This is a genomic window from Anaerovibrio lipolyticus (assembly GCF_021531495.1).
Classification (GTDB): domain Bacteria; phylum Bacillota; class Negativicutes; order Selenomonadales; family Selenomonadaceae; genus Anaerovibrio.
The window spans coordinates 1-57,671 of sequence record NZ_JADYTY010000009.1 but is presented as its reverse complement, the minus strand read 5'-3'; the positions used below and the strand labels follow the sequence as shown (position 1 = coordinate 57,671).

Annotated in this window: 47 protein-coding genes and 1 other RNA gene (1 of these 48 running past the window's edge); 9 read left to right on the top strand and 39 right to left on the bottom strand. The window is 46.6% G+C overall.

The annotated features are described in order from the left end of the window. The 13 genes from gpmI to I6E26_RS04975 all read right to left on the bottom strand — a co-directional run. Window positions 1-152 carry the beginning of a 2,3-bisphosphoglycerate-independent phosphoglycerate mutase gene (gpmI, locus tag I6E26_RS05035; protein WP_235320768.1) on the bottom strand. The gene continues 1,381 nt to the left of window position 1, outside the view, so only the first 152 of its 1,533 coding nucleotides appear in the window; it begins with the start codon at window positions 150-152; the stop codon falls past the left edge of the window. A 24-nt stretch (window positions 153-176) separates the two neighbouring features. After that, the gene (gene tpiA / locus I6E26_RS05030; protein WP_235320767.1) at window positions 177-929 is read right to left on the bottom strand and encodes a triose-phosphate isomerase; all 753 of its coding nucleotides are present in this window, start codon (window positions 927-929) and stop codon (window positions 177-179) included. A gap of 45 nt (window positions 930-974) precedes the next feature. Continuing rightward, window positions 975-2,168 carry a phosphoglycerate kinase gene (locus I6E26_RS05025; protein ID WP_235320775.1) on the bottom strand — a complete coding sequence of 398 codons (1,194 nt, stop codon included), beginning with the start codon at window positions 2,166-2,168 and terminating at the stop codon, window positions 975-977. A 159-nt stretch (window positions 2,169-2,327) separates the two neighbouring features. After that, complete coding sequence (gene gap, locus I6E26_RS05020) at window positions 2,328-3,341, bottom strand: type I glyceraldehyde-3-phosphate dehydrogenase (protein WP_235320766.1); 1,014 nt, start codon at window positions 3,339-3,341, stop codon at window positions 2,328-2,330. A gap of 1,001 nt (window positions 3,342-4,342) precedes the next feature. Beyond that, window positions 4,343-5,725, bottom strand: a complete 1,383-nt coding sequence (gene scfB, locus I6E26_RS05015; RefSeq protein WP_235320774.1) for a thioether cross-link-forming SCIFF peptide maturase — start codon at window positions 5,723-5,725, stop codon at window positions 4,343-4,345. 104 nt (window positions 5,726-5,829) lie between these two features. Then, window positions 5,830-5,973 (bottom strand): six-cysteine ranthipeptide SCIFF, encoded by a 144-nt coding sequence (scfA, locus tag I6E26_RS05010; protein ID WP_235320765.1) that lies wholly within the window; start codon window positions 5,971-5,973, stop codon window positions 5,830-5,832. Window positions 5,974-6,015: 42 nt separating this feature from the next. Further along, entirely contained in the window at window positions 6,016-7,386 is a 1,371-nt protein-coding gene (locus tag I6E26_RS05005) for a copper amine oxidase (protein ID WP_235320764.1), read from the bottom strand. A gap of 30 nt (window positions 7,387-7,416) precedes the next feature. Further along, window positions 7,417-8,223 carry a polysaccharide deacetylase family protein gene (locus tag I6E26_RS05000; RefSeq protein ID WP_235320763.1) on the bottom strand — a complete coding sequence of 269 codons (807 nt, stop codon included), beginning with the start codon at window positions 8,221-8,223 and terminating at the stop codon, window positions 7,417-7,419. An 18-nt stretch (window positions 8,224-8,241) separates the two neighbouring features. Further along, window positions 8,242-9,180, bottom strand: coding sequence for a DNA-binding protein WhiA (gene whiA, locus I6E26_RS04995; protein WP_235320762.1), 939 nt, complete (start codon window positions 9,178-9,180; stop codon window positions 8,242-8,244). A 7-nt stretch (window positions 9,181-9,187) separates the two neighbouring features. After that, window positions 9,188-10,477, bottom strand: a complete 1,290-nt coding sequence (locus I6E26_RS04990; RefSeq protein ID WP_235320761.1) for a gluconeogenesis factor YvcK family protein — start codon at window positions 10,475-10,477, stop codon at window positions 9,188-9,190. A 13-nt stretch (window positions 10,478-10,490) separates the two neighbouring features. After that, a complete protein-coding gene (rapZ, locus tag I6E26_RS04985; RefSeq protein WP_235320760.1) occupies window positions 10,491-11,405 on the bottom strand; it encodes an RNase adapter RapZ in 915 nt (304 codons plus the stop codon). A 20-nt stretch (window positions 11,406-11,425) separates the two neighbouring features. Beyond that, entirely contained in the window at window positions 11,426-12,220 is a 795-nt protein-coding gene (locus I6E26_RS04980; protein WP_235320759.1) for a Cof-type HAD-IIB family hydrolase, read from the bottom strand. 83 nt (window positions 12,221-12,303) lie between these two features. Next, a complete protein-coding gene (locus tag I6E26_RS04975) occupies window positions 12,304-14,244 on the bottom strand; it encodes a penicillin-binding protein (protein ID WP_268824801.1) in 1,941 nt (646 codons plus the stop codon). Between the two features lie 226 nt (window positions 14,245-14,470). Here I6E26_RS04975 and I6E26_RS04970 point away from each other — a divergent pair, with 226 nt between their 5' ends. Further along, a complete protein-coding gene (locus I6E26_RS04970) occupies window positions 14,471-14,917 on the top strand; it encodes an Lrp/AsnC family transcriptional regulator (protein ID WP_235320758.1) in 447 nt (148 codons plus the stop codon). Between the two features lie 73 nt (window positions 14,918-14,990). Here the strand turns inward: I6E26_RS04970 and rlmH are convergent, their stop codons facing one another. The 4 genes from rlmH to I6E26_RS04950 all read right to left on the bottom strand — a co-directional run bounded on the left by rlmH (window position 14,991) and on the right by I6E26_RS04950 (window position 18,343). Then, a complete protein-coding gene (gene rlmH, locus I6E26_RS04965; RefSeq protein WP_235320757.1) occupies window positions 14,991-15,470 on the bottom strand; it encodes a 23S rRNA (pseudouridine(1915)-N(3))-methyltransferase RlmH in 480 nt (159 codons plus the stop codon). Continuing rightward, the gene (locus I6E26_RS04960; protein ID WP_235320756.1) at window positions 15,467-16,543 is read right to left on the bottom strand and encodes a S1C family serine protease; all 1,077 of its coding nucleotides are present in this window, start codon (window positions 16,541-16,543) and stop codon (window positions 15,467-15,469) included. Before I6E26_RS04960 ends, rlmH begins: the two co-directional genes overlap by 4 nt. Before the next feature lie 28 nt (window positions 16,544-16,571). Further along, complete coding sequence (locus tag I6E26_RS04955) at window positions 16,572-17,333, bottom strand: MBL fold metallo-hydrolase (protein ID WP_235320755.1); 762 nt, start codon at window positions 17,331-17,333, stop codon at window positions 16,572-16,574. Window positions 17,334-17,902: 569 nt separating this feature from the next. Beyond that, window positions 17,903-18,343, bottom strand: coding sequence for a Fur family transcriptional regulator (locus I6E26_RS04950; protein ID WP_235320754.1), 441 nt, complete (start codon window positions 18,341-18,343; stop codon window positions 17,903-17,905). A 429-nt stretch (window positions 18,344-18,772) separates the two neighbouring features. Between I6E26_RS04950 and I6E26_RS04945 the strand changes: the two genes are divergently transcribed. The 3 genes from I6E26_RS04945 (at window position 18,773) to cobT (ending at window position 26,904) form a co-directional block, all read left to right on the top strand. Beyond that, on the top strand, window positions 18,773-22,099 hold the full coding sequence (locus tag I6E26_RS04945; protein WP_235320753.1) for a hypothetical protein: 3,327 nt from the start codon (window positions 18,773-18,775) through the stop codon (window positions 22,097-22,099). A 558-nt stretch (window positions 22,100-22,657) separates the two neighbouring features. Beyond that, window positions 22,658-24,844, top strand: coding sequence for a Tex family protein (locus tag I6E26_RS04940; protein ID WP_235320752.1), 2,187 nt, complete (start codon window positions 22,658-22,660; stop codon window positions 24,842-24,844). Between the two features lie 29 nt (window positions 24,845-24,873). Continuing rightward, window positions 24,874-26,904 (top strand): nicotinate-nucleotide--dimethylbenzimidazole phosphoribosyltransferase, encoded by a 2,031-nt coding sequence (cobT, locus tag I6E26_RS04935; RefSeq protein ID WP_235320751.1) that lies wholly within the window; start codon window positions 24,874-24,876, stop codon window positions 26,902-26,904. On the opposite strand, the gene I6E26_RS04930 is transcribed toward cobT, so the two are convergent. Genes I6E26_RS04930 through I6E26_RS04920 form a run of 3 tightly spaced genes read right to left on the bottom strand, consistent with a single transcriptional unit; the run spans window position 26,901 to window position 30,085 of the window. After that, the gene (locus I6E26_RS04930; RefSeq protein WP_235320750.1) at window positions 26,901-28,499 is read right to left on the bottom strand and encodes a sensor histidine kinase; all 1,599 of its coding nucleotides are present in this window, start codon (window positions 28,497-28,499) and stop codon (window positions 26,901-26,903) included. The genes cobT and I6E26_RS04930 overlap by 4 nt on opposite strands. Then, window positions 28,483-29,187 carry a response regulator transcription factor gene (locus I6E26_RS04925; RefSeq protein ID WP_235320749.1) on the bottom strand — a complete coding sequence of 235 codons (705 nt, stop codon included), beginning with the start codon at window positions 29,185-29,187 and terminating at the stop codon, window positions 28,483-28,485. The genes I6E26_RS04930 and I6E26_RS04925 overlap by 17 nt, the downstream gene beginning before the upstream one ends. Before the next feature lie 13 nt (window positions 29,188-29,200). After that, the gene (locus I6E26_RS04920; RefSeq protein ID WP_235320748.1) at window positions 29,201-30,085 is read right to left on the bottom strand and encodes a LysR family transcriptional regulator; all 885 of its coding nucleotides are present in this window, start codon (window positions 30,083-30,085) and stop codon (window positions 29,201-29,203) included. A 264-nt stretch (window positions 30,086-30,349) separates the two neighbouring features. Between I6E26_RS04920 and I6E26_RS11205 the strand changes: the two genes are divergently transcribed. After that, window positions 30,350-30,787, top strand: coding sequence for a solute carrier family 23 protein (locus tag I6E26_RS11205; RefSeq protein ID WP_268824799.1), 438 nt, complete (start codon window positions 30,350-30,352; stop codon window positions 30,785-30,787). Window positions 30,788-30,890: 103 nt separating this feature from the next. Here the strand turns inward: I6E26_RS11205 and I6E26_RS04910 are convergent, their stop codons facing one another. The 3 genes from I6E26_RS04910 to I6E26_RS04900 form a co-directional block, all read right to left on the bottom strand. Further along, window positions 30,891-31,469, bottom strand: a complete 579-nt coding sequence (locus tag I6E26_RS04910; protein WP_235320747.1) for a xanthine phosphoribosyltransferase — start codon at window positions 31,467-31,469, stop codon at window positions 30,891-30,893. 15 nt (window positions 31,470-31,484) lie between these two features. Further along, the gene (locus I6E26_RS04905; RefSeq protein WP_235320746.1) at window positions 31,485-31,802 is read right to left on the bottom strand and encodes a hypothetical protein; all 318 of its coding nucleotides are present in this window, start codon (window positions 31,800-31,802) and stop codon (window positions 31,485-31,487) included. 625 nt (window positions 31,803-32,427) lie between these two features. Continuing rightward, window positions 32,428-33,039, bottom strand: a complete 612-nt coding sequence (locus I6E26_RS04900) for a DUF3846 domain-containing protein (protein WP_235320745.1) — start codon at window positions 33,037-33,039, stop codon at window positions 32,428-32,430. A 92-nt stretch (window positions 33,040-33,131) separates the two neighbouring features. Here I6E26_RS04900 and ssrS point away from each other — a divergent pair. Further along, a non-coding RNA gene (ssrS, locus tag I6E26_RS04895) (6S RNA) lies at window positions 33,132-33,308 on the top strand. 118 nt (window positions 33,309-33,426) lie between these two features. Here the strand turns inward: ssrS and I6E26_RS04890 are convergent. After that, entirely contained in the window at window positions 33,427-34,704 is a 1,278-nt protein-coding gene (locus I6E26_RS04890; RefSeq protein ID WP_235320744.1) for a DAK2 domain-containing protein, read from the bottom strand. Between the two features lie 142 nt (window positions 34,705-34,846). Between I6E26_RS04890 and I6E26_RS04885 the strand changes: the two genes are divergently transcribed. Continuing rightward, window positions 34,847-37,225, top strand: coding sequence for a cell division FtsA domain-containing protein (locus I6E26_RS04885; protein WP_235320743.1), 2,379 nt, complete (start codon window positions 34,847-34,849; stop codon window positions 37,223-37,225). A 48-nt stretch (window positions 37,226-37,273) separates the two neighbouring features. Here I6E26_RS04885 and malQ read toward each other — a convergent pair whose 3' ends face one another. From malQ to I6E26_RS04850, 7 genes are all read right to left on the bottom strand, one after another. Further along, on the bottom strand, window positions 37,274-40,753 hold the full coding sequence (malQ, locus tag I6E26_RS04880) for a 4-alpha-glucanotransferase (protein ID WP_235320742.1): 3,480 nt from the start codon (window positions 40,751-40,753) through the stop codon (window positions 37,274-37,276). Window positions 40,754-40,945: 192 nt separating this feature from the next. Next, window positions 40,946-41,617 (bottom strand): response regulator, encoded by a 672-nt coding sequence (locus tag I6E26_RS04875; RefSeq protein WP_235320741.1) that lies wholly within the window; start codon window positions 41,615-41,617, stop codon window positions 40,946-40,948. A 151-nt stretch (window positions 41,618-41,768) separates the two neighbouring features. Continuing rightward, window positions 41,769-43,064 carry a type II secretion system protein GspD gene (locus I6E26_RS04870; protein ID WP_235320740.1) on the bottom strand — a complete coding sequence of 432 codons (1,296 nt, stop codon included), beginning with the start codon at window positions 43,062-43,064 and terminating at the stop codon, window positions 41,769-41,771. Between the two features lie 29 nt (window positions 43,065-43,093). Next, window positions 43,094-43,765, bottom strand: a complete 672-nt coding sequence (locus tag I6E26_RS04865) for a hypothetical protein (RefSeq protein WP_235320739.1) — start codon at window positions 43,763-43,765, stop codon at window positions 43,094-43,096. 245 nt (window positions 43,766-44,010) lie between these two features. After that, window positions 44,011-45,465, bottom strand: a complete 1,455-nt coding sequence (locus tag I6E26_RS04860) for a glucose-6-phosphate isomerase (protein ID WP_235320738.1) — start codon at window positions 45,463-45,465, stop codon at window positions 44,011-44,013. A gap of 134 nt (window positions 45,466-45,599) precedes the next feature. Continuing rightward, window positions 45,600-46,955, bottom strand: a complete 1,356-nt coding sequence (locus I6E26_RS04855; RefSeq protein WP_235320737.1) for an MATE family efflux transporter — start codon at window positions 46,953-46,955, stop codon at window positions 45,600-45,602. 67 nt (window positions 46,956-47,022) lie between these two features. Beyond that, the gene (locus I6E26_RS04850) at window positions 47,023-47,790 is read right to left on the bottom strand and encodes a YdcF family protein (RefSeq protein WP_235320736.1); all 768 of its coding nucleotides are present in this window, start codon (window positions 47,788-47,790) and stop codon (window positions 47,023-47,025) included. A gap of 182 nt (window positions 47,791-47,972) precedes the next feature. Here I6E26_RS04850 and I6E26_RS04845 point away from each other — a divergent pair, with 182 nt between their 5' ends. Both I6E26_RS04845 and I6E26_RS04840 read left to right on the top strand, forming a co-directional pair. Further along, entirely contained in the window at window positions 47,973-48,314 is a 342-nt protein-coding gene (locus I6E26_RS04845; protein ID WP_235320735.1) for a cupin domain-containing protein, read from the top strand. A 27-nt stretch (window positions 48,315-48,341) separates the two neighbouring features. Then, on the top strand, window positions 48,342-51,533 hold the full coding sequence (locus tag I6E26_RS04840) for an ATP-binding protein (RefSeq protein WP_235320734.1): 3,192 nt from the start codon (window positions 48,342-48,344) through the stop codon (window positions 51,531-51,533). Between the two features lie 72 nt (window positions 51,534-51,605). Here I6E26_RS04840 and I6E26_RS04835 read toward each other — a convergent pair whose 3' ends face one another. From I6E26_RS04835 to I6E26_RS04800, 8 genes are all read right to left on the bottom strand, one after another. Beyond that, window positions 51,606-52,493 (bottom strand): hypothetical protein, encoded by an 888-nt coding sequence (locus tag I6E26_RS04835; RefSeq protein ID WP_235320733.1) that lies wholly within the window; start codon window positions 52,491-52,493, stop codon window positions 51,606-51,608. A gap of 66 nt (window positions 52,494-52,559) precedes the next feature. Next, window positions 52,560-53,117 carry an anaerobic ribonucleoside-triphosphate reductase activating protein gene (nrdG, locus tag I6E26_RS04830; protein ID WP_235320732.1) on the bottom strand — a complete coding sequence of 186 codons (558 nt, stop codon included), beginning with the start codon at window positions 53,115-53,117 and terminating at the stop codon, window positions 52,560-52,562. Continuing rightward, window positions 53,101-53,388 carry an anaerobic ribonucleoside-triphosphate reductase gene (gene nrdD / locus I6E26_RS04825; RefSeq protein ID WP_235320731.1) on the bottom strand — a complete coding sequence of 96 codons (288 nt, stop codon included), beginning with the start codon at window positions 53,386-53,388 and terminating at the stop codon, window positions 53,101-53,103. Before nrdD ends, nrdG begins: the two co-directional genes overlap by 17 nt. Window positions 53,389-53,727: 339 nt before the next feature. Then, complete coding sequence (locus I6E26_RS04820; protein WP_235320730.1) at window positions 53,728-54,534, bottom strand: C40 family peptidase; 807 nt, start codon at window positions 54,532-54,534, stop codon at window positions 53,728-53,730. Between the two features lie 38 nt (window positions 54,535-54,572). Then, window positions 54,573-55,397 carry an Rpn family recombination-promoting nuclease/putative transposase gene (locus tag I6E26_RS04815; protein WP_235320729.1) on the bottom strand — a complete coding sequence of 275 codons (825 nt, stop codon included), beginning with the start codon at window positions 55,395-55,397 and terminating at the stop codon, window positions 54,573-54,575. Between the two features lie 391 nt (window positions 55,398-55,788). Further along, a complete protein-coding gene (locus I6E26_RS04810) occupies window positions 55,789-56,193 on the bottom strand; it encodes an HI0074 family nucleotidyltransferase substrate-binding subunit (protein WP_235320728.1) in 405 nt (134 codons plus the stop codon). Then, window positions 56,165-56,446, bottom strand: a complete 282-nt coding sequence (locus I6E26_RS04805; RefSeq protein ID WP_235320727.1) for a nucleotidyltransferase family protein — start codon at window positions 56,444-56,446, stop codon at window positions 56,165-56,167. The genes I6E26_RS04810 and I6E26_RS04805 overlap by 29 nt, the downstream gene beginning before the upstream one ends. A gap of 27 nt (window positions 56,447-56,473) precedes the next feature. Beyond that, window positions 56,474-57,394, bottom strand: a complete 921-nt coding sequence (locus I6E26_RS04800) for a hypothetical protein (protein ID WP_235320726.1) — start codon at window positions 57,392-57,394, stop codon at window positions 56,474-56,476. Window positions 57,395-57,671 lie beyond the last annotated feature (277 nt).

Genomic DNA, 57,671 nt, shown 5'->3' with positions numbered 1-57,671 from the left:
GCAAAAATATGAGTAGCAGGGAATTTCTGCTTTAACTCATCAAGAACTGGGGTTTTTGCAATCTGAACAGCGTTGTTGTTATCAGCAGTATTGCCATAACCAACACCATCCATAATAATCAATGCTACAGGAGCATTTTTCAACTTTGCCATTATAAACCTTTCTAGTAAACCGAATTAGAACTTTACGATTGCGCTGAAGTCAGCAGCCTTCAGGGAAGCACCGCCTACCAGCGCACCATCTACGTTTGGCTGAGCCATGAGATCCTTAATGGTAGCTGGCTTTACAGAACCGCCATACTGAATGCGGATTGCATCTGCAGCAGTCTGGTTGAACTTCTTAGCAACAGCCTCACGGATAGCCTTGCAAACTTCCTCAGCCTGCTCGAAGGTAGCAGTCTTGCCAGTGCCGATAGCCCAGATTGGCTCATAAGCAATAACCAGCTTTGCTACATCATCAGCAGTGAAGCCTTCCAGAGCTGCATTAATCTGACCAACTACATGATCGATGTAGTTGCCAGCCTCACGAATCTCCAGGGACTCGCCGCAGCAGATAATAGGAGTGATACCAGCAGCGAAAGCAGCCTTTGCACGCTTGTTTACGCCCTCATCAGTCTCGCCGAAATAATCACGACGCTCGGAGTGACCAAGTACGCAGTACTCAACGCCGATCTCGTTCAGCATACCGGTGGAAATCTCACCAGTGAAAGCTCCCTTTGGCTCCCAGTGAACATTCTGTGCACCGATGTGAATGTTGGTGCCCTTAGCAGCCTCAGCTACAGCAGCCAGTGCAGTAGCAGTTGGGCAAGCAACGATGTCAACGCCCTTTACGTCAGCAACCAATGGTGCCAACTCCTTAATCAGTGCTACGCCCTCAGCAATAGTGTTGTTCATCTTCCAGTTACCAGCAATAATAGGTCTACGTGCCATAATAATTTTATCCCCCTATATTATATATGTATTAAAATTTAAAACTTATTTATCAGCAATAGCTGCAATACCTGGCAGAACCTTGCCCTCTAGGAATTCCAGAGTAGCACCGCCACCAGTGGAAATATGAGAAATCTGATCAGACAGGCCAGTCTTCTTCAGAGCCGCAATGGAGTCGCCACCGCCTACGATGGAGATAGCACCATTCTTGGTAGCCTCAGCAACAGCCTTGGCAACAGCCAAAGTACCGTTAGCAAAAGCATCAAACTCAAACACACCCATAGGGCCATTCCAAATAACGGTCTTAGCACCCTTCAGAGCCTCAGTATAAAGCTCAGAAGTCTTAGGGCCGCTATCCAGAGCCTCCCAATCCTCAGGAACCTTATCTACGTCTACAATCTGTACATTTGCATCTGGAGCAAACTTATCAGCAACACGCAGATCTACAGGAAGAACAACCTTTACGCCCCTCTTCTTTGCCTTGTCCAACTGAGCCAATGCTTCCTCGAACTTATCCTTCTCACACAGAGACTTACCAATAGGCAGGCCCTTAGCAGCATCAAAGGTATGAGCCATACCACCGCCGATGATAATGGTATCAACCTTGTCGATCATGTTGGAAATAACGCCGATCTTATCAGAAACCTTAGCGCCACCGATGATAGCAACGAATGGACGCTGAGGAGCCTCCAGAGTCTTGCCGATGAAGTTGATTTCCTTCTCCATCAGGAAGCCAGCAACGGACTCAAGGTACTGTGCAACACCAACATTGGCTGCATGAGCACGATGGGAAACACCGAATGCATCGTTTACAGCAATGTCAGCCAGGGATGCCAGCTGCTTAGCAAACTCAGGATCATTCTTCTTCTCTTCCTTGTGGTAACGGAGATTCTCCAGCAGCAGAATCTCGCCTGGCTTCAGCTCAGCTGCAGCCTTCTCAGCCTCTGGACCTACACAATCAGGTGCCCACTTTACATCCTGCTTGAATACCTCAGAGAGGCGCTTCAGAATGTGCTTAGTGGAGAACTTATCCTCACGTGCCTCAGATGGACGGCCGATGTGGCATGCGAGAATAACAGCTGCACCCTGCTCCAGCAAATAAGTTACAGTAGGAACAGTAGCCAAAATACGGGTATCATTGGTAATATTCATGTTCTCATCAAATGGAACATTATAGTCTACACGGCAAAATACCTTTTTGCCCTTAAGATCTACATCTTTAATAGTTTTCTTATTCATGTTCATGGAAAAACATACCTCCGCTAAAATAATAGGGAATACCTTTTTCTTCCATTTTTACAAAAGAAGAAAAGGCCCGGCCCAAACTAATTCCCTCCAGGGAATCAAAGGCCGGACCTCAATGGATCTTTAAATTATTGAGTTACTAGACTCAGAGAATCAGCCCAACTCAGCGAAGTACTTAATGGTACGAACCATCTGGCTGGTGTAGGAGTTCTCGTTGTCATACCAGGATACAACCTGTACCTGAGTCTGGCCGTTGCCGATAGGGCTAACCATGGTCTGGGTAGCATCGAACAGGGAACCAAATCTCATACCAACGATATCGCTGGATACGATCTCATCCTCGTTGTAACCAAAGGACTCAGTAGCCTGAGCCTTCATAGCTGCATTAACCTCATCAACGGTAACTTCCTTGTCAACTACAGCGAAGAGCAGAGTAGTGGAACCAGTAGGAGTTGGAACGCGCTGAGCAGCACCGATGAGCTTGCCCTTCAGCTCTGGGATTACCAGGCCGATAGCCTTTGCAGCACCAGTGGAGTTAGGAACGATGTTTACAGCAGCTGCACGGGAACGACGGAGATCGCCCTTACGCTGAGGACCATCAAGAGTCATCTGATCGCCAGTGTAAGCATGAATGGTAGCCATGATACCGGACTTAATAGGAGCCAGGTCATTCAGAGCCTTAGCCATTGGAGCCAAGCAGTTGGTGGTGCAGGAAGCTGCGGAGATAACCTTGTCGTCCTTGGTCAGAGTCTTGTGGTTTACGTTGTAAACGATAGTAGGGAGGTCGTTGCCTGCTGGAGCAGAGATAACAACCTTCTTTGCGCCTGCCTTCAGATGAGCGGAAGCCTTCTCCTTGGAAGTGTAGAAACCGGTGCACTCCAGAACTACATCAACATCGTGCTTTGCCCAAGGAATCTGGGTAGCATCTGCGCAAGCATAGATCTTGATCTCTTTGCCGTTTACAGTGATGGAATCCTCGCCTGCAGTTACAGCATCAGCGTACTTGTACTTGCCCTGGGAAGAATCATACTTCAGAAGATGTGCAAGCATCTTTGGGCTGGTGAGGTCGTTGATAGCAACAACTTCATAACCCTCTGCATCGAACATCTGACGGAATGCCAAACGACCAATACGACCAAAACCATTAATAGCTACTTTAACTGCCATGTTAAAATTACCCCCTATAATTTATAAAAGAATTGTGTGAAGCTATGCTCTCCGGTAGGAAAACCACCCGCTAATGTGATGTGCAACGGCACACCGGCAATCTTCCAAAGAAGTGCATTTCTTCTCCTTTGATTACCTTAATAATACATTAATTCGAGGTCTATTGTCAATCAATATTCCATAAATTTAACTAATTATAGCATAAGTAATTTCTAACAGTACCCAATTGCATAAAATACGAAAGGAACAATTTTTTCATACCTTATAAAAGTCGAAAATGTATTATCAGTCCTTATAATTCCGATTTGCCGAGTTGCCTATATCCCTAAGGATGTAAATATAATTTGATATGTCAAAGATTCTTGAAATACAGCCTGCGGTCATAACGACTTTTGCTCTGTCCGACTTAATGGCCCTATCTGGTGATTTATTCTAACGCACAGATACCGCTTGTCGCTGAGCCAATTCACAGGAACCGTAATGATAAAAAGTGCCACCGGGGCCACTTTTGCTGCGCAAAAGCAGGAGTCTCCCGACGCAAAAGTGTCATGCCCCTCCTGCTGTTGCCGAATCATCAAGGCTTATAGGTATTGCCAATCTTCGATAATTACGCTACCTTCGTAAAAATCGGTCATTTCAAACAGTGCCAAGGCGGAAAATTGCGATGAATACACTAATGAGCGGTATGGGAGTACCCTGCACAGGTACTCTTCGCGCCTCGGTACTTAGCGATTCATGAGCTTTCGGGGCGTCAGCCACGAATTGCCTCATGAGAGCTTTAGTACCGCTAGGCGAGAAAAGTAGCGAGAGCGTGCCTGAAAGGGTACTCCCATATCGCCATTAATAGGGGATAGTTTTGCACATCAATATAGCGCCGACGTGCCTGTAAGGGTATATGCCATGCCTACGAAAAAAGTATAGATAATTGATGTACTCGGCAAATCAGAATTTACAAAAAGTGCTCACAAAAATGCAATTACATTTTCATGAGCACTAATTTTTTATTTATTCTTTTCCAGCTTCATAATAGCCTGCACGGCAATAGCACATTCCAGGCGCTTTTTCTGAATCTCACAGCCGGTTTCATATGGCTGGCGAATATCTCCGTGGAACAAATCCGCATTGGCATGACACCCACCGGAGCAGAAGAACCGAGCCCAGCAATCCCGGCATTTTTCCTTATTCAGCACATGGCTCTCACGGAAATACTGAGGCCAATGCTGGTCAGTTACCCCCTCATCCAAGGAGCCCAGACGATATTTCTCCCGGCCTACAAACTGATGACACGGATACAAATCCCCATTCTCCGCTACCGCAAAATATTCATGGCCAGCCCCACAGCCAGAAAGTCTTTTAGCTACACATGGGCCATTGGACAAATCCATATTGAAATGGAAGAAGAAGAACCCCTTCCCCTTTCTCCAGCGCTCCAGATATGCCTCTACCAGCTTATCATATTCCTCTGAGATACGAGGCAAATCCTCATCAGTAAAGCCCAAAGGACTATCCTTCAGCACCACTGGCTCCATAGAAAGAATATCAAAGCCCTCGTCATTCATGGACAATACATCCTTGGTAAAGTCCATATTATTCTTGGTATAGGTGCCACGAAGGTAGGTATATACCCCACGATAGTCATAATCTCCGCCCTTGCGGCTATCCAGACACTTGTGGAAATTAGCTACAGCCTTATCATAGCTGCCCTGTCCTCCCACACATGGACGCATGGCATCATGAACCTCCTTGCGGCCATCCAGAGAAAGCACCAGAGAAAATTCATTATCGTTAAGCCATTTGATATTTTCATCATTGAGCAAAATACCATTGGTGGTCAAGGTCAGCTTAAACTTCTTGCCAGTTTCCTTTTCCCGCTGACGAACATATTCCGTAACCGCCTTAACGGTTTTCATATTCATCAGAGGCTCTCCCCCAAAGAAATCCATTTCGCAATGCTTGCGAGGGCCGCTGGCCTCAATGAGAAAATCTACCGCCTTACGGCCGGTTTCCGGACTCATAATCGCCCTTTCCTGGCCATAGCTGCCCCCATCACCGAAGCAATATTTGCAACGGAGATTGCAGTCCTGAGCAATCATCAAGCACAGGGACTTTACCAATCCCTTCTGCTTAAAGGTAGGAGGCACATCCAGATCAGGAGCATAAAGCTGCTGAATCTTCATGAGATAATGAAGTTCCTCCAAAGCCTCCTGCAAATCAGCCTCAGCATATTTGCCTGCCAGCTCTGCCAATACCTCTCCGTCATTTTCCCCATCGAAGTAATCCATGATATCAAAAATCATTTTATCTACAACATGAACAGCCCCGCTATTAATATCCAGCAAAATATACATACCATTCTGGATAAATTTATGGATTTTCTGCTTCATTTCAACCTTCATACGATATCTATCTCTCCTATAAAATTCACAAAATATTTTCGGAAGTTAAGCGAAAAAAGGCTCCCTGCAAAAGGGAGCCTAATCTCTAAACCTTATTTCTTGCTCTCGCAAACCTGGTTGCCAACAGTGCAGGAAGTCTTGCAAGCGGACTGGCAGGATGCCTGGCACTCGCCACAACCGCCAGAATTTCTGGTCAACTGCAAAGTAGGCTGATTAACAGTCTGAATGTGCTTCATAAAGGTAAACCTCCTTCAACATATAAAAATCTAATTCTTATTTTACATTTTTTGCCACTTATATGCAAGCCCCATAGCCTGAGTTGCTGGCATCAAGATAAAATTAACTGGCAAATTAGAGGCCCCAGGAGGAGAAAACTCAAAACTTATCCTCATTTTGCCGCTATATACGCCCAAATCCTCCAGCTCGCTGGTATGGTAGATGTAATCCCGATTCTCAGTAGCAGGAAAACGACTGCCAGTATAATCATCCACCCTGCTATCCCCAAAGTAAAGCTTGGTATCAGGCACATTAAGCAAGAATTTGCGATTCTGCATTTCATCCTTAACCGTCATGGCACCGGCATAAACTCCCCCAAGAGGACACAGCAAATACTGAATATCACTATCCCCCTTAACAGGAATATGCAATTCATACATAATGCCATAATTGCCGTAGTTCTCCGTAACACTGCCATCAGTGGCATCAATACCCTTTCTGTAAATATCCCGCTGATTATCCGCCAAAGGAATAAACACGGCTCCATCCTGCAAAGGATCATACTCCTTAACAGCCCGCACAATGCGGTTCATGCCTTGATAGGTACCCCTGAGACGATGCTCATCCTTAGGAAGTACCTTGGCCTTAGACACAAAATCCAAAGGATTCTCCCCCGGATTGTACATAATCACAGAAAAACGCACTGGCATATCTGTGTGAAAATCATAAATGCCATTTACCAGCTGTCCTGGCTTCACAATGGTATTATTCGCCCCATTGTCCAACAGATTTTTCCGCCCGGCAAAAACAAAAATATCCCTATTTTCCTGACTTTCCATGAACTGCTGTTGAGCAGTCTTGCCCACCCAGAGATAATTGTCACTAGGCTGATTCAAAGCCTGACGGCTCACATGAACCACCGCTGTATATTTACCTTGATTTTCCATAACAACAGCAATCTTCTTATTCTGGTTAGTATTATTCAGATGATAATAGAAAATACGGCCATTACCATCCACCACATCAGAATAGAGAATACCATTTTCCTCTACGTATTCAGGACTATCAGAAAACAGCAAGGTACCCCCATTATCAGAAACCTTTACTGGCCATCTCTTTAATGGCTGAGGGCTGTTCTGCTGCCCTGGCTGCCAATTTACAGAATCCATAGGATGCCAGGATTCCGGCACTCGATTACTGTACTTAGGATGAATACCATCCACATCCATATTAACAGCCAAATCCACTACATCCTGTTTTTGACCAGGCTGCAGCTCTCCCCTGCCCTGAGCAGGCGCAATCTCCACAGTACCCTTATCCTGAACCGGCTGGATAGCCACAGTCTGATTGGTATGATCCTGACCATGTATACGGGCATAGGCCGGTGACATCAGACTACAGCCAACACAGGCCAACACCAATGCTTTTTTCATCCAAAACTTCACTTTGCTTATCGCTCCCTTTTATTCTATCTTATGCTGACTCCATCCCAGTTGGGCAAAAATCCTGCCCTTTAACAATCTCCATTTAAACTCTGTCAACCCAAAGGTAGGATGAGGTATATTTATCCGCTGCAGCTGATAAGGATCTGTATCAAAGGTATTCAGCCCTGCATCGCCTGTTACCGCAGCCAGATATTCCTCCTCCTTCAACATCTGCTCCAAATCCGTAGTATATTTGCCATTAGGATAGGACAGAGTGTAAATGGTTTTCATGCCATTCCACTCCATCAACAGCTTGGACAGCTTTACTTCCTCTCTAGCCTCATCCAGGGACCTACCTGTCAAAGGCAGATGGTTAGCTGTGTGACTGCCGATTTCAATCCCCCGCTTTTCCATATCCTTTAACTGCTGCCAGGACAAATAACCATCTTTGCCAATATCATTAGTCACCATAAAGATGGTAGCCTTCAATCCCCGCTCCTCCAGGATAGGCAAAAGCTCCTTATAATTGCTTTCGTACCCATCATCAAAGGTAAGAATAATTGGCTTTTCCGGCAACTGCAGCAAGCCCTTTTTAGCCCGCAAATAATCCCTAATGGAAATAGTGGTATAGCCCTGTTCCTGTAAGTAGTCCAACTGCTGCTGAAAATCCTCTACAGGCACATTATAGGCATAGGCATCCTTAGGATCATCCTGCTGTACCATATGATATTCCAAAATAGGAAATCCCTCTGGCTCTGGCTGAGACAAAAGATATTGGATACCGCCCCATAAGACCAGCACCACAGCCACAAGAACTCCCAATATATATTTAAGATATTTTGCCAAAAGAAAAATCTCCTTTTTTCACTTTACCTCCCCTGGACTACTATCCGCCAGGGACATTATTTTGCGCAGTCTATTGGCAGCCGCCCCTCGACTAATGCCCAGCATTTCTCCCAGCTCTGATAGGGAAGCATCTGGTTCAGCCAGTCTAAGGCGAGCCATTTCTGCCATTTTAGGAGGCAGCTTGTCCAGCTCGCCCCTGCTTTTCAGCTGATGAATAGCCTGCACCTGAGCCACCGAGGCACTGACTGTACGCTGTAGATTAGCGGTTTCACAGTTTACCAGCCGATTGACCTGATTCCGCACCTCCCGCAGATTACGAGCCACCTCCAGCTGTTCTACCGCCTTAGGAGCCCCCAGCATGGCCAGAAGATCCATAATCTCCTCGCCATCCTTCATATAGACCTGATAATTGTTTTTCCTATCCGTAATCCCTACGGGAAAATCCATTTTTTTCAGCACCTGCATCAAGGTATTGGCAAAGGGATAGCTGTTGGCCACAAACTCCAAATGAGCCTTGGCCTCTGGCCGGTTCACCGTACCTCCCCCAAGAAAAGCTCCTCGCAAATAAGCCTTACGACAGCACTGCCGCCGCAAAAGGCCCTTATCATGACCTACAGAACCTTCATTGTCCCCCAGCATTCCTAGGGATTCCATCAAAGGACGAACCTGAGGGGAGGGAGCTACCCGCAAAAAATAACTGTTATTCTTTTTCAGCCTTTTAGCTCGGCTTACGGTAACCTCCGGCTTTACCTGACCATTGGCCTTCAAAAGCTGCAACACCCTGCGGGCTACAGCCGCATTTTCTGTGACAAAATTCAGGCCCAGATTCATAGCTGGTCCAATGGTCATGGAGGCTCCCATCCGCAAAAGAGCTGCCAGCTCTGCATTTTGACAGCAGGTCTTACGGGTGGAGGCTCTAACCAATTCATTTTTTACTTCTGTTGCAAAAGATGGCATAGCTGCCTCACAGAGTTTCGTACACTACCCGCATAACGCTATCGCACAGCTTCTTGGGGTCATGATGAATTGCATCCTTGGAGGTAATCAAATCCGCCTTAATAATGCCTACCCCCAGCTGATTCAAAGCATCATCATCAACTAACACAGGATAAGCTCCTGTTTCTGCATATTTCTGCTTCAAATCCTCTGGCACCGGTGTTGAGTTCACAATAACATAATCCACAGCATTACGGCCTGCATGATCCATAATAGCCTTTACATGCATGGATGCGGTATAGCCGTCAGTTTCTCCCGGCTGAGTCATCACATTGCAGATATAGATTTTTACCGCCTTACTACGGCAAATGGCATCACCAATGCCCTCCACCAAAAGATTAGGTATCACACTGGTATACAAACTACCTGGCCCCAGCACTATAGCCTCCGCATTGCGAATGGCATCCAAGGAGGACTGCACCGCCTCAGCGTGCTCTGGATAAAGCTTTACCCGATGAATCCTTTTATGAGCCTCTGGAATATGGGATTCACCACATACCACCGTGCCATCCTCCATAATGGCATCCAAACGGACAAATTCCTTGCTGGCTGGCAAAACCTGTCCCTTTACCGCCAGAACCTTAGAGGATTCCTTCAAGGCTGTTTCCACATCTCCCGTTACCTGAGTCATGGCAGCAATAAACAAATTGCCAAAGCTATGACCTGACAGCTCACTGCTGCCCTCAAATCTGTGCTGGAAAAGCTTCTCCATCAAAGGCTCTGTATCCGCCAAGGCCACCAGACAATTCCGCAAATCTCCCGGAGGAATCATGCCCAAATCCTGACGCAGTCTGCCAGATGAACCGCCATCATCAGCCACTGTAACCACAGCAGTAACATTGGAGGTAGCCTGCTTGATACCTCTAAGCAATACTGATAGTCCATGACCTCCGCCTACCACAGTAATAGCAGGCCCCTTGCCCAGCATACGCTTCTCATAGATAAGATCCACCAGCTTCTCAGAAGGGTTGGAGGGCAGCAGCACCGTAATAACTGATTTAATAATAAACTTAGCTGCCACCAGCATAATACTTGCACCAGCAGCCACCATTATCAAGCCGGCAATGGCGGTATATTTATAATCATAACCTCCAGACCATAGATACACCGTTCGGAAAATAGCCTCCTCAATGTGGTCAATATACTTGTAGTTAAAAACCACTGCTATCCCCAGACTGACAATCATTACGCCAGCCGCAAACAAAAGCAGCCATCGCTTGAATTTCATGCCTGGATACAGCCATTTCAACAAGTGCATTTACAACACTCCCTTATACTTCTTCCCGCACATGCTCCCAGACCTCATTCTTCATCAGGTCACGATGCTCCAGCTTTACAATACAGCCCTTTTCCTTCAAAAGCTGATAAATATGGTTGGCAATAAATACAGAACGATGCATACCGCCAGTACAGCCCGCGGCAATAACCAGCTGAGCCTTCCCCTCCTTCTCATACTGAGGAATCAGGAAATTTACCAGATTGTCCAAATGCTGCTTAAACTCCTTGGTAACAGGCCACTGGTCAATATAAGCGGCCACCTCTGGCACCGCACCACTCTTGTGGCGCATGGACTCCACATAGAATGGATTTGGCAGGAAACGCACATCAAAAACCAAATCTGCATCCAAAGGCATACCAAATTTAAACCCAAAGGAAATCACATTAATATTCATCTTTTCTCCCACTCTTGGGGCAAAAAGATGAAGAATCTTTTCCTTCAAATCTATCTTCTTCAAATCTGAAGTATCCACAATATAGGTAGCCTTGTTGCGAACAGAGGCCAGCCTCTCTCTTTCCTTGGCTACACCATCACTGATACGGGAGCTAGGTGCCATAGGATGGCGACGGCGGGTTTCCTTATAACGGCGAATAATGGCTGCATCAGAAGCATCCATAAAAAGCAGTACATAAGGCTGATTATCCCTATCCATATCCTCCAGCACATGGGTAAAGGTATCAAAAAACTCCCTACTGCGAGTATCCACTACCAATACTACCTTGTTGATACTGCCCCCAGACTGCTGACACAGCTCCGCAAATTTAGGAATAAATACCGGTGGCAGATTATCCACCACAAAATAGCCTATATCCTCCAGATAACGGCAGGCTTGGGTTTTGCCACTGCCGGACATACCAGTGACAATGATAAACTCGCAAGTCTTATCCTTTTCCTTCTCTTTTTCCATAATAACCTCCGCTATTTCCTTTACATACAGAAACGCTCCAATGCCTCAGCAACACCATCATGCTCATTATCTGTTACCATATATCTGGCCGCAGCTTTAGCCTCTGCATTGGCATTGCCCATAGCTACGCTGATAGCTACAGATGTCAGCATACTAACATCATTGCTGGAATCTCCAATAGCCAATACCTGCTCACTAGGAATGTTCAGAATCTCCGCCAGCTTGGCAATGGCAGTAGCCTTATTAACCCCTGGCTTAATCAGCTCCACATAGGTAGGAGCAGACTTCATAGCCTCAATACGGCCTCCAAACTTCTTCTGAACCAGCTTGATAACCGCATCTGCCTGCTCTGGAGTATCGGTCATAATCAACATCTTTGGTACATGAACATTATATTTATAAATATCCTGCCCCACAGTCTTGCCCTGCACACCGCAGGCCTTCTGATAATACTGAGCATGCTCATCATTTACAATGAAATACAGTTGGTCATCACTATAGAGATGAATATACAGCTCGCACTCCTGCGCAAAATCCAACAAATCCTTAACCACTGCTTCATCCAGATAGGAAGCATAAAGCTCCTTGCCACCAGCAGTCTTAATGAGAGCACCATTGTAAGTAATAATTGGCACATCCAGCTCCAGCTCCTGAGCATAAGGCAGAGCGGAGGCATACATTCTGCCTGTAGCAATAGTAAAGATTACCCCTGCCTCTACAGCCCGCTTAATCATATGCTTGTTGCCCTTAGAAATCTTGTGCTCATTGTTGAGCAATGTACCATCCATATCTGTAACAAATAATTTTGCCTGCATTTTTATTCTCCTCATGTAAGTGTATTTGTTTTAATTTATATAATATATCTAAATACAAAATATCATATACCCACCATAAAATCTTATGGACTAAAGGTAACGGTTACCGTCTGTCCCTGCTGGATAGCTGTACCTGGGGCAATGCTTTGACTCTTAGCCAGTCCATTGCCCTGAATATCAATCCCCAGCCCCCTCTGTGCCAAGGTCTGGGAAGCTTCCTTAATGCTCATGCCCTGCAAATCCGGCATACCCTTGCCATCATCCACAGGCTTAGGAGCTTCTGGCTTATCCTTGTTCATATCCTCAAAGGTATCACTGGATGGACTGATATGCATAAACCTCAGCAGCTGGGCAAAAATATCCCTGGCTACCGGGGCAGCAATCTGACCACCATAAAAAGCTCCCGCTGATGGATCATCAATAACCACCAGCACCACAATACGAGGGTCCTCCACCGGGGCAAAGCCACAGAAGGAGGCTATATATCTGCCCTCCATATAACCGCTGGTATGCTCATTAATCTTCTGAGCCGTACCTGTTTTACCAGCAATACGATAGCCCTTGACACCAGCCTTGGCGCCGCCGCCTGTAGCAACTACCTGTTCCAGCAAGCCTACAAGGGTTTTGTCTGTGGCAGATTCCAGCACTCTGCCAACCTCTTCCCTGCCAAAGGACTTGTACTCAGTACCGTCAGCATTAGTAATCTCCTTGATGATATGAGGCTTCAACAGCACGCCATCATTGGCAATAGCCGACATAGCTGTAACCAACTGGAGAGGGGTAACGGCAATACTTTGACCAATGGACATGGTAGCCACATCTGAATTTACCATATCCTTAGGGTTAAACAAAATTCCCTCCTGCTCTCCCGGCAGCTCAATACCAGTAAGACGGCCAAAACCGAATTTCTGAGCATATTCCGTCAGCTTTTCCCCGCCTAGCCACAGGCCTACCTGGGCAAAACAGGTATTAATGGAATTTTTTACTACATCAATAAAGGTAACATTGCCAAAGGAGCCTCCATTCCAGTTCTGGATTCTTTTCTCAGAAACATCCACATGACCGGGATCATAAAAGGTCATATTTGGGGAAACAACCCCCTCCTGCAATGCTGCCCCAGCCACAATAGCCTTAAAGGTAGAGCCTGGCTCATAGATAGAAACTACAGCTCTATTGCGCCATGCCTCGCCATTAGCATCTACATCCCAATATTTATTGGGATTGTAGGTAGGTCGAGAGGCCATAGCCAGCACCTCGCCGGTTTTAGGATCCATAACCACCGCTGTAACAGCCTTTGGCTTGTTATCAGCCACAGCCTTATCCAAGGCCTGCTCCACAATAAACTGCATGGTAGCATCCAAGGTCAGGGTAATATTCTTGGAATTATCTCCTCTATATCGCTTCTGAGCCGCCGAAAAAATAGAATCAAAAATAGGACGGCCCCGCATATCAATAAGAATATCAGCCTCCTGAGCCTCACCCTTCAGCAAATCATCAGCAAACTGCTCCATACCAGCCAGACCTACATCATCCGTGCCGATAAACCCCAGCACATTAGCGGCAAGACTATCGTTTGGATAATATCGTTTTACCTCATCATGAAGCTCCAGGCACTCATATCCATGAGCCTCCTTCAGCTCCTTAATGGCTTGTTCCTCATCTATTTCCAGACGCCTTTTCACATAAACAAAAACGCCGCCGGTATCTATATCCTCCTGAATCTCCTCCGGCTTCAATTTGAGAATATCTGCAAGAGATGCTGCTATATCATCTCTATCCTCTGCCTCAACCTTGCTGGGATTGAGAACCAGAGATTTGGCCATACGGCTGATAGCCAGCTCCCGACCATTTCTATCCGTTATTTTTCCCCGGGGAGATTGACGGGATCTATTTTCCTCTGCTATAACTATCGCTCTCTGCTTCAGCTCACTGCCATCCACCAGCTGCAGCCATGCTACACGCACAATCAGAACCAGCATCAGACACCAGGCCCCAAACAACAGATAGCTCAATCTAGTTTGCATTTGATTTCGTTGTTTGTTCACCAATTTAACACTCCATAGTCTCCATCAAAACATATCTATCCTTTTATTTTACACTATATTATGACAAAAGCAAAAGTTTTTTACTAAGCTAGGTTTTTACGGCTTTTGTATGGATAAAAATAAATTTGTTTTGTATACAAAGATATAAGTTTACAAATTATTATTCTTACTGTTATAATATAACGAGAATGGTGGTGATTACAGTATGGATGCTACTGATAGAAGAATTTTAAAAAGATTACAGGAAAATTCCCGCGTAACAGTTTCTGTTCTAAGTCAGGAAATTTCCTTATCCATGCCGGCTATTAGTGAAAGATTGAAAAAGCTGGAAAACACCGGTGTTATTCAGCAGTACACAGCAATTCTAGATCCTGAATTGGTAGACAAACAGCTTATGTGCATTCTCTACATCAGCTTCGAAGATCCTGTTTACGGAGATCATTTTGAGGAGTTTATTGTCAGCGAGCCTGATGTAAAGGAATGTTTCTATATTACAGGTGAATATGACTATGCTCTAAAAATTATCACCAAAAATACCAAGACTCTGGATAAAATAATGACTCGTATCAAAAATCAGGAAGGCATTGCCAGAACTGAAACCATCGTTGTCATGGCCACAATTATTGACCGTCCAACCATCGAAATCGAATAAAATCAAGGACAAAATGAGCATACCGCCCGATAGCCAGAAGCTGTCAGGCGGTATTTTTATTGCCAATACTTTATCACCAATGATATTTTTCGCCACGATTTATCTTAAAACAGCGATATATCTGCTCCACCAGCAAGAGCCTTATCATCTGGTGGGTAAAGGTCATAGGGGAAAAACTCAGCCGGAAATCCGCCGCCTGCCTTACCTCCTCCGATAGGCCAAAGGCCCCCCCAATCAGAAAGGTAATATTGCTGCGGCCCTGAAGAGCCAGGCTATCCAGCTTGGCCGCCAGCTTCTCTGAGGAAAGCTGCTGACCATAAACATCCAGCACAAAAAGATAGCTTCCCTCTGGCACCTGACGCAAAAGCCTTTGTCCCTCCTGTTGCAAGGTCTGTTGCTTTTCCGCCTCAGATGGATTATCCTTCATTTTTTCCTCATTGATTTCCACAATCTTCACATTGGCAAAAGGGCCCAATCTTTTTAGAAATTCATTAATACCTGCTGTCAGATATTTTTCCTTGATTTTGCCAGCCGTTACAACGGTTATCTTCATGAAGCAGCCTCCAAAGCTACATCCACAGTGGATACATTGCCATTCCGCTCATATTTTACCTTGACGGAATCTCCCACCTTGCTATCCAGAATAGTATTCCGCACATCGCTTACCTTGTTGGTTTCCTTATCCCCAATGGACAGAATAATATCCCCACGGCGGAGGCCTGCCTTGTAGGCCGGGCCATTAACAGTAACGCTTTCAATATAGACACCCTTGTCCACATTGAGAATATAGCCATAACGGCCAGCAGTTTCCTTATCAAAAATTCCTACCCCCAGATACGGACGGGTAACCTTACCAGAGGTCATTAGCTCATTGACAATATCCTTTACAGTATTAATAGGAATGGCAAAGCCCATACCCTCAATATCACTGCGGGCAATCTTGGCAGAATTAATACCAATAACCTTGCCATCTGCATTTACCAGAGCACCACCGGAGTTGCCCGGATTAATAGCTGCATCAGTCTGCACAACCTTCAGCACTCTATCATCTATTTCCAGAGAACGATTCAAAGCACTAATAACGCCACTGGTTACACTGCCCTGAAATTCCAGTCCCATAGGATTGCCAATAGCAATAGCCGGCTCACCTACCATAATATCATCAGAATCCCCCAGTTCCGCTGTAGGCAGATCATCAGCATCTACCTTTACCACAGCCAGATCTGTCAGCTCATCTGCACCTACCAGCTTGCCAGACAGGGAACGGCCATCAGACAGGGATACAATAATCTCCTTAGCTCCGCTAATAACATGATTATTAGTAACAATATAGCCATCCTTGCGGAAGATAACCCCAGAGCCTGCGCCCTCTACCTGAACAGGATTGTTAAACCAATCTCTGGCCACAGCCTTGTTGGTAATACCTACCACAGCAGGGCCTACAGCCTTAGCGGCTCTTACCACTGGCGTATTCCGGGCATCAGAAATCTCCTGAGAAGCCGCTGGCTTTTCCTGAGCTGCCGAGCCGGCCTGACCATCAGTACAGCCTCCAAATAATACTGTAGCCACCAGCATCATCCCGGCTACACCTGCAAAGCATTTTTTTGCCATTTTACTACGGTACATAATCCAATCTCCTCCTTTAAGTTAACTGTCAGAAATCCACACTTGTGCTATGATTCTGAGCTGTCATATATATTTCCATATTATTAATGCCATAGCTGTCCAAAACAGATTTCACTGTATCCATAGCCAGCTCTGGCCGATTGTTGGATTCACTAAGATGAGCCAATATCAGCTTCTGAGGCCTCCTTCGCAGCTCTGCCACCACCTGGGCCATCCGTCTGTTAGAAAGATGTCCCAGAGGACCAAGGATACGCTGTTTCAAGTTATAGGGATAACTGCCCTGCTTCAGCATTTCCTCATCATGATTGGCCTCCAACACCAAAACCTGAGCACCCTCCAGCATCTGTTGCAATCTATCATCTACATTGCCTATATCCGTGGCCACCACACAGCGGCTGGTGCCCTGAATAATATAGCCCACAGGCGCAGCGGCATCATGAGGTATATCAAAGGCTCTTACGGCCACCCGCCCAAGCTGAATCCTATCAATAATTGGATTGACACAATCCCCCGGCAGCTCCTCATAACAGCTCATAGCCCGAAAGGTAGCAGGGCGGGAATATATCTGAATGCCATATTTCTTCACCAGATTAGGCAAACCCTTAATATGATCCCCATGCTCATGGGTAATAAAAATACCATCCAGCATTTCTACACTTTCCCCCAGAGCCGCCAGCTCCTGCTTAATCCGTCTGGCACTAATTCCTGCATCTATTAATATTCTTATACCATCCATTTCCACAAAGGTAGCATTCCCCTTGCTGCCACTGGCTAGTACAGCAACCTGCATAATCTATCATCACTCCACACTTCTATAATATACTCAAGAATACTGTAAAATGGCTGTAAAGTCAAAATATCCCCATATCCTCTAATTTGTGAAATTTTGTTCATATATATGTTGTATGTTTTTCCATTTGTCTTACTCTTTAACTAATTGAAACTAATATTGAACACTCTGTTCATTCTGCTAACAATTCGTGTTTTTAGTAGACTATTGAATATATTTAATAAAGTTTAATTAAAAAAAGATACAATTTTATATTGACTTGTATAACCATTTATGCTAATATAATGACAAGATAAGTTTACAAAATTTATGTAGCTTACCACCTGCAAGGTTGTTTTTTTCCAACGCCATTTCTCGACCTTGCAGTTAAGGTGATGTATTCCCTATAGTACATCCCCTATAGTCAATCCCTTTCAGCCCTCAGCGCTTATCTGAGGGTATTTTTTTGTCCCAAAATGACTAAAAGCTTGCCAGAGCACAACACACTCATGGCAAGCTTTTTTCATGAATTATTTCCAGCCGGCGAACCCCAACCTAATAGATACCTGCAGCCATCCTAACCTGCACCATTAATGGCGCAAAGCAGAAGCCTTCTCCTGGCAGTGAGGACAGCGGCCAAAGAAATACAGCTGACGGCCCGAAAGCTGGTAGCCAGTTTTGGCCTCCACCCCGTTCATCAAGCCTTCATCCTGAAAATCAAAAATATCATCCACACGATTACATTCAGTACAGCGAATATGAGGATGGTTGCCTGTTTCCGCATCGTAGCGATAGCTGTCCTCCCCTACATTCAACACCTGAATCAAGCCCAGCTCCGCAAAAATATCCATAGTCTTGTACACTGTGGCCAGACTCATAGTTGGATAGCTAGGCTGCAGCATATTGTACAGCATTTCCGCATTGGGATGGCTTTTGGTGCTGGATAAGGCATCGTATACCGCCAATCTCTGGGGGGTAACCTTGAAGCCTTTTTCCCGCAAAATTTTGGTTACAGCTTCTGTTCCTAACATGGTATTTCCTCCGTTCTAGCAAATAATAATTATCCATTTAAAAGAATTACTAATAAGTTAATTTTACTTTATAAAGTAAAATCTGTCAATTTCTTTCCAGATATTTTACAGATAAAAAGTTATTCACAATGTATTGCATTTGTTTAACAAAATTATGCACAAAAAAGCCAGCCTAATTGCTTAGGCCAGCCATCTTCATACATCAAATAAATCTAATCTGTGCATTGAGGTTTATATATTTTAGCAGTGTTTCTATATATGATAGGATTTTTTGTAACATAGTAACAAAGAAGCCCTGACATCCTTTATAAAAACTTCCCTTTTGTTAGAATAATAAACAGATAGTAAGAGATTTTTGATTGTTTTGTCAGAAGTCTTGAGAACTTTTTTCGGATTGTTTTAACATTTTAGAGAGGGGAGAGAATTGTTGTGAGCAATTCCAAGGATGTCAAGGGCCATTTTGTTATTTTGGAGGGTGAGAAGTTCTATAAGCTGGAAAACTATGACCGTATGGATGATTTCTTTATGACTATTACCAGCTCCAGCGATGTATGGAATTTTCTGTGGGCAAAGGGAGGTATTACTGCCGGCAGGAAGAATGCTGACCATGCCATTTTCCAGTATGGTACGGCGGACAGGATTGCCGACTACAAGTACACCACCGGCTCCTATACGGCGATTCAGGTGGAAACGGCAGAGGGAGTGACTCTGTGGGAGCCTTTTGGCAGGTTTTTGCAGGGGACCGGGGCGGCAGGTATCCCGGAGGATGGTGTGCAGTACAGCCTGTACAAAAATATCAACGGCTCCAAGGTGATTTTTGAGGCACGCAATGAGGCACTGCAGCTGGTATTCCGCTATGGCTGGACTTCCGGCAGGCGTTTTGGTCTGGTCAAGCTGGCAAAGGTTATCAATATCAGTGCTAAGCCTCAGAAGGTGCGCGTTTTGGATGGTGCCAGAAATATCCTGCCTGCCATTGTGGATGCTTCCTTGCAGAACAATATGTCCGTGTTGGTGGATGCATACAAGAGTACGGAACTAGATCAGGAGTCGGGGCTGGCCATATTTGCCCTTTCCTCTGCCCTGACGGACAGGGCGGAGCCAAATGAGGCACTACTTGCGAATACCTGCTGGTTTACCACTTCTGATGCGGTGTATATTTCTGATGGGGTGATACAGGATTTTGCTGTAGGCAGGAAGCTAATAGAAACCGATATTGTAAAGGGCGGCAGGGGCAGCTGCTTCATTCTCCACGAGTCTGAGCTGGCAGCTGGTTCAGAGGACAGCTGGGCAAGTGCTTTTGACCATTCTCGGACTGCTGCTGATATTGTGGAGCTGAAAAAGGTACTTGCCGACAGGAACGAGGCGGCAAGGCTTCTGGCAAAGGATATTGAGGCTACAGAAGAGGAGCTGGACAGGTTTATTGGGGAGGCTGACGGTATTCAGTCCACCGCTGACGAGATGGCCTGTGTCCACCATCGTACCAATGTGATTTTCAATATCATGCGGGGTGGCTTTTTTGCTAATGATGGCAGGATTGATGTGGCAGATTTTCTCGCTTTTGTGAAACAGCGCAGCGTTGCTGAATATGACAAGGCGGCAAGGCTGCTGGCTGATATGTCCATGGCAGGGGAGCTGCTAGAGAAAAAGCTGCTGAAGGAATTGATTGTGGCCACTGGTGACAGCCAGCTGCTCAGGCTGTATATGGAATATCTGCCGGTGATTTTTTCCCGCAGGCACGGGGATCCTTCTCGTCCGTGGAATAAGTTCAATATTGCCCTGACTGATGCTGCCGGCAACCAGGTGCTGAACTACGAGGGCAATTGGCGTGATATTTTTCAGAACTGGGAAGCCTTGCTGATGTCCTACCCTGAATATATTGCCAATGTTGTGGCGAAATTCGTCAATGCCATGACCATTGACGGCTTCAATCCTTATCGCATTTCCCGGGAGGGAATTGACTGGGAGTGTCCAGATCCTTCGGACCCTTGGGCGCAGTTTGGCTATTGGGGCGATCATCAGGTGATTTATCTCCAGAAGCTCCTGGAGCTTTTGGCAGACTATGATGCCGCTTTGCTGGATAATTACCTGTCTGCCAAGCTGTTTTCCACTGCCAATGTACCATATAGGCTGAAAAGCTATGAGGAAATTTGCCAGGATCCAAGAAATTCCTTGATTTTTGACAAGGACCTCAGTGATGAGCTTCTGAGAAAGGCAGAGTCCCTTGGTTCTGATCAGAAGCTAATACAGGATAAGGAAGGCAGAGTGGCACTGGTGAACCTGACTGCCAAGCTTTTGCAGCTGGTGATTGCCAAGGCTGCAAATCTTGTGCCTGGCGGCGGTGTTTGGATGAATACTCAGCGGCCTGAGTGGAATGATGCAAACAATGCTTTGGCAGGCTGGGGCTTGTCTATGGTAACTACCTGCTACATGGAGCGGATGCTGAAATTTCTGATAGATATTTATGGTCGTCATAGTGAAGCTGTTTATGAGATACCTGCTACAATGGCAGCATGTATGCAGGAGTTGAAAAAGCTTTATGCAGGTGCAGCAAGCATGGAAGCAGGGAATACAGTCTTTGCGGAGGCGTCCAGCCGCAAGGCCTTTACTGACAAAGCAGGCATGATTTTCCAGCAGGAAAGGGACAGCCTGTATAGAGGGGATTATGGGACTGGCGATACCCAGGTGTCCGGCGAGGAGCTAAAAGAATTTTATCGGCTGGTTGAGCGGGTGGTATCCGGGACAATTTGCTGCAATAAGCGACAGGATGGGCTTTATCATACCTATAACACCCTGAGAATTGACAAGGGAGGCATGGAGATAGAGCATTTGCAGGAAATGCTGGAGGGGCAGGTGGCTGTACTGTCCAGCGGGCTTCTGACCTCCGGGGAGGCAGTGGAAATCTGCACTGCTCTCAGGCATAGCGGCATGTACGAGGATAGGCAGAATTCTTATATGCTTTATCCAAATAAGAATTTGCAGGGCTTTTTGGCAAAGAACCGCATCACACCTGACAGAGCAAAGGGATTGGAGAGTTATCTGGATCAGGATTTGGCTGGATTCTATCATTTTCCTGCCTGCTGCCAGAATGAGGAAAAGCTCATGGGCTGGCTGGAGACTCAGGCTTCCATGGAGGCTGCTGACAGGGAGAAGCTTTTGGCACTTTATGAGGAAGTCTTTAATCACCATGCCTTTACGGGCAGGTCGGGCACCTTCTATGCCTACGAAGGTCTTGGCAGCATCTACTGGCACATGGTAGCCAAGCTACTGGTAGCTGTGCAGGAAAATGCCTTGCGCTCCCTGGCTGATAAGGATGGCTATGGGGAAAAGCTGAAATCTCTGTACCAGGAAATCAAGGCAGGTCTAGGCGGTTCTGCCAAGTTACCTGAGGTATATGGAGCTTTTCCTTTTGATGCTTATTCCCATACCCCTTATCATAAGGGGGCCTGCCAGCCGGGCATGACGGGACAGGTAAAGGAAGAAATTCTCACCCGCTGGGGGGAGCTGGGCATTAGAATCGAGAAAGGTTGTGCTGTATTTATGCCGCAGCTTCTGACTGATGCTGAAATGGGCGATACCGGACTGGGCTTTAGCTGGTGCGGTGTGCCGGTGAGCTACCGCCGTGGTGCGGCAAAGCTGATTGTAAGCATGGCAGATGGCACAGTGAAAGAATTTGACGACTGTGTGCTGCCTAGGATGTACAGTGAAATACTGTTCAGCCGTAGCCATGCTATAGAAAGCATTGAAGTCAGCTTTTAACAGCTTTTAACTATTTTGCCTTGCGGCAATCTGATTACCATCAATTTTTTCTGTAAATAATAAAAATACCTGTCCTAGGCCTTAAACTAAAAAACTCCTCTCTTCGAAATAAAGAGGGGAGTTTTTTGCTCTATTCAATTAAAGTAATTGCAAGACTTTATCAGTCAATTATGCTATAATAAATTCGGTGCTGCCATAACGGTAGGCGGTTGGCCCTCTACGGAGGGACTGTGACCCTCCGATTATATAGAAACCGGCTTGCCGGAATACATATAGGAGGGCAGTGATACGATGTCGTTTGAACTAGTAGCTTTATTTATTGGGCTTCTCAGCCTAGTAATAGCCTGTATAGGTCTAGGCTACCAATTCGGCAAAGATATTTCTAACAGAAAAGACCGCCCCTAGTCCGCAAAACTGAGCGATCTTTCTGATACCAGTATATATGGGCTAACCGTCTATCGGCAGCACCTTCTTTTCTTTCATTATACCTTGCAAACCTGTTTATTGCAAGTCATTTAAACCAAATGAGAATTAATACGATTCAATAGAGGAGTTTTTATGTTACTAGAAAATATACCCCAGGCCCTGGCCCAGGAGCTGAATATCCGCCCTGAGCAGGCCAAGGCCGCCATCAAGCTTTTGGATGAAGGAAACACAGTTCCCTTTATCGCCAGATACCGCAAGGAAGCCACAGGAGAACTGGAGGATGAACAGCTTCGAAAGCTGGAGGAGCGCCTGGCCTATCTTCGGAATTTTGTCAAACGCCAGGAGGAAATCCTTAACAAAATCGCCGAACAAGGAAAGCTCACGGAGGAGCTGCAGCAGGCCATTGAAAAAACCACCAAGCTGCAAGAGCTGGAGGATATTTATCTCCCCTTTAAGCAGAAGAAACGCACCAGAGCACAAAAGGCAAGAGAAAAGGGCTTGGAGCCTTTGTCCACCACTATTTTGTGGCAAAAGGATACCAAGGGCAGTATAGAAAAGGAAGCCAGCAAATACATCAACCCAGAGCTGGAGGTAAATACCTGGCAGGAAGCTATGGAGGGCGCCCGAGATATTATTGCCGAAATCATTTCCGAGAACGCCAAGCTGCGGCAAAAGCTGCGGGAATACATTCACCAGCATGGTCAAATCTCCACCCTTATGGCTGAGGATACCAGCGAAACCGAAGAAGGCCAGAGATTTCTCATGTACAAGGAATATCAGGAACCTGTCAAAACCATGCCTTCCCATCGCATTTTGGCCATTAACCGCGGAGAAAAGCTAGGCTGTCTCAAGGTTACGCTCCAACTGGAAGAGGACAAAATCCTTCATTTAATCCAAAAGGAATATCTACAAGGGCCTTCCATTTACCAGCAGGATATGAAGCTGGCCATAGAAGATAGCTGGAAAAGACTGCTCTCCCCTTCTCTGGAAAGAGAGCTTCGCAGTCAACTGACAGAAATGGCCGAAACACAGGCCATTAGCATTTTCGGCACCAATCTAAAACAGCTTTTATTACAGGCACCTTTGGCTGGCTACACTGTTATGGGCTTGGACCCAGGCTATCGCACTGGCTGTAAAATGGCAGTAGTAAGCCCCACCGGACAGGTACTCCACCACGGTGTCCTTTATCTAACCCACGGAGAAAAACGGGCCGCCCAGTCCGCCCGCACCATGCTGGAAGTAATCCGCCGTTATCAGGTGGGCCTTATCTCTATTGGCAACGGCACAGCCTCCTTGGAAACCGAGGAATTTACCGCCAAGCTTATCAAGGACAACAAACTGGATGTCCACTATATCATTACCAACGAAGCAGGAGCTTCCGTTTACTCCGCCTCCGCTCTGGCCAAGGAAGAACTGCCCGAATACGATGTTACCATTCGGGGAGCTGTTTCCATTGCCCGCCGGGTGCAGGATCCTTTGGCAGAGCTGGTAAAAATAGATCCCAAATCCATTGGCGTAGGCCAGTATCAGCATGATGTAAACCCAAAACAGCTTTCTGATACCCTGGACCAAACCGTAGAGGCAGCCGTAAACCATGTAGGCGTGGAGCTGAACACCGCTTCCCAGGCCTTGCTAAAGCATATTGCCGGTATCAATGGCTCCATAGCCAAAAACATCGTTGCCTACCGCAACGAAAACGGCAGCTTCCACAACCGCAAGGAGCTGTTAAAGGTTGCCCGTCTAGGCAAAGCCGCCTTTACCCAGTGCGCCGGCTTCCTCCGCATTAAGGACAGCACCACTCCTCTGGACAATACCCCGGTACATCCAGAATCCTACGAGCTAGCCCAAAAGGTATTAGCCCATTTCGGCATGAATACTAACCAGCTGGTAGACAAAAACCATTTGGCTCTGCTAAAGGCCAAAATCAAGGAAACCAATGTAAACCGACTAGCCAAGGAGCTGGACTGCGGCATCCCAACCCTAAAGGATATTCTGGAAGCTCTCATTAAGCCAGGCCGAGATCCCCGAGAGGATTTGCCAGCCCCCCTTACCCGCAAGGCGGTAGTAAAGCTGTCAGATATTCAGCCTGGCACCATTATGCAGGGAACAGTGCGAAACATTACCGATTTCGGTGTTTTCGTAGATATTGGCATAAAAACCGCCGGCCTTATTCATATTTCCGAGCTAAGCAATCGCCGGGTAAAGCACCCTGCTGATGTGGTAGCCGTAGGAGATATTCTCAAGGTAATGGTTATCAGCGTAGATGAAAAAAGAGGCCGTATCGGTCTAAGCCTCAAACAGGCTCAGCAGGCCTCCTAATAATATACATAGATAAAAACGAGGATAAAATGATGAATTTAACGGAGCTTCTACGCGAGAAGCAAAACATAGACAAATTAGAAGATATAATTCAGCAAATCTGCCAAGAGGTAGAGCCTGTTAATCAGGAAGCCAGCAAGGATTTTGCCGAAAATTTGGACACTCTGATACCACCCCAGCAGGGGCTGGGCAAGCTGCGCCACATGGTTATGCAGTATTTATCCATTGCCGGCATTCCAGCAAAGCTAATGCCTCCAGTGAATTTTATTTTTTGCAGTGACCACGGTGTATCTGCAGAAAATGTCAGTGCCTACCCTCCCGAAACCACGCTCCATATGGCCACTAACTACGTTATCTCCAAGGGAGCTGCCGCCAATGCCTTTAGCAATTTTGTTCAGGGCAAAATGAAGGTAGCAGATTTGGGCATTAATGGCAACACAGACAATCTGCCAGATATAGACCATGTCAAAATCCGTCCAGGCACCCGCAACGCTGCTCAGGAACCAGCCATGACCAGACAGGAAGCTGCCACCAGCCTGCTTTATGGCATTCAGCAGGCTATGGAGCTAAAGGAGCAGGGCTATACCATCCTCCTGCCAGGAGAAATGGGCATTTCCAACACCACCTCCAGCGCCGCCATTGCCGCAGCCATCTGTCAGGTATCGCCAGAAAAAACCACCGGCCGAGGCACCAATATCTCTGACCAGCGGCTTCGGAAAAAGTTGGCTGTAGTAAAGCAAATGCTAGCTACCAACCAGCCTGATGCCACTGATGGTCTAGATGTTCTCACCAAGGTGGGAGGCTATGAGCTGGGGGCTATTGCCGGCTTGATTATCGGGGCAGCCCACAGTCACTGTCTGGTGATTCTGGACGGCTTTAACACAGCTGCCGCTGCTCTCATTGCCACCACCATCTGCCCACAGGCCAGAGAATACATTATGGCCTCCCATATTGGCGGGGAGGCAGGCCATCCTATCGCCCTGCAGAAGCTGGGCCTTCAGCCCATTATGAAGCTGGACATAAAATTAGGAGAAGCCATTGGCTCCTCCCTAGCAGCAGATTTATTAATAAATGGTCTGGCCGCCTGCCTCAATGTACTGAAATCAGATGTAGAAAAATTTGCTTATGTAGACAGAGTGCAGGACATCATGATTCAGCCCAAATCTGTCCAGCTTACAGACAAAACCTTTGACTTCTACACCAAAACCATGCCACCTTTAGACAAGGAAGCTATGAACCAATGCCAGCAAAGACTGGACAATCTGGCCAAGCCGATTTACTGTCTAGGCAATATGGAAAAAATCGTCCTTCAGCTTAGCGGCATCATTGGAGATGCCCTGCCCCATGTGGACATTCCCAAAACCATGCTCCTTATGGGCTTGGACAAAATCTCCACTGAAAGCCCTCTGGAAATCCTTCAGGAAAGCTTTAATGCTGCCGGGGAATACGATGAATCCATGCAGGCATACAATCTGGATGAAATCACCTTGGCAGAAACCTTTGCCCGGGCTGCCGGCACCAAGCTGCAGGTAGGCCATATCAGCCTGAACCACAGCCAGATGGATGCCTTTGAATTTGGTCGTCAGCAAGGTGAGGAGCTGGCTCTCCACCATGCCATTGTAGGCCTGGGGCTGGTTGATTCCCGACAGGAAAAAATTCAGGCCATTGCCCAGGAGCTGATTACTCCTAACAACCAACTACGCTATGATGTAGCTGACTTCCTGAATCATCTGGACAAGCAGCAGCAGCTTCTGGTTTCCGCCATGCTGGGAGCCTTGGTAGCCGCCGCCCACAACAGCAGTATGGTTATTCTGGACGATGCAGCCACTCAGGCCGTAGCCAGATATGCGGTGAAAATGCTGCCGGATTTGGAGGATTTTCTCCTGCCTGTACAGCCTCAGCTCTACCAATTGGATATTCAGGCTCCCGGCCTAGTAGCCTTAGCCGGTATCAGATTGGTTACAGCCAGCCTCCATATGCTTAATGATATGAAAACCTTTGCTGAAGCTCAGGTGGCTGTTGCCAACGATGGCCCCGGCAAAGGCATTCAAAAAAGCTAAATAACAGGTATATATACCATAAAGCTGGTACCCTGCCCCACCTGGCTCTCCACCTGAATGTCCATATTATGCTCTCTGGCAATCCAGCTGGCAATGGACAAGCCAAGACCAGTACCTCCTACAGTGCCCTCCTGGCGGCTGCGGGAAGTATCCACCCGATAGAATCTATCAAAGATTTTATCCAGAGCCTCAGCAGGAATACCAATACCTGTATCTGAAATAGTGATTTTTAGAACCTGTTGTCCTAGTACAGCAGGTTCTTTTTGTGCCTCTTTTTCCTTTAGCTGTACCAACTGAGCCCCAAGGGAAATTCTGCCCCCGGCAGGAGTATACTTTACAGCATTTTCCAGGAAAATCCTCAGCATCTGCTTCATAGCCACCTTATCCGCCAGCACAGTGGCAGGTTCATTAACCTCCAGCACATGATCATGCTCCTTGTCTGTCAGCTCCAGCTTCCGGAATACATCCTCCACCAGAGGCGCCATATCCAAAGGCTCCTTATGCATAATCTGCCTTTTCTGATCCGCCCGGGCCAAGAACAACAGCTTTTCAATCAGCTCCTGCATATCCTCAGCCTCAGAGCGAATAGCCTCCAAGCCCTCCCGGAGAGCCTCCTCATCCTGACTACCCCAGCGAGCCAGCATATCCGAATACCCCTTAATAACCGTCACCGGCGTTCTCAACTCATGGGAAGCATCCGAAACAAATCTCTGCTGCTGACGGAAGCCCTTTTGAATCCTGTCCAGCATCCGATTAAAGGTTTCCGCCAGCTCCGACAGCTCATCTCTAGTAGGAGGCACAGGAATACGACGGCTCAAATCGCTGATTTCAATGGATTTGGCAGTATCCGTAATATCCCGCACAGGATTCAGCAATCTACGGCTGACAAAATATCCCAACAGCAAAGCCACAAAGATACTAATCACAATCTCTGCCAACAACATTCTCTGAATCAAAGCCAGCAAACGGTTCTCCGCTGTAATAGTCTTGAAAAAATGCAACTCGTAAGCATTGCCCTGAATCTTAACCGGCACTCTTTTATAATAGATGGTAAAATTATCCGACTCCACCACCTGAAAATTAGGATTAGCCCAAAAAGGAGGCCTAGCCTCAATATGGCTTTGCAGAACCTGCAAGGAGGGAGAATACATATCACTGTCATATACCACATCTCCCTGAGCATCCGTAATCTTCAAAAACACCCCTGGCAGCAGCTCCAGCTCATCCTTGCGATTATTTTCCTCCTGCAGGCGATAACGGCCTGCCGCCCGCAGTCCCATAAACCCCTGAGGATGCACCACATCATGATGCATAGTCTGCCTCTTTTTCTTAGCCTCCTCCTGACCAGCAGTAGGAGGCTGAGGGATAGGCAGGGTACTGCTTACATCCTCCTCCACAGTACCATAGTGGTTTTTCAGTTGTTTCAACACATAGCGAATGCTAAAGGACAGCTCCCCCTCCACCTGATGATATTGAGTATAATACAATCCCACCGCCGTACAGGCACTGGTAGCAAAAATCAGCACCGCCATCATAATGCCATAAACCAGACTCAGCTTAACAGAAATCCTTAGACTGTTAATCCTTGATAACATAGCCTACTCCCCGCATGGTATGAATATACTTTTCCTGGAATCTATCATCCAGCTTTTGACGCAGATAGCGGATATACACATCCACCACATTGGTATCCCCCATATAATCATAATCCCACACATTAGAAAGGATTTGATCTCTGGTCAAAACATTCCGCTTATTCCTCAGAAGATATTCCAGCAAATCATATTCCTTCTTAGTCAGCTCCACAGGAGCACCATCCACCTGCACCTCATGGCGGGCAGGATACATAGTAAGATTCTTCACAGAAAGAATCTCCTCCTGAGCCCCCTTCGCCTCCCGCTGGCTTTCCTGACGGCGCAGTACCACCCGCATACGAGCCAAAAGCTCCGGGGTAGCAAAAGGCTTGGTAATATAATCATCTGCCCCAATGTCCAGTCCCTGCACCTTGTCATCTATATCATCCTTGGCGGTAAGCATAATAATAGGCACCTGGCTTAGCTCCCGCACCTTGCGGCAGATAGTAAAGCCATCCATATCCGGCAGCATCACATCCAGGAGAACCAAATCATAATTCTCCTGCACAATCCGCTCATAAGCCCGCCTTCCATTATCCTCAATGGCGGTATTCATGCCCTCATGCTCCAGCTCCATTTGCAGGAATCTGGCAATCCTGCGCTCATCCTCCACAATCAGCACCCGATATTTTTTCAAACCCTTATCCATGATTTATCAGCCATCACTTTCTAATATACTTCTTGCGGAACAGCTCCAGAAAATGATTACAGCTACTGGACAAGGTACGGTTCTTCAACCAGGCCACCACCGTATGGGTGTGAATCTCCGCCTCCACAATCCGCTTGAAAATAACCTTGTCAGAATTTACCATACTGCGGGCAGACAAAGGCACCAGAGAAATACCGATACCCATCTGAGTCCAGAGTATATTCTGAATCTGGCTGTCGCTGACACTAAGAATATTTGGTTCAAACTTATGCTTCTGGCACTGCTCCAAAAAACTGCTATGCCAACGGAGAGGCACTAACAATGGCTTTCCCGCCAGCTCCTGAAGATGAACAAACTCCTCATCCTCCCCACAACAGCACAGATCCTTATGCATGGCCAATACCAAAGGCTCATCAGGCAAAACCATAGATTCATAGGTAGAGCTGTCCACCTGAGTACGGGTAATAGCCAGCTCGATAATATGGCTGTCCAACAGCTCCAAAATTCTAGCCCCATCACTTTCCCATACATTAAAATTTACCAACGGGTACATACGGTGAAAATCTGCCACCAGCTGAGGTATCAGCATAGCACCGGAGCTGGTTACTGTACCCAGCTTAATAGTGCCTGCCATCCCGGAGCCAATATCCGTAATCTCCCGCAAGGTACCATCCACCATGCCCAAAATATGCTTAACTCTGGAATAAAGCAGCATACCAGCATCTGTAAGGCGAATCCTGCGGCTGCCTCGCTCAAAAAGCTGTACCCCCAGAGAGCTTTCCAGCTTCTTCATCTGACGGCTAAGAGCAGGCTGAGCAATACTCAGTCTAATGGCCGCATGACTGATATTCCCTTCCTCAACAATGGCATAAAATGCCTGCATATCCTTGATTTCCATTTTATTTCCCCCAAATATATACTATATATAATATTTTATAGAAACTATAACTTTTATTGTACTACTCCTATGCCAAATGGGCAATATAAGTATAGAAAAAATAATCAAATTGCATAGCAGGAAAATTTACGGAAAAAAGAAACACCATTGAAAGAAAATGAAAAAATCATTTTCTTTGAATAATCTAGGTGTTATAATAGTTTTGTTTTTTTCGTATTTATATGTAAGGAGGAATTTTCTTGTCATCTTCAGTTCATCCCGTAGATGAAAAACTACCCCTGTGGAAACTGCTTTACTGGCTTCCTTAGCCACATTGCCGTACTGCTGGGCCTGATTCTGGGTACCATCATCGCCTGCTTCATGGGCTATGTAGATTTCACCCCAGTTGCCAAGGCAGCATCTCTGGGCATTACCACCCCATTTGCCTTTGGCCTGCCAACCTTTGATCCTGCTGCCTGTGTAGCCATGACCTTGGTTATGCTGGTAACTATGGCCGAAACCACTGGCGATATGATGGCTATTGCCATAAGCGTAGGCGTAGCCATGATTCCAGTATGCAGTCCTGGCTTCTACAGCAAATTCCCTGTTACCATGCAGCTCATCTGCAACAGCAGTATTACCATTGGCAGTATTACCGCCATGCTGCTGAACTTCCTGCTGAACAAGCCTCAGAAGGAAGAAACCTTTTTAGAAGAAAACTGATAACATTCCCAATATCCCTTGTCTCCTGCAGACAGGGGATATTTTTTTATATAAAAAAACCGCCCAGAGACTCCACATCCCTAGGCGATAAATTCACTTTGAATCAGTCTTCTTCCACAAATTCAACCTTGCCATTTTCCAGGGCAGCTACACTAGCCAACGCCTCCAAACGATAGCCAGCATCCAGAATCTTCTGATGTCCATTCTGGAAAGCCTTTTCAATGGCAATACCAATACCTGCTACCTGAGAACCAGCCTTTTCCACCAGGCGAGCCAGACCAAGAGCAGCCTCCCCATTAGCCAGGAAATCATCAATAATCAATACCTTTTCCCCAGCAGGCAGGAACTTCTTCAGAACAGTAATATTGGAGGTTTCCTTCTTGGTATAGGAATATACCTGCTCAGTATAAGCAGGCTCTGTCATCAGCACAGAGGCCTTTTTCCGGGCAAATACCATAGGCACCCCTAATTTCAGGGCAGTGGTAACACCAATAGCAATACCAGATGCCTCTACAGTCAGCACTCTATCAATCTCCACATCCCCGAACAAATCCGCAAACTCCTCACCCATAGCCATAGATAGCTGAGGATCAATCTGATGATTCAAAAAGGAATCCACCTTCAGCACATTGCCAGGCAGGACAATGCCCTCCTCCAAGATACGCTGCTCTAACAAATCCATTCCCGCGACCTCCTATCAATAATGTGGGTGCTGTTTTACATAGTCAACTGGACGACTCCAGTCCACATGAACATCAGTGCTTTCCCACAATCTGGTCAGGGCAAGCTGGAAGCTCTCCACATCAGCCAATGGATTTACCTTAACTGGGGAGAAATCCCGCAAAGTCTCATGAGGCACACGGATCTCGTGCTCAGTAGTCAGGAACTTCTCTGCATCCTCTACTGCCTTGGCATCATCAAGACAAACCTTCACAGTCTTGTTCTCAATATCATATTCCACCCAGCCAATAGAATCACGACAGCTAACTGCCACGCTATATATCTTGTCACTCATAGATTAATCTGCTACTTAAAATATAGACAAATATGTCTATATCAAGATGTTTCGCTACAATCTCACGATTTGTAGTTCCTTATTCATCGTATCCGTTCTCACTGTCCCGAAAGACAAGCTACTAACGTTTGTTTGATACTCCAAAGGCGTAAATTCCCGACTAGCCATCGGTACATGCAGATAGTATCTTGTCCGTGATTTTCTACCTGCTTATCTAAGTAGCTTTTCCTTTCTTAATATTTTTATGTTTTTACGTTTAGGCTCGTCAGCCTTGCTTGGTTCTCGCATTTACCACTGTCCAACGGCTACCATCAGGGTGCTATCCCGTAGTTAGACGGACTGTTTCAACCGCCTCTGGTTTATTTCCAGCCGTTCCGACTGCTATAAAGTCAGCACAAACTAACTCAACGGCTTTTTTGAGTCTTTAGCATATTGCTACATATTTTTACACACTTGAGTATTTTCCCAGTTACTTAACATCTCCTCCTTTTACGTTGCCGAAAATATTACTTATGCTATTATACCCCAAAAAAACTATATTTGTCGATAGCTATCCCACAGCTATCTTTAGGATAGCTTGTCAAACACCTGCCAAGCACTATCCTCTCATTCTACATAGGCACCATTAATTTAAGGAACTATCTGGCGTATAGACAGGTATTTTTTTGAAATAACGATGGTTTATTTCCATAATCTCCCTGGTTTCTGTCCGGTAGAATTTCACTCTCCCCGCCTGCAATGGCTCTGGCAGATTCTCCGGTACAGCCAGACATTCCACCCAGCGATAAGGCTTCCTCTGGCCCTGCTCATCCTCCTCATAGTAGAGGGTATCCTCCGGCCCTGGCTCCTCATCCCCCTTACAAGGGGCAAAATGCAGCTTTATCTGCTCCATAAACATCAGGCAGGTTTCCTCAGACATATCCAAGGTTCCCTCCTTGCTTTCATCTGCTCCATTATAAGCCGCAATAAAAATGGCCTTGCCATAGATAATCTCCTTTTCATCAGGGGCAGGAAATCTCCGATTAGGCTTCATACCCAACACAGCAGCCAAATCATTTACTAAAATAAACAGGGAAATGCCTGGCTGAATCTCAAAAAACTCCACAGCACCATAATTGCCCTCCAGAACATCCCGAATGGCCTCCTCATGCTTGCCATGACCAGCAGGCAATCTAATAATTGCAGGCTCCTGACCTGGCGCGATTAAAATTGCCCGCATTAACTGTTCCTTTGCCATAAATCTGATTTCCTCCTAAAAAAAATCACATAATATTGTTTGTCAAGACTTGTTATTAAAAAAATAATGTGTTAGTATACAAGTCAAAGAGGGAATCTCTGAGATGTGCGTTATTCCTTTCATCGTCTGGCCTACTCTTTTAATAAGGGAGCCTGATATTGCACCGTGGCTGTTGAATCGTCCTTGAGCGAATAACAAAAGCGGCGGCTAAGGGCACCCACCTGCAACCGCAGGTTAGACCTGTTGGTCGACGACATTTCGGAACCCACTTATGACGGAAGGTCCTTGGGGCCTTCCGTTTTCTTTTGCCTTTTTTTACCTAGTAGTCAAAGACTATTGCCTCTTATCCTCTACCTACCAATGACATATGCTAACTATCATAGCCTATTATTCCTGACTCGTCAACAGGATAGCATGCTTCATTCTAGCCACATTCACCTTAATATCATCCTCTGGGAAGAAAGCCCGGACAGCCTGTATCTGCTCGTCCTCGCCATCAGCAATCACAACCTCTACTCTATCCCCCAGAATCCGTCTGGCCTGATGAGCCACCAGCCGGATATGCTCTGTATCCGTCAGGATAATATACTTATTGGCAATATCGCTATGAGCCGCATTAACAATCTCCTCCACAGATGGGCCGGAAGGATCACTGCCATCCAGAATAACAGTAGCTCCCGCCTCCTGCAGCCTGTGACCAGCCTCCTCATTAGGCGCCACCGTCATAAGAGCCAGAGGCAGCAGGAAGCTTTGCTGTACCATAGCCATAGCATGAGGCTCCGCCATAATATTAATATGGATTTCCCCAATATGGCCCCAGCCAACAGCCCGCTCCAGCACCTTGCCGGGATGCTCCGAATGAAGATGAATAAACAGATTGCGGAACCTTCTCTCCACCACCACGAAGTTGCCAATCTCCTGCAGCTCCTTTTCTATCAAGGTAACAGAAAGCTTAGGATTGGCCACCATAAAGGTAATGCAATAAGGCCGTACCATATCATCATAAGGGCTGATAAGCTTCTCCTGCCGATTTACCCCGAAGCTGTTGGAGAAAGGCAGGGTAGGGGACACAAATTCCCCAATAATACCTTTGAGACAGCCATTGAGAAAGACCTGCATAATCATTTCTCCCGCATCTATTTTCTCCGTAAAGGATTCCTCCCCTGCCTTAATAGCCGCCCTAATAATTTCCGTAATATGCAAGCCGGATTTCACCGCATGATAGGCACCCTTGGCCATAATCTTAGAAGCCACAATAATAGGCCGATTCTTCTGCTCCGGCACAGCCTTTTGGGCATAAAGAATACCATATTGAAAGGCCTTGCCAAATTCCTGAGAGGTGGCATTGTATTTCCCCACCAGGCCCTTGGCCAAGCCCCGCAGAATCTGAGACAGAATTACCCCGCCATTACCTCTGGCTCCCAGCACAGCCGCATCCGCCACCCGCCGTGCCAGACCGCCAATACTTTCATTGACAGAATCTGCCAGAGGCAGTACCGCAGCCCCCATAGTCCGCAGTACATCCGTCCCAGGCTTACCGCAGTAGAAAAACCTGCCGTTTTTCTTCAGCTTGTTGATTTTTTCATATTCCAGGATAAACTCACTATAGGCACCAATAATCATCCGCTTATAATCAGCGCCAGTGATTACTTCATTATTTCCCATAATCTATCTCCTATACTAATTCTTTGAATAATCTAGGGGTTATAATTCCTCTTTTAATGAATGTAAAAATTGTATATAATATAATTATTCGCTATATTCTCTAATTAACCTTTTTTTAGAGGAAAAAGTAAGGAGATTTTTTATGGAAAATTTTAAAATAGCTAATATGCAGGCTGAAACAGAGGAAAAAACCACCTCTAAGCCGAAAAGAAAATACACTCGCCGCACTACCTCCAGCAAGGCCAAGGCCACAGCCAAAGCCCCCAAGCCAAAGTACGAAAAGATTTTTGCTCTGGATATTGGTACTCGCAGTGTTATTGGCATTGTAGCAGACAAAACCCCTGCTGGCCTAAAAATCATCGCCACCGAAAGAATGGAACACAAAACCAGAGCGATGGAAGACGGTCAGATTCACGATGTGCCCCAGGTAGCCAGCGTTATTGACACCGTAAAAAAAGCCCTGATAAAAAAGGTAGGCCCTCTGAAAAGTGCAGCCGTAGCCGCTGCCGGCCGTGCCCTCTACACCATGACTGCCTCAGCAGAGATGGAGTTCAACGGCATTATTACCCCTGAACAAGAGCGCAGTCTGGATTTTGCCGGTGTACAGGCAGCCCAGGCCCAGCTAGCCACATCTGGCACTGTAGAGGATTTGGCCAACTACTACTGCGTAGGCTATAGCACCGTCAAATACGAGCTGGACGGCACCAAGCTAAAGACTCTGGTAGGACAGCGGGGACGAATTGCCTCCGCCACTGTTATTGCCACCTTCCTGCCACGACAGGTTATAGATTCCATGCATTCCGCCCTGCAAAGCGTAAAGCTGGATATGCACGCCCTGACTCTGGAGCCAATTGCCGCCATCAACGTGCTGATACCGCCTACCATGCGCCATTTGAATCTGGTACTGGTAGATATTGGTGCAGGCACCTCCGACGTAGCCATTACCCGCAACGGCTCTGTTATCGCCTATGGCATGGTGCCCCAGGCCGGGGACGAGATTACCGATGCTATTTCCCAGCAGTACCTGCTGGACTTCAATGTGGCAGAACAGCTAAAGCGAGAGGCCACCAACGGTCTACAGTGTCATTTTGCCGATATTATGGGCATGGAATACGACTTGTCCGCCACAGAGGTATTGAAGCCTGTCCTGCCCAATATCCACAAGCTGGCAGAGTCCATTGCCCAGCAGATACTAGAGCTGAACGGCAACGAACCACCTCAGGCAGTTATTCTGGTGGGGGGTGGCTCTCTGACACCACATCTTAGCGACTATGTAGCAGAGATTATGAACCTGCCTATAGGCCGGGTAGCTGTACGGCATCCAGATAAGATTGATGGCATTGTGGATATTCCCGAAGAGCTGCGGCTGCCTGATGCTGTAACACCTCTAGGTATTCTCAAAATCGCCTCCCTGAATACCCTGCATTTCCTCCGGGTTTATGTCAACGACACAGAATACAGTCTATTTAACTTCCGTGACTTGACTGTTTCTGATGCCCTGCTGAATGCTGGTATTATTCTCAAAAAACTTAACGGCCGTCCAGGCCTTGGCGCCATGCTGAAGATTAACGGCGAAAACAAATTTATCCCTGGCACCATGGGCACTATGGCGCAGCTTCTGCTGGATGATGCCCCAGCCACCTTGGATACTCCTATTCAGGATGGCAGCCGTCTACAGGTAATTGCTGGCACCAACGGATCTATCCCCGAAATCACTCTGGAGGATGTGGTGGATATTCCACCAGCCTATACTGTATTTATCAATGGTCAGGAAACCAATATTGCCGCCCAGTACACCATCAACGGCCAACTGGCTCAGCCGGGACAGCTTCTCCACGATGGAGATGATATTATCAGCCGTGACACCAGAACTCTAGGGGAGGTACTGAACACCGCCGGCTTCCCGCCTCTGGGCAAAAAGATAAAATACACCCTGAACGACAAGGACTCCCAGTACACCATTGCCCCTCGGATACTCCTTAACGATAACGAAGCCAATCTCTCTGACGAGGTACATCAGCAGGACTATATAGAATATATTGCCCCGGATTTGCCCAAGCTGGGAGATGTGCTGAATGTCTCCGAGCTGGATGCCTCTCTGGTGATATATTACGAGGGACAGGAGCACAAGATTCCATCTGCCACCGTAACTCTGGAGGTAAACGGCCATCCTGCCAGCACCAACACCCTTATTGAAGATGGCAGTCAGGTAAGATATATGAAGTCCCTGCGGGCTGCTACCACCGTTAGCGATGCCCTGCTGGCAGTAGGCTTCCAGCCACCAGCCGCCCAGAGCCGGGTAAGCTTCACTATTTTGGTCAACGAAAAACCAGTAAACTTTACGGATCCCATCAAGAACGGCGATGAACTGGCTGTAGTCATTAGCCAGCCAGCCCATAACGAGTTAGACCAGGCAGCCAAACCACCTATGACTGCCGCCGCCATAGAGGACTCCATTAAGCTGGCAGACAAGATAAACAACATTCCAGGACTCTCCGAAGCCCTGAAAAACAACCACTAAATTTGCACAACAAAAAGACCACCAGTCATCCGGCTGATGGTCTTTTATTTAACGATTATATTTTTCCGCCAAGGCCTTTAGCCAGCTAGCTTTGTACTGCTTCAAACAGCCCGGCAGCATACGCCAGCCCCAGTTGCCCTCAGCAACTCCCGGTACATTCATACGGCAGCTTCCATCAAGCTGGAGAATATCCTGCAAGGCAATAATAACCATGCGGGCATCAGAAGCATAGGCATGCTCAATAAGCCTGCTATCCAGCTCCTCTGGCAGGGAACCAGCCGCACCCAGCATATTGGCAATAGCCTCCACCTCAGCTCGGGAAGCATTTTCCTTCAGCCAGCCCACCATAGTGTTGTTATCATGGGTGCTGGTATAAACGATACAATCCTCTGGCTCCACAAAATTGATGCGGCCATTCTCATTGAAATGCAGCTCAAACTGCAATATCTTCATACCTGGGAACTGACATGCCTGCCGCAGCTCCTCCACCTCATTGGTAATAACCCCCAGGTCCTCAGCCACAATAGGAATATCCCCAATATCCTTGCGAATAATATCGAAGAAAGCCTTGCCAGGGCCTGGCTTCCACACACCATGCTCTGCTGTCTTGGCATCACCATCAACCTCCCAAAAGGACTCAAAGCCTCTGAAATGGTCAATACGGATAATATCCACCTGACGCATCAGATTGCGGAAACGACGAATCCACCAATCATAACCATCCTGCTTCATAACCTCCCAGTTGTACTGAGGGTTGCCCCACAACTGGCCAGTCTTGCAGAAGTAATCTGGCGGTACACCAGCCACCTTATATGGTCTGCCATTCTGATCCAGCTTAAAGAGCTGCTGATGCGCCCAGGCATCGGCACTATCCAGAGAAACAAAGATTGGCATATCCCCTAGAATCTGGATACCCTTCTTGTTGGCATATTTCTTCAAATCCTGCCACTGCTGATAGAACACATACTGCTCGAAATGGATTTCCCCAATCTCAAAGGTAAGCTGTTCCTCCATAGCAGCCAGAGCCACCTCATCACGGCGAACAAACTCAGGATCCCACTGATTCCAGCACTTGCCATTGTGCCAATCCTTCAGCACCTTGAACAGAGCATAATCCCGCAGCCAATAGGAGTTTTTCTTCGCCCAGGCCCGATACTCATCCCTAGCGGTAGAGTCAGACATGGTAATAGCATTGATATAAGCCTTGAAAATCAAGGACGGCTTCATCATCTGTGCCCAGGCATAATCAGCCTTGCCATCGTTGATAATAGAAGCATCCTTTAGATCCGTCTCAGTCAGGAAGCCCTTTTCTGCCAAAAGCTCCAGCGAAATCAACAATGGATTGCCCGCAAAGGCAGAGGAAGAAGCATATGGAGAATTGCCTGGCCCTACAGGATTCAGAGGCAGAATCTGCCATACCTTCTGTCCTGCAGCCGCCAGGAAATCAACAAACTTGTATGCCTCTGGCCCCAAATCACCAATACCAAATGGAGATGGCAGAGAGGTTGGATGCAGCAGCACACCGCACTGACGAACCCCCTTGGCCTTGGCCACAGCCTCAGCCTTGTGACGGTATACCAAGCCTGTATATGGTGGAATCTCCACCTCCATACGGCCCCGGACAATAGGCAGGTCTGGACGGCCCTCCAGCACATCCTCCATCACGCCTGCCGCCAGGTCCCGCACCTCCAGAGACACCTGCTGCATCTCATTACTGCGGTTCAGCAGTACCACGAACACCTCATTATCCGCCTTGGCCCCAAAGACATCATGGCCTCCATCTATAACTCTGGCATAACCATAGACATCCCCCTTGGCATAGAGAGGCAGAATCTTACCAGTCTGCAAGGCCACATGCTCATTGCGCAGATGAATCAGACGGCGAGTCCACATCCTCAGCTCAGGATCCCCATTCTTCCAGTCATATGTACCACGGCAACAAGGATCCCGATAGCCCTGCAAGGCAATCTCATCGCCATAATAAACACTAGGCACCCCCGGGAAGGTCATCTGCCACAGAATAGCCATCTTGGTACGCATCAAGCCCTTGTAAAGGCGCTCCCCATCCAGACGATAGCTAGCCTGGCGCACGGCAGGCACACCCTCCTGACTAGGAGCCTCCCCCAGCAAGGTCAGAATACGCTCTCTATCATGACTGCCCAGAAGATTCATCATGGCATAGAAATTGTGCTTTGGATAGTTCTCCTGCAAGCTCCGCAATCTAACACTAATCTGGCCAGCATCTGCATAGCCCAGAAGGAAGTCCAGCACAGCCTGACGGAATGGATAGTTCATAGCAGAATCCAATTCCTGACCACAGAGATACTCACGGGATACACCATAGGCACTCTTGTTGGAAGCATCCTCCCAGACCTCCCCCAGCATAACTGCATCCTTATCCACCTTCTTCAATTCCCTGTAGAAGGCCTGAGTAAACTTCTCTGGCAGCTCATCCACCACATCCAGGCGCCAACCGCTAATGCCCTGCTTCATCCAATATTTCAGCACACTATCTTCATCATTGATAATGAAATTCATATAGGAGGGAGTTTCTTCCTTCACATTTGGCAGGGTGCTGAACCCCCACCAGCTTTCATAGCTCTCTGGATACTTGTTGAAGCAATACCATTCATAATATGGTGAATCCTTAGACTGATAGGCACCTACTGTATCATAGTGACCGTATTTGTTAAAATAACGGCTATCATCACCAGTATGGCTGAACACACCATCCAGCATAATGCGGATGCCCATCTCCTTGGCCTTGGCGCAAAGCTCCTTCAGCTCCTCATTGGTGCCCAGGATAGGATCCACCTTGTGATAATCTCCTGTATCATAATGATGATTGCTGGCTGACTCAAAAATAGGATTCAGATAGATAACCGAAATCCCCAAATCCTTCAAATAAGGCAGCTTCTCCTGAATACCTGCCAGATTGCCACCATAGAAATCATAGGAAACAATCTCCTTGGTATCCACATCCTTGTAGTAAAAAGGCTTGTCATCCCAGCAAGCATGGTATACAGCACCCTTTTTCTCCACCAGCCTATCGCCCTTGCGATAGAATCTATCTGGAAAAATCTGGTACATAACAGAGTGGCGGAACCAATTAGGCGTATCTGCCCCCTTGTTAAACACTGTAATCTGGTAGGACTGAGCCGGGGGATCATCCCGCAGATAGCCAAGACCGCCCATGCGGGCATCATTGTTGCCATAGTACCAGATACGGCCGTTTATGTTGATAACAAAATAATACCACAAAAGGCAGCCCTTCTCTGGCATAGCAATATTGGCAGAGAAATACATCTCTCTGCCTACAGGATCCTCTGGCTCCAGCACATAGACCAGTTCTCCCACCCGTTCCCGCCAGAATCTTGCCTTGACGGAAATCTCAGCCTTCTGATCCTCTATATCATCCAGCTCCAACTTGATTCTAAGGCGCACATCAGTGTAGCTCTCTGCAGCACCTACAGGACTACGATAAAATTCATTCTGTGAATTGTGCTCCACGTTTTTCAAAACCGGCATCAAATCTCTCCCTGTAACTATAATCTATCTTCCCCAGTCCCCCGGTAAAGATTAATTTCTACAATCATCGCATTACTTAGGTATATTATACCAAATAATCCTAGAAAATGTTAAAAAAATAGAATTTTTCGTGCATTAAAACAGGGAATATCTAACCCTCTCAAAATTAGATATTCCCCCAAAACAATGGTATTAATCCAGTTCCATGATATTGTGCTTCAGCACATATATCAGGGCCTGGGTTCGATCGGTTACTCCCAGCTTGCGAAAAATGTTGGTCAGATGATTCTTCACCGTCTTTTCACTAACAAACAGGGCCTGTGCTATATCCTGATTGCTAAATCCCTTAGCAATGCAGGCAATAACATCCATCTCTCTATTGGTCAGCCGTTCATTACGGCTCTCACGCCACAGGTTCAGAGCCTTTTCCCGTACATTGTCCCCAGGATTCAGCTCCCCAAAGATCCTTTTCTGCAGCTCAGGTGTAATATAGAAGCCACCCTCAGCTACCCGGCGCACCGCCTCCAACAGCACCCCAGGCTCCACTCCCTTGAGGAGATAGCCCTTGGCACCATTCTTCAACAGCTCCACCACATAGTTATCATTATCATGAATAGTCAAGGCAATAATCTTGGCCTTGCTACGAGCAGCCAGCAGCTGTCTGCAAACCTCCATACCGCTTAGGCCAGGCATATTCAGATCCAACAACAATATATCTGGCTGCAGCACTAGAGTCTTGGCCAAGGTATCCTGACCATCCTCAGTCTCTCCCACAACTTCTATATCATCCTCAAAATCCAAAACACCCTTGATACCTTGTCGTAGCAGTGCATGATCATCAGCAATTAATACTTTGATAGACATCCCAATCCTCCACACAATTTGGAGTATACATCTCCACTATAACAAATCTTCACAATAGTACGAAGATTTAAAGCCTTTCTAGGCCTAACTATCTAGTATTATAACACAAAGCCTCAAAAAAATCACTGTTATTTCTTATATATTGTAGTTTTTATTTGTTCAATATCTCCGCCCTCAGCATGATGAACACCTCTGATGTTGTCTTGCTGGTATGAACACTGCGAAACAACTGTCCAAGGATAGGCAAATCCCCCAGAAAGGGAAGCTTGGACAGGGAGCGAATCTCCTCCGAGGAAATCAGCCCACCGATAATCAAGGTCTCTCCAGCCTGCAGGCGCACTGTGGTATCAACAGACCGCCGCTGGAAGCTATAGGCCTTCATCTCCTCCACATACTGAGGAGAGGACACCTCTGTATGAATCCTGCTGGTTATCTGCCCCGCCTCATTCACCATAGGACAGCACCGCAGAATGATACCTGCTGGCCGATACTCTATAGAAGTGGTCACGGTAGAATTGGTAGTAGACACTGTAGGCACTGGAACATCCCCGCCTATATTAATCACAGCTTCCTGTCCCTGCAGGGTAACAACATTGGGACGAGAAAGCACCTCTGCCTTGCCATTGGCAATCATGGCATCAATGGTAGCACCGTATTGCCATTCGTAGGCATGACCTGCCGGCCCCTTGCCAAAGCTAACAATACCGCCAGCCGTACCAGTAGTTCCCAAAGCAGGCCGACTAACACCATCACTATTGTAGTTATACTGAGGCAAACTAGACCACTGCCACTGAATGCCCAGCTTGCTGGCATCCTCTCTAGACATGGATACCACTTTGGTTTCAATAGAAATCTGCTGAGCAGGCACATCCAGCTTTTGTACCATGCTCTCCACAGTCTCTGCATCCTCAGCAGTGCCGTATACCAATAATGAACCGGTACTTACATCCGTCAAAACCCTATTCTCAGCTTTGATTTTCTGGGTAGCATTCCCTGTGGCTTCACTAGACTTATTCTCTTTATTATCCTTGGCCTTAACACTCTGAGGCTTTGCCTTTTCCTGAGAGGCAAAATACAGAATTGCCGCCTGACGCATATCTTCCAAAGGAGCATAATGTACCGGGATAATATGAACTGTAGCAAATCCCTTGGTCAAATTATCTGGAGCTGCCACAATCCAGGTATTCCCCTGCTTAGTGATAGCCAATCCTCTAGCTTTGGCTACCTGTTCCACAATATTGGCTGGATTTTCATCCTCCAGCTTTAGGGACACCTTACCCTTGACAGATTCATCTAAAATAAGATTCAAACCGGCCATTCTTGCCACAGAACGAAGTAACTCATCAACCTCTCCATCCTGTACATTCAAAGACATAGCTGAAGCCTGCAACGGCTGACATATTAATAAACACCATACGAAAAGAGCCAACACCATTTTCTTCAACATTATCGATTCCCCTTCCCCGTACCATAATATTACAACGCTATAGTATCCCCTACATTAAGCTTGTATTTTCCTATCTGAATACTGTTTTTGTCTATATTTTCCACAGTATATCCTTCCCAGCTTTCCCCTGCTAACAAAAATTTATTTTCTCCTCCTAAAGTCAACAAAGCCCCCAAACTACCATCCATTTCCACAATCCCCTGCAGGCATATATCTGGCTGTTTAGCTTGTATTGTCTTGCCTGTTGTTTTAGCCTCAGACGATGCAGTTGTTGATACCAACTTGATATTCCCTTGGCTAACAACATTATCAGCTTTGGGTAGCTTTTTTTCTTTTGCAGGCGAATCAATTATACGGTTCGGTCCAAAAGGATTACGCAAGTTAGTCGAAGCAGAGGCTTCCTCCATCCCCTTAATATCCAATCTGTTTCTTTGATTTCTCACTTCGCTCTTATGATTCTCCGACACAATTCTAGTTCCGCCAGCAGTATTTTCTGAATAATCATCATCCATACAATAAATTATTCCTATGCCTGCTATTGCCACTGTACAAACCAGAACTCCACGATACAATGGCTCATTTTCGATTTTCTCCTTTCCCAATCTCAGCCATTTCTCAGGTGCGAATTTAATACTTTTACCTGTTTTTACTAAAGAATTAATCTTTTCTCTGATTTTTTTGTTTAGATTCTCTGCTTTCACAAAAATCATCCCTCCCACACATTTTTTGACATTCCACATAGATTTCTTCAAAATTTTACCCACCGTATCCATGCCATCATTATAAAGGTTTTGTTGTATTCTTTCAAGTATATTTTCCGAATTTTCTGACTATTATATATAAATATTTATATTTAATTCAATATAGATTTTCCCACAAAAAAAAGAACCGATAACCCAATTTTTTGGATTACCGGTTCTTATTTTATTCAGCTATTTGCTTGCTATCAGCCTTTTGCTTTTACTTCCTGCAGGCTTGGGCCCATAATGCGCTTGTAGGCCTCTACACCTGGCTGGTTGAATGCATCTACATCAGCCAGCTCGCCCTCGTAGGCGATGGACAGTGCCAGCATGTACAGCAGCTGGCCCAGGTTGTAGGCATCCAGCTTTGGCAGGGAGAACAGTGCGTTGAAGCGATGGTTGGAAGCCAGAGCCTTGGCGTTGGACTCTCTAGCTACCTCCAGAGCCTGGCTCATGGTTACGCCGGAGATGTCTGCCAGCTTCTGAGCCTCTGGGAATACATTAGGAATAGTGTAGTCCTCGCACCAGTTCTCGATGCGGATGAACTGAACTACCTTGTTCAGCTTGCCTTCCTGATGCTGCTGAGTCTGTGCGTGCATATCAGTAGTACCAACAGCCACGATAGGAGTTCTGCCATAGAGCTTCTCGTTGCCCTCACGGTCAACAGACTTGCCCAGGGATTCAGCTAGTAGCTGGATATACCACTCAGATACGGACTTGAGATAGTCGCCATATGGCATCATAACTTCCATATCGCGGCCATACTTCTCGGCTGCAATGTACTTGAGAACAGCGTTCAGCAGAGCTGGGTTCTCCCATACATCGCCACCCAGACAAGCCTGATCCATATCCTTGGCACCCTCCAGGAACGCCTTGATATCGAACCCGCACACAGCAGCCAGCACCAGTCCTACATCACAGAAGATAGAGAAACGACCGCCTACTCCATCAGGTACACTGTACTGAGGCCAGTTATTCTCCATAGCCAGCTTCTTCAGCAGGGTAGGCTTCTCCTCGTTAGGATCAGTAACAGCCACAACCTCAACCTCAATATCTGGGTTCTTCAGGAGAGCATCATAGATAACCATAAAGTTGGACATGGTATCCAGAGTACCGCCGGACTTGGAAATAACCAGCAGGCTAACCACAAACTTGCGCTTCTTGTGGCTCAGGCAAACCTTGGCACTGCGATCCAACTGGCGGAGAATATCTCCAGTTCTGCGAGGATCAATATTCTGACCGCTAAAATAAATCTGAGGCAGGCCATCACGCTCCTCAGTGCTCATGGAGTTCCAGAACTCACCACACTGCACATCAAAGATAACCTTGTCACCAAGATAGGAACCGCCAATACCCAGAGATACTACAGCATCTACACGGTTGCGAACAGAGTCAGTCAGCTCCTGCAGATGAGCCATAGATGCAGGGCTGTTCAGATGGCCATCCTCTACATAAGGAAGCTGGGAGAACAGAACCTTCTCAGGCGTACCATCCTTGGACAGATGACCACGGATAACACCATCCTTGCGCATTACCTTGATAGCCTCTACAGCAGCCTGAATCTTGTCAGACAGCTCAGCCACATCAGCCTTAGTTACCTTGCCTTCGCCCACCAGGTTGTCGTAGTCAAAGGAAAAACCGGACTTCAATGTTAAACTCATAAAAACATACCTCCTAGGAATTTATACAGGTTTATACGGATATATTATACTAGCTTTAATTCAAATTTGGTAGTATTTTTCCTGTTTATGCAAAAAAGTAACAATATTTCATTTTTTGTTACACAAACACCAGCTTAGTTTTCTGCCAGCTTTCCCTGTTTTTTCATCTTCCGCACCGTATAATAAAAAGCTATGGTCAAAGGCACACAGGAGCCTATCCAAGCCGCCGGGCTGGCCAGAGTTGCTCCCCAGAAGCCCAGAGAGCTTACCAGTCCCAGGGCTACCCCGGCACGCATGACCAGCTCCATAATCCCGGCAAAGGTAGGCACAAAGCTTTTGCCCAATCCCTGCAGGGTGTTCCGGTAGATAAACAAAAGAGCCAGTATCCAGTAGCAACAGCCTGTGGTGGTAAGATATACCTGTCCCAGCTCTACCACCTCCGGTGCTGCATCCCCAATAAAGAGATGCATCAGCCAGGAACCGCAGATAATATTAAAAAATCCCACCGCAATACTAAAACTGCCAGACATCATAATACATTGATTAACTCCCTGACGGATGCGGTTGAACTTGCCTGCACCGTAGTTCTGGGCTGTATAGGCCGCCATAGCAATGCCAAAGGACATCATTGGCATCAGGGCAATGGTCTCCACCTTCTGGGCAGCGGAAAAGGCTGCTACAGAGATTGGCCCCAGTCCATTCAGGGCCACCTGGAGAATAACCGCCCCAATGGCAATTATAGATGTCTGGAAGGCCATAGGCATACCTACCCGGATATGCTGCCACAGGAAGGGCCAATCCACCTGCCAGTCCTGTCTCTGAATCCTGAGAGCTGGCACCTTGCGCCAGATATATATCCAGACAATGAACCCCCCTAGGAACTGGGAAACGATCATGGCCCAGGCTGCCCCTGGGATACCCCATGCAAAAACCAGCAGGAAGATTGGTTCCAGCACAATGTTAATACACAGTGATGTGGCTAGAAAAATAGTAGGATGACGGCTGTCCCCCAAGGCTCTTAGCAGATTGGCTCCCACAATAAAGGTGCTAAAAAAAGGCGAACCTCCTACCACAATGGCAATAAAATCCTCTGCTCCATCAATAATATCCAGAGGGGTGTCCATCCACAAAAGGATTTCTCTGGCAAAATACCCACCGATAAAGGCGGTAAAAATACTGGCACCCATAGCAATCAGCACACAGGCTGCGGCACTGCGCCGTACTCCCTCCATATCCTTGGCACCGAATCTCTGGCCAGTAATAATGGTAAGGCCTGCGGTCAAGCCCATAATACAGCCTACCAGCAGGAACATAATGGGACCGGTACAGCCTACTGAGGCCAGAGCCTCTACTCCTAGGAACCGTCCTACCAGCAGGGTATCTATAAATCCATATAGCTGTTGAAAAATATTGCCCGCTATCAGGGGCAGGGTAAAAAACAATATGAGCTTGGCAGGGTTGCCGCTGGTCATATCCTTGGTGTTGGCCATTCTATCATCCTTCCTCTCGATATTTCCCCTAGGAGGAGAGTGAGCCTGTGGCCTATTTGCCTTGGCTCTATTCCAAATACCTTGTAACTGTCAGACGAAGCTTTTCCCGTAGAACGGTAACGCTGTCATCCAACGAACCGCTTTGAGGCATCAGCTTGTTGTAGTGAAAAACCTGTTTTCGGCTGGTGCGGTAGTCTGTTGGACAGGGCACCACCTGAAAGCCCTCCTTGGCAAAGTTCAGCACAGAACGCTCCATATGAAAGGCAGAGGTTACCAATATTGGATGCTCCAAGCCCTTCTCCCGCAGGATACGACAACTGTACATGGCATTCTGCCGGGTATTGAGGCTGTTAGGCTCTGTCAATATCATATCCTCCGGCACTCCCAGCCGTACTAGCTCCCTATGGGCGATAACAGCCTCTGGGCCGCTGTCTGCATATACCTGGCCTCCAGATACCAGCACTGGTACATGAAGCTGGTTGTACAGCTCCACTGCAGTCAACAATCTAGCTGCTGGTATGGCACAAAGATTTCCCTGCTCCCCTAGATTGGGGGTATCCTGGGTAGCTCCTCCCCCTAGCATAATAATCACATCTCCCTGGGGGTGGGCTGGCTGGTCATAGATATTCTCCAGCCTGCTCATAAGCATATTAGATACATAGGGAGTGGACAAAAGGTAAAACAGGGTTGTTACCAAAAAAACTGCCGCCGCTGCTTTTCGGGTAGCTGTCTTTTTGTCCTTTCGCCACAAATAGATAGCCAAAGCCCAAAGACAGACAAAAAACACTCCCGGAGGAAGCAGGAAGCTGGCTCCGAATTTTAATAGATAAATCATTTCTTCACCGCCTAAAATTTATACAGATTCTTTGCAGGACTTTTTCCCTTTTTGTAGAATTGTATACTATTATAGCATATATTGCTATAATATGGTGTAGGCAGATTTTGCTATCTGAGGCGGACGGTCAAATTCTAAGGGCTGTCCTTCACAAGGCCTCTTTAAAAAAAGGAGAGATTATTATGGCATTTATTCCTGTAAATCAGGTGAAAGCAGAGAAAAAAGCAAACGGCAAGGGTGAGATTACCATCAATCATCTGTTGGGAGCTAATGAGCTAGGTGGCAATGATATGTTTGCCAAGGTGGTAATTCCTCCAGGCTGTTCCATTGGCTACCATGAGCATCATGGCAATACTGAGACTTACCATATTCTGCAGGGTGAGGCTCTCTACAATGACAATGGCACTGAGACCAAGGTTGGGGCTGGTACTACTACCTTCTGTCCAGATGGCGAGGGACATAGCATTGAGAACTGCGGTACTGAGGATCTAGTGTTTATTGCCCTGATTACTAAGACAATCTAAGATAATTTTGTATTGTGAGGGGATATTATGACTGCATATATTGAGCCTACTGGAGAGGATATTTCAATAGCAAGGAATAATAGAAAGACTGCCAGGACAGCCATCTTCTGTAAGGATGCCCAGGGCAGGTTTTTGAGCTGCAATCCAGTTTATCAGCAATTTATTGGCCTTAGTATGGACGAAATCATCGGCCATACTGTGGAGGAAATCGGGGCGGTTAGTCACAAGTATCCGCCCCTGATTGATGATGCGGATATTCTGGCCGGCCAGACTTTCAGCAATGTTCTGGGACAGCTGCTGGATGGCACCAACAAGCCTCGACATGTGATGGTCAGCAAATCCCCTCTTATTATCAAGGGCAAAATAGCCGGTATTGTAGGCACTATTGAGGATATTACGGAGCAGGTAGCTCAGTCCAAGACACTGCTGCAGCTAACAGAGGCTATTCAGTATGTACCGGGAGGTATTCTGGTCTATGAGTGGAAGGGAACGAAAGATTACAAATTGCTGCTGATCAGCCCGTTAGCCAAGGAGATGTTTAATATCCCAGAGGAAACCTCTGATGGCATAGATGATATATTACAGCATTGCCTCCATCCAGATGACAGTTGGTGTGTCAGCTATTTGGCCAAAAGGCTTATGGCAGGGGCCGATATAGCCTCCTGCAAATGCCGTTTCTATCCTATTGGCTCCCAGGAATTTATCTGGATCAACATCCGAGTACGGTCAGTGCCCAAGGACTCTGGCAAGATACTGCTGTACATTTCCCTTGCTGATATCACCGCTGAGCAGAGGAATGCTCAGGCTCTAGCTGAATCTCAGAGAGCCTACAAGGTGGTAGCAGATGGGGCTGGGTTGATTGTCTGGCATTATGATATGGTGAACAACACGATGGAGTTCCTTAATGATGTAAATACCATGAAGCGCTATATGCCTGATAATGTTCCTAGGAAGCTATATGGCGGGCCAGAGGAGTTTCTCCAGTTTATCCAACCGGAATGCTGGCAGGATTTGCGCCAGCTTCACCAAAACCTGCGCCAAGGCAAATCAGGCCGCTGTGATATTCAATATATCTCTGAGCCGGAACAGCCGCCTCGTTGGGCCAGACTTATCTATACTTTGCCCGTAGGAGTTACCGACCCTACCGATGCCTATGGGGTAGGCATTAATATTACGGCGGAAAAACTGCGTGAGGAGCAATACAATAACGAAGTCCAGATGCTTCACAGTGCAGTCAAGACCAATATTCTGGCCAAGGCTCATTTTGACCTGACAGAGGACAAGCTGGTGGACTACATTCGCCATTCCCCCAACGCCTTGAATCTTCGTGTAGGCTGTGAATATGAATTTTTTTATGAACAGCTTCTGGGGATAATTCTCGCCCAGGAAGAACAGCTTATGGTAGCCGAAAAGCTGAACAAGGGCAATCTCATGCACATTTGCGCTCAGAACAACAGCACCTTCTCCATTGAATATAAAAGGCATTGTGAGGATTTGTCCCCTATTATGGTGGAGTGCACCGTCAGCCTTTTTACCAACAAAAACGGTCATGCGGAATGCTTTATCTGTTTCTATGATATTACCAACAAATTCATCAACTATACCATTGCAGACAAGCTGAATGAGCTGGGCTATAGCCGTGCAGCCCTGGTAAACAATCTGACAGGCACCATGACCTACTACAGCAAGAATACTGGTGTTCTTGAGAATACCCCGGAGCATCCCCTTTTTTATGATCAGAAACTGCTGGAATATATTTGCCAGGCTATTCCAGATAAGGAAAAGGCTCAGACTCTGTACCAAAAGCTGAATCTGGATGCCATAACAGCCTATCTGGACGACCATGAACAGGAAAAGATGTTTGATTTTTCCTTCGATTTATGGGAAGGACCTGAGAACAAATATGCCCGATATCGAATGCAGGCCTGTTATCTGGATAGCAGTCGTACTTCGGTTTTTATTATCCAAAGTGATATTACCAAGCAATACCAAAAAGAGCGGGAACAGCTGCAGAAGCTGGAGGAGGCTTTAAGTATTGCGGACAAGGCCAATACCTCCAAGTCCATGTTCCTGGCAGGTATCAGCCATGATATGCGCACCCCTCTGAATGGTATTCTGTCCTTTACGGATTTTGCCCTGAAAACAGAAAGCCAGTCTCAGCAGAAATATTATCTTAACAAGATTCGCCAATCCGGGGAGCTGCTGCTGTCCTTGATTAATGATACCCTGAATCTTACCCGCATTGAAAGCGGCAAGGTTACTGTCAATCCAGAATGGGTGGATAGCAAGGCCATGCTGGATACGGTTATTGCTGGCGTATACATGTCCGCCCAGGAGCGGCAGCTTTCCCTCAATATCCATCGGGAAGCCAATGTGCCTGCCTATATTATTATGGATAAGCTAAAAATGCAGGAGATACTGCTGAATATTCTCAGCAATGCTGTGAAGTTCACCAAGCCGGGAGGCTCTGTTAATTTGGATATTAGCTTGATTCCCCCTCAACAGCAGACTCCCCAGGAGCTGGCCGCGGTTCAATCAGTACATCACAAGTGGATACGGTTGATTATTTGGGACACTGGTATCGGCATGAGTCAGGAGTTCCTGCCCCATCTCTTTGAGGCCTTTTCCCAGGAGGAGTCCACTGAGGTAGCCAACCCCAATGGTACTGGTCTGGGGCTGGCCATTGCCAAGAAATATATGGATATGATGGGTGGCAGTATTCAGGTGCGCAGTAAGCTGAATCATGGCACCACCTTTGAGCTTCATCTTATGGTGGAGGAAACTGAGGAAAAGGCCAGCTCTCATAGCTCTGGCGGAAACCATTGCCATTTTGGCAACCTGCATATTCTGCTGGCAGAGGACAATGCCCTGAATCAGGAGATTGCTCAGATGCTGCTTACCACCAAGGGGGCTAGGCTGGATATTGTCTCTAATGGTCAGGAGGCAGTGGATAAGTTTGAGGCCTCCAAGCCAGGAACCTATCAGCTGATATTGATGGATATTCGGATGCCTGTTATGAATGGCTATAATGCGGCAGAAAAAATCCGCCACAGCCAGCATCCTGACGGGGCGGATATTCCTATTATTGCTATGACGGCTGATGCCTATGAGGATGATATCAAGCACTGTATGGCGATAGGCATGAATGGCCATATCAGCAAGCCTATTAATCCTGATAAGCTCTACAATGAAATTGCCAAATGCTGTAACGGTATCTAAAAAAACATGATGATAATTCCAAAGCAGATTTCTAAGGAGCTATCATCATGTTTTTTATTTAGGCATTTTTATTTAGGCGCCACCTGGGTGGCTGTGGTCAAAGCTGGCCAAGGACATAATGCCCTTGGGCTGGGGCAAGTTGTCATAAATGGATTTTATCTGAGTGTATAGCTGTTCCTTCCGCTGTGGGCTGGTTTCTGGCCGCCGCCACTCCTCGTACATACCGTGGGTGGCTTTGCCTGCCTCCAGCGTCTCTGGGGAGTGGAGCTGCATCTCAAAGCTAATGCCCTGGGGGCTGGTAATATCCAGATGAATGGCCTTGTACCGGCCTGCCTCATTCAGATATTTGTTATCCAGCTTGTCTACGGTATAGCCCCGCTTCTCCAACAGATTTACAGTACGGCGGGCTATAGTGGCCAACTGGCTGTTCTTGGCTACCTGGGTGTAGCGAATCAAATCCCCGGTTTCCTCCACATACTCTGTGGCGGTCTTGGGCTGCTGCCCTGCCTTCAGGGCCTTGTCTGTCTTGCGCTCAATCTTGCTGCGGACACTGCTGGCGGTCTTGACGGAATACTCCAGCCCCTCCATAGAGGTGCCCAGCTCATGGGCTATCTCCAGCATATCCATGGTAATAGCAGGTTCACTGGCTCTCGCTCTGTCATAGCTGGCCTGTGCCTGACTACCGCAGCCTACCAGCTGGTGATCTGTATCGGATTTGCTGCCGGAGACTACAATCTGGCCACTGCGGCTCTTGTAAGGAATGCCCCTTAGGCGGGTTACATCCGCTGTAGCCGTAATGGCGCCGCCACTGAGAGCTATCAAGCTGGCTGCCTCTGCTGCTGTGCAGGTGCCTACAGAGCTGTTCATGGCTGACCAGGAAACGGCTGCGGCTATTAACAGCATCCGTCCCTTGCTTAATTTGTTCAGGCGGGTGACCTTGGCTATTTTATGTAAATTCATAAGAAAATCCCCCTTTACAACTATTATTGTATCAGGGGGATATGAAAACTCTCTGTAATGCTGTTTTTACTGGTCTGGATGAAGAATTATTTGGCCCTTGGCCAAGGTCTGAGGCACATCGATAAGCCGCTGATTGCGGCTGCCTCGAAACAGGAGGCTAATATCTCTCTGCTCCTCTATATATGGTCCATCCACCAGTACATCTATCTGTTGCAGCAAATGTCTTACTGCCTGCTGACGGCTTCCCAGCAAGGCTTCCAGGGTATAGCCTGTGTAGCACCAGATGGTCAATCCACTGCCCTTTAGCTCCCGCCCCAGCTCTGCCAGGACAGCGGCTTGACAAAATGGCTCTCCACCGCTAAAGGTGACTCCCTCCAGTAGGGGATTGTCCAAAATATCCCGCAGCAGCTTGGCTGGCTCTACCTGTCTCCCGCCATGAAAAGCATGAGTCTGAGGGTTGTGACAGCCAAAACAGTTATGAGGACAGCCCTGGGTAAAAATAGTGTACCGATAGCCTTCCCCATCTACAATGGATTCCCCTACAGTACCTGCAATCTGCAGCCGATGGGCTGGTACTGCCAACTGGGGAATCTCTGTGACTGTGGGATTAGTTAATAACGGCATGCTTTACCCGATCATGTTCCTCGGCCTTTTTGGCATTGTTCCAACGATCAATGGTGCCTACCAAATAGCCGGTAATGCGACGGATACGCTCAAATTTAGCTGGCTGCAGCTCATAATCCAGATTGATTTCCCCGTCCTCAGCAGGAGATATGCTCAGCTTGGCCAAATCTCCGTTGTTTTCCTGCTGAAGCATCTGGATGTAGCCAATAATCTCCTTCTTGGACATATCTTCCAAGCCTGTTACAGTTACGCTGATACCATTTACTAACATTAATCTCGTCCCTTTCATATCATAAATGCGCTGTAGAAAAATCTATAAAGTCTACATTTATGCGTATATTTTTGCATATATTGGAATTTACTTTTGTAATTACTTACACCAATATATTACTATATATAGTGTCATGTGTCAATATTAGATACTATATATAGTATTTGCTATTCACAACATATGCACAGGGACTATACAAATTTCTGTATATTTATGCAAAGTTTATACACGAGTAACCAGCAGAGAATTCCCTTTTTTGTGTTGCTGGAACCCAAAATAAGGGCGAACAATCTGTATAAACAGACATGGTTATAAATTTCTGTGGATAAAATATGGTGGCTATTTGACTATATGCTTGCCACCATAATATTTGCTTTTCCAGTAGCTGTCATTTAGTTTGTCAATCCGTACTCCCTTGCTGGATGAGGCGTGGATAAACTCCCCTTGCCCTAGGTAAATGCCGCAGTGGGAGGCTCCCGGCTCATAGGTGGTGAAGAATACCAGATCCCCAGCCTCCAGCTTGCCGGCAGTCATGCTCTTGCCTAGCTTGTACTGCAAATCTGCTGTCCGAGGCAGCTTCATGCCGTTCTGGGCAAATACATACTGGAGGTAGCCGGAGCAGTCAAAGGCCTTGGGGGTATCTCCCCCGAACTGATAGGGCACTCCTATGTATTTTTTGGCGGTGGTCAGAAGCTGAGGCACCTGCTGGCGAGCCAAAAAGGGCTGACTCTCTGGCACATTAGTACCCTGCCCTTTGAGAGCTTCCCAGCTTTCCTCTATGTCCAGGCCTTCTCCTGCCATAGAGCCGCCTATATTCTCTACCCGGCCTGCCAGATTGGCATTCCGGCGGGCTACCTGTATGGCATTGAAGGTTTTGCGATCTACCACCCCGGTGATTTTGATTTTTTGATCCCGCTGAAAGGACATAACAGCCCGGTAGGTAGAATTGTCAAAGCTGCCATCCAGCTTGGCTATCTTGTAGCCTAGAAACTGCAGCTGCTTCTGTACCTGCAACACCTCCGGCCCCCTTGCGTCCTTTTCCAGATTCTGAAAGGCATAGGCTGAGCCTGCTTCCAGCATCAGGCTCAAACAAAGTGCTGTGCCTATTCCAACCCATTTTCCAAGAAACAAATTCGCCAGTCCCATAGTAACCTCCATATTGCTTATTATAGGTTCTAAATCCATCACAGCAAGGTCATATATTTTTCGAACTCTCCTGCTGGTATTTTCAAAGCCTTCATGGCCTGCTCCGCCGTCATACTCATGGACTCCATCAAGTTCCTTATAGCCTCTGCCTTTCCCTCTCTACGTCCTTCACTTCTACCTTTACGTATGCCTTTACGTATACCTTCACGTCGTCCTTCAGCTATATATTTCTCAATAACCTCACACATTTCATTCACTCCTTCCTCTGTAGTTTTAAACAGCCGTTTACGTTTTGATGTAATCGGAAACATTTCATCATCGTATGCATCATGCCTGGTAAATATCTCCATTAACTTAGCAACATCTGAATCATCCTGCACTTCAGCATTCACATATAACTCTGAAAAACCATTATCCACCATTGTACCATTTTCTCGAATAATTCTATCTACATGATACAACGCCTTGCCAGACTTGTACATATCAAATTTAGATATGAATACCACTACTACATTGGGAATCGCCTTGAATCTATCCCCCGGCTCTGCAATATTAGCTGTCAACAAGGCTGCGTTATACCGCACTCGCCGTTGATGATCATCATTGTCGGATTTTTGTACTTCGGCATTGACAATTCGCCCATCACCCAAGGTGCATTTAACATCCAAAATACAGGAACGCCCCTGCAAATTTTTCAGCATAAATTGCGGAACATTATCCATAACCTGTAAAGCCTTATCATTCAAAATAACCTGCAATATTTCCTGACAGAATCCCGTATCCTCCGCCATCTTCTGAAACAGTGCATCATCTATAGGATTTAGACTCATGGCATCCCGCCGAATCCTTGCCCTATTCCCCATTAACACCACCACCCCTCAGATAAATTCTATCATAAACTATACTTGTGGTAAAGTAATATCCTGAAATATTTTAATTTTTGCATTGATGTGTATTAATAATATTAGTATATAACTAATATATATTTATAACACATAACATGAATATATTATTTTTTTACCATCATTCGCCCACTCACATCAATCATGTAATACATTTCCCTAATAAAAAACTCCTTCAGAAACCATCCATACCAATGATTCCTGAAGGAGCATTTCCCCCACGCTAACGGGTGCTTAACTCCCTCCTCTTAGGAGGGAGTTAAGCACCCGTTAGGCTCTGGATTTATTCGACTAAATTCATTGGGATTCTAAAGCTCCCACTAAATAAGTCTCATTTTACTATATATACTTTTTAACTTTGCAACACAGCGACTACTCTAGCCTGAAATTCTTCCAGCTTTTCAATATAGCTATCCACAATAATCTGGCAATATTCCTTTACCACCAATCCATCATAGTCATGAGACAGCTGATTGCGAACCTTTAGCATTTCCATCCATTCATCGCCTTGAATCAGCCGAGCCTTGAAGGAATGTCGCAATACCTCTCTTGGAGAGCCTGCCACAAAATCCCTAATCTCATAATACTGCCACAGAATATCCTTCATTACCTTCCAAGCCAAATCAAATGTTATTGAAAACTTTGCACTTGTACCACTTAAAACAAAAGAATCTGTCATATCTCGTTCCCTTGCTTCTGCCAAACTAGCTAAGGAGTTCTTATAGGATTCAAACCGCCGAATAAATTTCTCGTCCATATTCCCTAATATCCTCCAACAAAAGATTATTTTTACATTCATCCAAGGATAATACATCCACAGTATATAGGGTAGGAATATTTTCCATTTCTTCCTGCAAAGCCCCTATATCAACCACGCCAGAAACAGCTATATCAATGTCACTTTCCGGACGATAAGTTTGCTTGGCTCTTGAACCATATAAAACCACCTTAGTAGCATTATATTTTCTACATATCCCAATTACTTCTCTGTAGATTTCCTCCAAGGTCATACCTATCACCCTCCATACATTCAAAGCTTATTCTGCGGTGGTTGGGATTGCGTAGATTACCTCATCGTTGCGAGTCTGGATATACAGCTCGGTGCCCTCTGGCAGATCGATATTCTTGCCGTTGACAAAGGCGCCGCCAATAATGCCAATTGGCCCCAGCACCAGCATACCGGCAAGGCTGGCCCCAGCAGCCATTCCTAACTGCTCCATGCTCTTCTTGGATTCCTCACCTAGCAGCATATCCAGTTGACGGCCATCCACCGCAGTCAGATACTTGAAATCCACCTCAATCTCTGCATTGCGGCCAAAATTCTTGGCCTGGCTAACCTTGGTTACAACACCCTCGCCAGCAGCTCCTTCAGTAAACAACAGCATGCCATCCTCAATAACATCCTCAGCAGCCTTAAAGCGAACTACATCACCTTTTTTCAGATTCTTGGCATTAAGTCTATCCACCAAAGCTACCTTGGCCAATGTATTAGCTGGAATAGTGGTCTGCACCAAAGGAATAGTCTTGGAGCCAAAGGCAAATTCAGACAAGGCCTCTACTCTGGACTTAAAGGTGCCTGTAGAGGTTTTGCCATAAACATTAATCTCCATATCCGTTACCCGCTGCTGCATGCAGTCCATGCTTACCTTGTGAGAAATAGTCCACTCCAAAGCATTCATCTGGGTAATCAGGGATGGACTGGTAGAATTGTCGTAGGTGGCATCATATAGGGCATTAATGCGATCCATCATACTGCCCTCAGTATGCACTCCCTCAAAATCCTTTTCCAGCTTGCTAATTCTATCTGCCAAAGGCCCTGTCTGGGCTGTACCATATAAAGTAACCTCCACAGCAGCCAGCTTGTCATCTGCTGTATTGGCTACATCTGCAAAGGCTGTTCCTGTCATAGTAAACATCAAAACTGCACACATCAGCAGGCTCATTAACTTTCTTACCATAAAACCACTCCTTCTTAATCCTTTTCCCAACTCTCTATACATCTTCTTCAGCAGATTGTTGATAGATAACCGGCGCAGCCACCTGCCACCTCGTTTCAATCTGCTATTCTTCTACATAATAACATTATACTGATAATCCCCAGCAAATGCAAAACCCAAATACAATTGTAATCCAATTCTAATCTATCCTTTGATTTCTAACATCTGCTACTAAAAACATAGACAAAAGTGTATATGTCTTAGAAAAATTCCTTGTTCATCGTGCTCGCTCTCGCCG

What these genes read in the sequence shown, in the direction of transcription:
- tpiA (WP_235320767.1), bottom strand. Translation starts at nt 929, where the DNA reads ATGGCACGTAGACCTATTATTGCTGGTAACTGGAAGATGAACAACACT.
- I6E26_RS05025 (WP_235320775.1), bottom strand. Translation starts at nt 2,168, where the DNA reads ATGAATAAGAAAACTATTAAAGATGTAGATCTTAAGGGCAAAAAGGTA.
- gap (WP_235320766.1), bottom strand. Translation starts at nt 3,341, where the DNA reads ATGGCAGTTAAAGTAGCTATTAATGGTTTTGGTCGTATTGGTCGTTTG.
- scfB (WP_235320774.1), bottom strand. Translation starts at nt 5,725, where the DNA reads ATGAAGCAGAAAATCCATAAATTTATCCAGAATGGTATGTATATTTTG.
- scfA (WP_235320765.1), bottom strand. Translation starts at nt 5,973, where the DNA reads ATGAAGCACATTCAGACTGTTAATCAGCCTACTTTGCAGTTGACCAGA.
- I6E26_RS05005 (WP_235320764.1), bottom strand. Translation starts at nt 7,386, where the DNA reads ATGAAAAAAGCATTGGTGTTGGCCTGTGTTGGCTGTAGTCTGATGTCA.
- whiA (WP_235320762.1), bottom strand. Translation starts at nt 9,180, where the DNA reads ATGCCATCTTTTGCAACAGAAGTAAAAAATGAATTGGTTAGAGCCTCC.
- I6E26_RS04990 (WP_235320761.1), bottom strand. Translation starts at nt 10,477, where the DNA reads ATGCACTTGTTGAAATGGCTGTATCCAGGCATGAAATTCAAGCGATGG.
- rapZ (WP_235320760.1), bottom strand. Translation starts at nt 11,405, where the DNA reads ATGGAAAAAGAGAAGGAAAAGGATAAGACTTGCGAGTTTATCATTGTC.
- I6E26_RS04980 (WP_235320759.1), bottom strand. Translation starts at nt 12,220, where the DNA reads ATGCAGGCAAAATTATTTGTTACAGATATGGATGGTACATTGCTCAAC.
- I6E26_RS04975 (WP_268824801.1), bottom strand. Translation starts at nt 14,244, where the DNA reads ATGCAAACTAGATTGAGCTATCTGTTGTTTGGGGCCTGGTGTCTGATG.
- I6E26_RS04970 (WP_235320758.1), top strand. Translation starts at nt 14,471, where the DNA reads ATGGATGCTACTGATAGAAGAATTTTAAAAAGATTACAGGAAAATTCC.
- rlmH (WP_235320757.1), bottom strand. Translation starts at nt 15,470, where the DNA reads ATGAAGATAACCGTTGTAACGGCTGGCAAAATCAAGGAAAAATATCTG.
- I6E26_RS04960 (WP_235320756.1), bottom strand. Translation starts at nt 16,543, where the DNA reads ATGTACCGTAGTAAAATGGCAAAAAAATGCTTTGCAGGTGTAGCCGGG.
- I6E26_RS04955 (WP_235320755.1), bottom strand. Translation starts at nt 17,333, where the DNA reads ATGCAGGTTGCTGTACTAGCCAGTGGCAGCAAGGGGAATGCTACCTTT.
- I6E26_RS04950 (WP_235320754.1), bottom strand. Translation starts at nt 18,343, where the DNA reads ATGTTAGGAACAGAAGCTGTAACCAAAATTTTGCGGGAAAAAGGCTTC.
- I6E26_RS04940 (WP_235320752.1), top strand. Translation starts at nt 22,658, where the DNA reads ATGTTACTAGAAAATATACCCCAGGCCCTGGCCCAGGAGCTGAATATC.
- cobT (WP_235320751.1), top strand. Translation starts at nt 24,874, where the DNA reads ATGATGAATTTAACGGAGCTTCTACGCGAGAAGCAAAACATAGACAAA.
- I6E26_RS04930 (WP_235320750.1), bottom strand. Translation starts at nt 28,499, where the DNA reads ATGTTATCAAGGATTAACAGTCTAAGGATTTCTGTTAAGCTGAGTCTG.
- I6E26_RS04925 (WP_235320749.1), bottom strand. Translation starts at nt 29,187, where the DNA reads ATGGATAAGGGTTTGAAAAAATATCGGGTGCTGATTGTGGAGGATGAG.
- I6E26_RS04920 (WP_235320748.1), bottom strand. Translation starts at nt 30,085, where the DNA reads ATGGAAATCAAGGATATGCAGGCATTTTATGCCATTGTTGAGGAAGGG.
- I6E26_RS11205 (WP_268824799.1), top strand. Translation starts at nt 30,350, where the DNA reads ATGAAAAACTACCCCTGTGGAAACTGCTTTACTGGCTTCCTTAGCCAC.
- I6E26_RS04910 (WP_235320747.1), bottom strand. Translation starts at nt 31,469, where the DNA reads ATGGATTTGTTAGAGCAGCGTATCTTGGAGGAGGGCATTGTCCTGCCT.
- I6E26_RS04905 (WP_235320746.1), bottom strand. Translation starts at nt 31,802, where the DNA reads ATGAGTGACAAGATATATAGCGTGGCAGTTAGCTGTCGTGATTCTATT.
- I6E26_RS04900 (WP_235320745.1), bottom strand. Translation starts at nt 33,039, where the DNA reads ATGGCAAAGGAACAGTTAATGCGGGCAATTTTAATCGCGCCAGGTCAG.
- I6E26_RS04890 (WP_235320744.1), bottom strand. Translation starts at nt 34,704, where the DNA reads ATGGGAAATAATGAAGTAATCACTGGCGCTGATTATAAGCGGATGATT.
- I6E26_RS04885 (WP_235320743.1), top strand. Translation starts at nt 34,847, where the DNA reads ATGGAAAATTTTAAAATAGCTAATATGCAGGCTGAAACAGAGGAAAAA.
- malQ (WP_235320742.1), bottom strand. Translation starts at nt 40,753, where the DNA reads ATGCCGGTTTTGAAAAACGTGGAGCACAATTCACAGAATGAATTTTAT.
- I6E26_RS04875 (WP_235320741.1), bottom strand. Translation starts at nt 41,617, where the DNA reads ATGTCTATCAAAGTATTAATTGCTGATGATCATGCACTGCTACGACAA.
- I6E26_RS04870 (WP_235320740.1), bottom strand. Translation starts at nt 43,064, where the DNA reads ATGTTGAAGAAAATGGTGTTGGCTCTTTTCGTATGGTGTTTATTAATA.
- I6E26_RS04860 (WP_235320738.1), bottom strand. Translation starts at nt 45,465, where the DNA reads ATGAGTTTAACATTGAAGTCCGGTTTTTCCTTTGACTACGACAACCTG.
- I6E26_RS04855 (WP_235320737.1), bottom strand. Translation starts at nt 46,955, where the DNA reads ATGGCCAACACCAAGGATATGACCAGCGGCAACCCTGCCAAGCTCATA.
- I6E26_RS04850 (WP_235320736.1), bottom strand. Translation starts at nt 47,790, where the DNA reads ATGATTTATCTATTAAAATTCGGAGCCAGCTTCCTGCTTCCTCCGGGA.
- I6E26_RS04845 (WP_235320735.1), top strand. Translation starts at nt 47,973, where the DNA reads ATGGCATTTATTCCTGTAAATCAGGTGAAAGCAGAGAAAAAAGCAAAC.
- I6E26_RS04840 (WP_235320734.1), top strand. Translation starts at nt 48,342, where the DNA reads ATGACTGCATATATTGAGCCTACTGGAGAGGATATTTCAATAGCAAGG.
- I6E26_RS04835 (WP_235320733.1), bottom strand. Translation starts at nt 52,493, where the DNA reads ATGAATTTACATAAAATAGCCAAGGTCACCCGCCTGAACAAATTAAGC.
- nrdG (WP_235320732.1), bottom strand. Translation starts at nt 53,117, where the DNA reads ATGCCGTTATTAACTAATCCCACAGTCACAGAGATTCCCCAGTTGGCA.
- nrdD (WP_235320731.1), bottom strand. Translation starts at nt 53,388, where the DNA reads ATGTTAGTAAATGGTATCAGCGTAACTGTAACAGGCTTGGAAGATATG.
- I6E26_RS04820 (WP_235320730.1), bottom strand. Translation starts at nt 54,534, where the DNA reads ATGGGACTGGCGAATTTGTTTCTTGGAAAATGGGTTGGAATAGGCACA.
- I6E26_RS04815 (WP_235320729.1), bottom strand. Translation starts at nt 55,397, where the DNA reads ATGGGGAATAGGGCAAGGATTCGGCGGGATGCCATGAGTCTAAATCCT.
- I6E26_RS04810 (WP_235320728.1), bottom strand. Translation starts at nt 56,193, where the DNA reads ATGGACGAGAAATTTATTCGGCGGTTTGAATCCTATAAGAACTCCTTA.
- I6E26_RS04805 (WP_235320727.1), bottom strand. Translation starts at nt 56,446, where the DNA reads ATGACCTTGGAGGAAATCTACAGAGAAGTAATTGGGATATGTAGAAAA.
- I6E26_RS04800 (WP_235320726.1), bottom strand. Translation starts at nt 57,394, where the DNA reads ATGGTAAGAAAGTTAATGAGCCTGCTGATGTGTGCAGTTTTGATGTTT.